Source organism: Serratia sp. root2, from assembly GCF_031931805.1.
Taxonomy (GTDB): Bacteria; Pseudomonadota; Gammaproteobacteria; order Enterobacterales; family Enterobacteriaceae; genus Serratia; species Serratia inhibens.
On record NZ_JAUJXB010000001.1, the window covers coordinates 853,534 to 910,477 of the forward strand.

54 protein-coding genes, 2 tRNA genes and 3 other RNA genes (2 of these 59 running past the window's edge) are annotated in these 56,944 nt (G+C 53.0%); 29 read left to right on the forward strand and 30 right to left on the reverse strand.

Translation table 11 applies throughout. The features are described from left to right. The 4 genes in view from QZQ97_RS04015 to QZQ97_RS04030 are tightly spaced (at most 24 nt apart) and all read right to left on the reverse strand, a layout consistent with a single transcriptional unit that may run on beyond the window. Positions 1–318 carry the 5' portion of an ABC transporter permease subunit gene (locus QZQ97_RS04015; RefSeq protein WP_311992352.1) on the reverse strand. 1,386 nt of this gene lie to the left of the window's left edge, so only the first 318 of its 1,704 coding nucleotides appear in the window; it begins with the start codon at positions 316–318; its stop codon lies off the left edge, out of view. A gap of 17 nt (positions 319–335) precedes the next feature. Further along, a complete protein-coding gene (locus QZQ97_RS04020) occupies positions 336–1,850 on the reverse strand; it encodes an ABC transporter substrate-binding protein (protein ID WP_311992353.1) in 1,515 nt (504 codons plus the stop codon). Positions 1,851–1,874: 24 nt separating this feature from the next. Further along, the gene (locus QZQ97_RS04025) at positions 1,875–2,657 is read right to left on the reverse strand and encodes an ABC transporter ATP-binding protein (protein ID WP_311992354.1); all 783 of its coding nucleotides are present in this window, start codon (positions 2,655–2,657) and stop codon (positions 1,875–1,877) included. A 4-nt stretch (positions 2,658–2,661) separates the two neighbouring features. Next, entirely contained in the window at positions 2,662–3,471 is an 810-nt protein-coding gene (locus QZQ97_RS04030; protein ID WP_311992355.1) for an ABC transporter ATP-binding protein, read from the reverse strand. 150 nt (positions 3,472–3,621) lie between these two features. Between QZQ97_RS04030 and QZQ97_RS04035 the strand changes: the two genes are divergently transcribed. Then, positions 3,622–3,777: a hypothetical protein gene (locus QZQ97_RS04035; protein WP_013813239.1), complete on the forward strand. Its 156-nt coding sequence runs from the start codon at positions 3,622–3,624 to the stop codon at positions 3,775–3,777. A gap of 10 nt (positions 3,778–3,787) precedes the next feature. On the opposite strand, the gene QZQ97_RS04040 is transcribed toward QZQ97_RS04035, so the two are convergent. Then, positions 3,788–4,270 carry a hypothetical protein gene (locus QZQ97_RS04040; protein WP_311992356.1) on the reverse strand — a complete coding sequence of 161 codons (483 nt, stop codon included), beginning with the start codon at positions 4,268–4,270 and terminating at the stop codon, positions 3,788–3,790. A gap of 168 nt (positions 4,271–4,438) precedes the next feature. On the opposite strand from QZQ97_RS04040, the gene QZQ97_RS04045 reads away from it, so the two are divergent. Both QZQ97_RS04045 and QZQ97_RS04050 read left to right on the forward strand, forming a co-directional pair. Then, complete coding sequence (locus QZQ97_RS04045) at positions 4,439–4,732, forward strand: hypothetical protein (RefSeq protein ID WP_311992357.1); 294 nt, start codon at positions 4,439–4,441, stop codon at positions 4,730–4,732. Between the two features lie 421 nt (positions 4,733–5,153). Continuing rightward, positions 5,154–7,271 (forward strand): TonB-dependent siderophore receptor, encoded by a 2,118-nt coding sequence (locus tag QZQ97_RS04050; protein WP_311992358.1) that lies wholly within the window; start codon positions 5,154–5,156, stop codon positions 7,269–7,271. Positions 7,272–7,317: 46 nt separating this feature from the next. Here the strand turns inward: QZQ97_RS04050 and QZQ97_RS04055 are convergent, their stop codons facing one another. Beyond that, the gene (locus QZQ97_RS04055) at positions 7,318–7,494 is read right to left on the reverse strand and encodes a GhoT/OrtT family toxin (protein ID WP_004945419.1); all 177 of its coding nucleotides are present in this window, start codon (positions 7,492–7,494) and stop codon (positions 7,318–7,320) included. A 278-nt stretch (positions 7,495–7,772) separates the two neighbouring features. On the opposite strand from QZQ97_RS04055, the gene QZQ97_RS04060 reads away from it, so the two are divergent. The 3 genes from QZQ97_RS04060 to QZQ97_RS04070 all read left to right on the forward strand — a co-directional run bounded on the left by QZQ97_RS04060 (position 7,773) and on the right by QZQ97_RS04070 (position 9,680). After that, positions 7,773–7,931 (forward strand): YqaE/Pmp3 family membrane protein, encoded by a 159-nt coding sequence (locus tag QZQ97_RS04060; protein ID WP_006322621.1) that lies wholly within the window; start codon positions 7,773–7,775, stop codon positions 7,929–7,931. A 350-nt stretch (positions 7,932–8,281) separates the two neighbouring features. Then, the gene (locus QZQ97_RS04065) at positions 8,282–8,836 is read left to right on the forward strand and encodes a GNAT family N-acetyltransferase (protein ID WP_311992359.1); all 555 of its coding nucleotides are present in this window, start codon (positions 8,282–8,284) and stop codon (positions 8,834–8,836) included. 154 nt (positions 8,837–8,990) lie between these two features. Continuing rightward, entirely contained in the window at positions 8,991–9,680 is a 690-nt protein-coding gene (locus tag QZQ97_RS04070) for an alpha/beta hydrolase (protein WP_311992360.1), read from the forward strand. 45 nt (positions 9,681–9,725) lie between these two features. On the opposite strand, the gene QZQ97_RS04075 is transcribed toward QZQ97_RS04070, so the two are convergent. After that, positions 9,726–10,307, reverse strand: coding sequence for a type 1 glutamine amidotransferase family protein (locus QZQ97_RS04075; RefSeq protein WP_311992361.1), 582 nt, complete (start codon positions 10,305–10,307; stop codon positions 9,726–9,728). A 619-nt stretch (positions 10,308–10,926) separates the two neighbouring features. On the opposite strand from QZQ97_RS04075, the gene QZQ97_RS04080 reads away from it, so the two are divergent. Continuing rightward, the gene (locus QZQ97_RS04080) at positions 10,927–11,358 is read left to right on the forward strand and encodes a GNAT family N-acetyltransferase (RefSeq protein ID WP_311992362.1); all 432 of its coding nucleotides are present in this window, start codon (positions 10,927–10,929) and stop codon (positions 11,356–11,358) included. A 28-nt stretch (positions 11,359–11,386) separates the two neighbouring features. Here the strand turns inward: QZQ97_RS04080 and QZQ97_RS04085 are convergent, their stop codons facing one another. Next, entirely contained in the window at positions 11,387–12,658 is a 1,272-nt protein-coding gene (locus QZQ97_RS04085) for a YeaH/YhbH family protein (protein ID WP_311992363.1), read from the reverse strand. 68 nt (positions 12,659–12,726) lie between these two features. Continuing rightward, a complete protein-coding gene (yeaG, locus tag QZQ97_RS04090) occupies positions 12,727–14,661 on the reverse strand; it encodes a protein kinase YeaG (protein WP_006322614.1) in 1,935 nt (644 codons plus the stop codon). Between the two features lie 428 nt (positions 14,662–15,089). On the opposite strand from yeaG, the gene QZQ97_RS04095 reads away from it, so the two are divergent. Next, a complete protein-coding gene (locus QZQ97_RS04095) occupies positions 15,090–15,854 on the forward strand; it encodes a MipA/OmpV family protein (protein WP_311992364.1) in 765 nt (254 codons plus the stop codon). A gap of 187 nt (positions 15,855–16,041) precedes the next feature. Here the strand turns inward: QZQ97_RS04095 and QZQ97_RS04100 are convergent, their stop codons facing one another. Together QZQ97_RS04100 and gapA are read right to left on the reverse strand one after the other, a co-directional pair. Further along, on the reverse strand, positions 16,042–16,917 hold the full coding sequence (locus tag QZQ97_RS04100) for a D-hexose-6-phosphate mutarotase (protein ID WP_311992365.1): 876 nt from the start codon (positions 16,915–16,917) through the stop codon (positions 16,042–16,044). A gap of 79 nt (positions 16,918–16,996) precedes the next feature. Then, a complete protein-coding gene (gene gapA, locus QZQ97_RS04105; RefSeq protein WP_311992366.1) occupies positions 16,997–17,992 on the reverse strand; it encodes a glyceraldehyde-3-phosphate dehydrogenase in 996 nt (331 codons plus the stop codon). A gap of 348 nt (positions 17,993–18,340) precedes the next feature. Here gapA and msrB point away from each other — a divergent pair, with 348 nt between their 5' ends. Both msrB and QZQ97_RS04115 read left to right on the forward strand, forming a co-directional pair. Then, the gene (gene msrB, locus QZQ97_RS04110; protein WP_311992367.1) at positions 18,341–18,754 is read left to right on the forward strand and encodes a peptide-methionine (R)-S-oxide reductase MsrB; all 414 of its coding nucleotides are present in this window, start codon (positions 18,341–18,343) and stop codon (positions 18,752–18,754) included. Between the two features lie 63 nt (positions 18,755–18,817). Beyond that, complete coding sequence (locus QZQ97_RS04115; protein WP_311992368.1) at positions 18,818–19,090, forward strand: YeaC family protein; 273 nt, start codon at positions 18,818–18,820, stop codon at positions 19,088–19,090. A 37-nt stretch (positions 19,091–19,127) separates the two neighbouring features. On the opposite strand, the gene QZQ97_RS04120 is transcribed toward QZQ97_RS04115, so the two are convergent. From QZQ97_RS04120 to sppA, 4 genes are all read right to left on the reverse strand, one after another. Further along, positions 19,128–20,408 (reverse strand): glycoside hydrolase family 18 protein, encoded by a 1,281-nt coding sequence (locus QZQ97_RS04120; RefSeq protein WP_311992369.1) that lies wholly within the window; start codon positions 20,406–20,408, stop codon positions 19,128–19,130. A 232-nt stretch (positions 20,409–20,640) separates the two neighbouring features. Beyond that, positions 20,641–21,273, reverse strand: coding sequence for a bifunctional nicotinamidase/pyrazinamidase (gene pncA / locus QZQ97_RS04125; RefSeq protein WP_311992370.1), 633 nt, complete (start codon positions 21,271–21,273; stop codon positions 20,641–20,643). 24 nt (positions 21,274–21,297) lie between these two features. After that, positions 21,298–22,314 carry an asparaginase gene (gene ansA, locus QZQ97_RS04130; RefSeq protein ID WP_212560079.1) on the reverse strand — a complete coding sequence of 339 codons (1,017 nt, stop codon included), beginning with the start codon at positions 22,312–22,314 and terminating at the stop codon, positions 21,298–21,300. 93 nt (positions 22,315–22,407) lie between these two features. Next, positions 22,408–24,264, reverse strand: a complete 1,857-nt coding sequence (gene sppA / locus QZQ97_RS04135) for a signal peptide peptidase SppA (RefSeq protein ID WP_311992371.1) — start codon at positions 24,262–24,264, stop codon at positions 22,408–22,410. A 160-nt stretch (positions 24,265–24,424) separates the two neighbouring features. Here sppA and QZQ97_RS04140 point away from each other — a divergent pair, with 160 nt between their 5' ends. From QZQ97_RS04140 to QZQ97_RS04160, 5 genes are all read left to right on the forward strand, one after another. After that, complete coding sequence (locus QZQ97_RS04140) at positions 24,425–24,976, forward strand: NAD(P)H nitroreductase (protein WP_311992372.1); 552 nt, start codon at positions 24,425–24,427, stop codon at positions 24,974–24,976. 156 nt (positions 24,977–25,132) lie between these two features. Continuing rightward, on the forward strand, positions 25,133–26,176 hold the full coding sequence (gene selD / locus QZQ97_RS04145; protein WP_311992373.1) for a selenide, water dikinase SelD: 1,044 nt from the start codon (positions 25,133–25,135) through the stop codon (positions 26,174–26,176). Beyond that, positions 26,176–27,294, forward strand: coding sequence for a tRNA 2-selenouridine(34) synthase MnmH (gene mnmH / locus QZQ97_RS04150; RefSeq protein ID WP_311992374.1), 1,119 nt, complete (start codon positions 26,176–26,178; stop codon positions 27,292–27,294). The genes selD and mnmH overlap by 1 nt, the downstream gene beginning before the upstream one ends. Continuing rightward, positions 27,294–29,219 carry a DNA topoisomerase III gene (locus QZQ97_RS04155; RefSeq protein WP_006322602.1) on the forward strand — a complete coding sequence of 642 codons (1,926 nt, stop codon included), beginning with the start codon at positions 27,294–27,296 and terminating at the stop codon, positions 29,217–29,219. The genes mnmH and QZQ97_RS04155 overlap by 1 nt, the downstream gene beginning before the upstream one ends. Then, complete coding sequence (locus QZQ97_RS04160; RefSeq protein WP_311992375.1) at positions 29,216–29,509, forward strand: DUF1496 domain-containing protein; 294 nt, start codon at positions 29,216–29,218, stop codon at positions 29,507–29,509. The genes QZQ97_RS04155 and QZQ97_RS04160 overlap by 4 nt, the downstream gene beginning before the upstream one ends. A gap of 17 nt (positions 29,510–29,526) precedes the next feature. Here QZQ97_RS04160 and QZQ97_RS04165 read toward each other — a convergent pair whose 3' ends face one another. From QZQ97_RS04165 to QZQ97_RS04210, 10 genes are all read right to left on the reverse strand, one after another. Beyond that, positions 29,527–29,928 carry a pyrimidine (deoxy)nucleoside triphosphate diphosphatase gene (locus QZQ97_RS04165; protein WP_311992376.1) on the reverse strand — a complete coding sequence of 134 codons (402 nt, stop codon included), beginning with the start codon at positions 29,926–29,928 and terminating at the stop codon, positions 29,527–29,529. Positions 29,929–29,973: 45 nt separating this feature from the next. Further along, the gene (xthA, locus tag QZQ97_RS04170) at positions 29,974–30,780 is read right to left on the reverse strand and encodes an exodeoxyribonuclease III (protein WP_006322599.1); all 807 of its coding nucleotides are present in this window, start codon (positions 30,778–30,780) and stop codon (positions 29,974–29,976) included. A 100-nt stretch (positions 30,781–30,880) separates the two neighbouring features. After that, positions 30,881–31,453, reverse strand: a complete 573-nt coding sequence (locus QZQ97_RS04175) for a TIGR00730 family Rossman fold protein (protein ID WP_311992377.1) — start codon at positions 31,451–31,453, stop codon at positions 30,881–30,883. A gap of 226 nt (positions 31,454–31,679) precedes the next feature. Further along, positions 31,680–31,806, reverse strand: a non-coding RNA gene (locus QZQ97_RS04180) — RtT sRNA. Positions 31,807–31,851: 45 nt separating this feature from the next. Beyond that, a non-coding RNA gene (locus QZQ97_RS04185) (RtT sRNA) lies at positions 31,852–31,978 on the reverse strand. Positions 31,979–32,023: 45 nt separating this feature from the next. Continuing rightward, a tRNA-Tyr gene (locus QZQ97_RS04190) sits at positions 32,024–32,108 on the reverse strand. A gap of 126 nt (positions 32,109–32,234) precedes the next feature. Beyond that, positions 32,235–32,361, reverse strand: a non-coding RNA gene (locus QZQ97_RS04195) — RtT sRNA. 41 nt (positions 32,362–32,402) lie between these two features. Continuing rightward, a tRNA-Tyr gene (locus QZQ97_RS04200) sits at positions 32,403–32,487 on the reverse strand. 292 nt (positions 32,488–32,779) lie between these two features. Then, positions 32,780–33,628 carry a formyltetrahydrofolate deformylase gene (purU, locus tag QZQ97_RS04205; RefSeq protein ID WP_311992378.1) on the reverse strand — a complete coding sequence of 283 codons (849 nt, stop codon included), beginning with the start codon at positions 33,626–33,628 and terminating at the stop codon, positions 32,780–32,782. 127 nt (positions 33,629–33,755) lie between these two features. Beyond that, a complete protein-coding gene (locus QZQ97_RS04210; RefSeq protein WP_311992379.1) occupies positions 33,756–34,220 on the reverse strand; it encodes a YchJ family protein in 465 nt (154 codons plus the stop codon). A 147-nt stretch (positions 34,221–34,367) separates the two neighbouring features. On the opposite strand from QZQ97_RS04210, the gene rssA reads away from it, so the two are divergent. The 5 genes from rssA (at position 34,368) to QZQ97_RS04235 (ending at position 39,915) form a co-directional block, all read left to right on the forward strand. After that, complete coding sequence (gene rssA, locus QZQ97_RS04215) at positions 34,368–35,270, forward strand: patatin-like phospholipase RssA (protein ID WP_311992380.1); 903 nt, start codon at positions 34,368–34,370, stop codon at positions 35,268–35,270. 105 nt (positions 35,271–35,375) lie between these two features. Further along, on the forward strand, positions 35,376–36,392 hold the full coding sequence (gene rssB, locus QZQ97_RS04220) for a two-component system response regulator RssB (protein ID WP_311992381.1): 1,017 nt from the start codon (positions 35,376–35,378) through the stop codon (positions 36,390–36,392). 198 nt (positions 36,393–36,590) lie between these two features. Beyond that, the gene (gene galU / locus QZQ97_RS04225) at positions 36,591–37,508 is read left to right on the forward strand and encodes a UTP--glucose-1-phosphate uridylyltransferase GalU (protein WP_311992382.1); all 918 of its coding nucleotides are present in this window, start codon (positions 36,591–36,593) and stop codon (positions 37,506–37,508) included. Positions 37,509–37,551: 43 nt separating this feature from the next. Next, positions 37,552–38,895 carry a UDP-glucose dehydrogenase family protein gene (locus tag QZQ97_RS04230; RefSeq protein WP_311992383.1) on the forward strand — a complete coding sequence of 448 codons (1,344 nt, stop codon included), beginning with the start codon at positions 37,552–37,554 and terminating at the stop codon, positions 38,893–38,895. Positions 38,896–38,904: 9 nt separating this feature from the next. Further along, positions 38,905–39,915: an NAD-dependent epimerase gene (locus QZQ97_RS04235; protein ID WP_311992384.1), complete on the forward strand. Its 1,011-nt coding sequence runs from the start codon at positions 38,905–38,907 to the stop codon at positions 39,913–39,915. Positions 39,916–40,134: 219 nt separating this feature from the next. Here QZQ97_RS04235 and hns read toward each other — a convergent pair whose 3' ends face one another. Continuing rightward, entirely contained in the window at positions 40,135–40,542 is a 408-nt protein-coding gene (gene hns, locus QZQ97_RS04240; protein WP_006321188.1) for a histone-like nucleoid-structuring protein H-NS, read from the reverse strand. 699 nt (positions 40,543–41,241) lie between these two features. Between hns and QZQ97_RS04245 the strand changes: the two genes are divergently transcribed. After that, a complete protein-coding gene (locus QZQ97_RS04245; RefSeq protein ID WP_311992385.1) occupies positions 41,242–41,826 on the forward strand; it encodes a thymidine kinase in 585 nt (194 codons plus the stop codon). Between the two features lie 126 nt (positions 41,827–41,952). Here the strand turns inward: QZQ97_RS04245 and adhE are convergent, their stop codons facing one another. Continuing rightward, on the reverse strand, positions 41,953–44,625 hold the full coding sequence (gene adhE / locus QZQ97_RS04250; protein WP_311992386.1) for a bifunctional acetaldehyde-CoA/alcohol dehydrogenase: 2,673 nt from the start codon (positions 44,623–44,625) through the stop codon (positions 41,953–41,955). Between the two features lie 521 nt (positions 44,626–45,146). Between adhE and QZQ97_RS04255 the strand changes: the two genes are divergently transcribed. The 7 genes from QZQ97_RS04255 to oppF all read left to right on the forward strand — a co-directional run bounded on the left by QZQ97_RS04255 (position 45,147) and on the right by oppF (position 53,860). Next, positions 45,147–45,791 (forward strand): YchE family NAAT transporter, encoded by a 645-nt coding sequence (locus QZQ97_RS04255; protein WP_043912971.1) that lies wholly within the window; start codon positions 45,147–45,149, stop codon positions 45,789–45,791. Positions 45,792–46,481: 690 nt separating this feature from the next. Then, positions 46,482–48,119 carry an ABC transporter substrate-binding protein gene (locus QZQ97_RS04260; protein WP_311992388.1) on the forward strand — a complete coding sequence of 546 codons (1,638 nt, stop codon included), beginning with the start codon at positions 46,482–46,484 and terminating at the stop codon, positions 48,117–48,119. Between the two features lie 150 nt (positions 48,120–48,269). Then, positions 48,270–49,907 (forward strand): oligopeptide ABC transporter substrate-binding protein OppA, encoded by a 1,638-nt coding sequence (oppA, locus tag QZQ97_RS04265; RefSeq protein WP_311992389.1) that lies wholly within the window; start codon positions 48,270–48,272, stop codon positions 49,905–49,907. A gap of 83 nt (positions 49,908–49,990) precedes the next feature. Further along, a complete protein-coding gene (oppB, locus tag QZQ97_RS04270; RefSeq protein WP_311992390.1) occupies positions 49,991–50,911 on the forward strand; it encodes an oligopeptide ABC transporter permease OppB in 921 nt (306 codons plus the stop codon). A 14-nt stretch (positions 50,912–50,925) separates the two neighbouring features. Beyond that, positions 50,926–51,834: an oligopeptide ABC transporter permease OppC gene (oppC, locus tag QZQ97_RS04275; protein WP_006321181.1), complete on the forward strand. Its 909-nt coding sequence runs from the start codon at positions 50,926–50,928 to the stop codon at positions 51,832–51,834. Positions 51,835–51,845: 11 nt separating this feature from the next. Beyond that, positions 51,846–52,862: an ABC transporter ATP-binding protein gene (locus QZQ97_RS04280; protein WP_311992391.1), complete on the forward strand. Its 1,017-nt coding sequence runs from the start codon at positions 51,846–51,848 to the stop codon at positions 52,860–52,862. Continuing rightward, complete coding sequence (gene oppF, locus QZQ97_RS04285; RefSeq protein ID WP_311992392.1) at positions 52,859–53,860, forward strand: murein tripeptide/oligopeptide ABC transporter ATP binding protein OppF; 1,002 nt, start codon at positions 52,859–52,861, stop codon at positions 53,858–53,860. Before QZQ97_RS04280 ends, oppF begins: the two co-directional genes overlap by 4 nt. A gap of 94 nt (positions 53,861–53,954) precedes the next feature. Here oppF and QZQ97_RS04290 read toward each other — a convergent pair whose 3' ends face one another. Beyond that, on the reverse strand, positions 53,955–54,278 hold the full coding sequence (locus tag QZQ97_RS04290) for an HI1450 family dsDNA-mimic protein (protein WP_004945300.1): 324 nt from the start codon (positions 54,276–54,278) through the stop codon (positions 53,955–53,957). A gap of 55 nt (positions 54,279–54,333) precedes the next feature. Continuing rightward, positions 54,334–55,794 (reverse strand): cardiolipin synthase, encoded by a 1,461-nt coding sequence (cls, locus tag QZQ97_RS04295; protein ID WP_006321178.1) that lies wholly within the window; start codon positions 55,792–55,794, stop codon positions 54,334–54,336. Positions 55,795–56,048: 254 nt separating this feature from the next. Here cls and QZQ97_RS04300 point away from each other — a divergent pair, with 254 nt between their 5' ends. Next, positions 56,049–56,225 (forward strand): YciY family protein, encoded by a 177-nt coding sequence (locus QZQ97_RS04300; RefSeq protein WP_311992393.1) that lies wholly within the window; start codon positions 56,049–56,051, stop codon positions 56,223–56,225. A 122-nt stretch (positions 56,226–56,347) separates the two neighbouring features. Here QZQ97_RS04300 and QZQ97_RS04305 read toward each other — a convergent pair whose 3' ends face one another. After that, a protein-coding gene (locus tag QZQ97_RS04305; RefSeq protein ID WP_311992394.1) for an MFS transporter crosses the window boundary here: on the reverse strand, positions 56,348–56,944 show its 3' end. 879 nt of this gene lie beyond the right edge of the window; the window shows 597 of its 1,476 coding nt (coding positions 880–1,476); its start codon lies beyond the right edge, outside the window; it ends in the stop codon at positions 56,348–56,350.

Sequence of the window (56,944 nt, forward strand, 5' to 3'; positions counted from 1 at the left end):
CGCACAGGCCATCAGGACCAAAGACACTCCGGCGGCTTGCAGCATGCCTTCCAGCACCGGTTGCCCCGAGATCCAGGAGTTGCCGGCATCCCCGCGCAGCAAGCCGGTAAACCACCGGCCAAGCAGCATCAACGGCCCGTCATCCAGACCGAATCGTTGGCGAATGGCGTTCAGGGCTTCCGGCGTCGCCTCTTGCTCGCTTGAGCGGGCCCGCAGCAGGCTGAGCGCGGGATCGCGGCCGGAAATCCAGGGCATCAGACCAATGAGCAAAATCATCGCCAACAGGGCAAGCAAGCGTGAGACGAGCGGCAACAACATCTTTATCGAGCGCTTTTTCACGATCGGGGCTGCCCGGCGAAAATGACGCTGCGCGGTGTCACCAATCGGCGTTCACGCGGGTCGCGTTCTGCGTGCTGCATGGCGACGGTTTCACCCTGGATAACCCTTTCATGCAACAAGGGGATGGCGGCATGCGTGGCAAGGATGCGGCTCTCCGCCTCGATAATTGCCTGACGCCGCTGCGCGCCGGCCGGTATGGCAGCGGCCTGGGTTAAGGCTTCGTCCACCTTGGGGTCACAGAGTTGAGCGATATTGAACGATCCCCGACAGGCAAAATCGCTGTACATGTAGGCCACCGGATCGCCGGAATCCAACACTGTGGCGCGCGACAAAATGAACGCGTCGAATTTGCCCGCCAACGCATCGGCTTCAATGTGGGCGTATTCACGTACTACCTGCTTCACTATAAAGCCGGTAGCGCTGAGCTGTTGCGCCAGATAAACCGCGACTTCGGGCAGCTCTGCCCGATCGCTGAAGGTCGCCAGGGTAATGGTTTGGCCTTTTACCGCCGCCGGCGGGATAACCGGTTGCGGTTGCCGTAATGAGGCGGCCCAGGGTAATGCAGGGCCAAGCAACCCGGTAGCAAGATCGGCGCGGCCTTCGTAGACGTTGTCCACCAACTGTTGGCGTTGAACCGCCGCTGCCGCTGCTGCACGCACCGCGGGATCGCGGAAAACGCCAAGGCGAGTATTCAGATACAGCGTATTGGTGCGGGGCATCGGGACTTCGTGGATCAGCCCCGCTTCAATGAGCGGCAACTGCGATACCGGCAGGGCCTCAACCAGATCGGCGCTGCCGGTGCGCAAGGCGGCGGCGCGGGCGTTGCTGTCCGGCACGAAACTGACGTCTATCCCCGGCGCGGCGGCTTTTCCACCCCAGTAGCCCTCAAAACGGTTTAGCCGTGCGCTGCTGGTGCCGTTGATTTCCGTCAGCACAAAGGCGCCGGTTCCGGCTTGCAACGGATTAACCACGCCGTTGGCGGCATAGGCCCGTTCGGCGAGGATCGCCAATTGCGGGCTGGACAGCCGTTGCGGAATCAGGGGGTCAGGATGAGCGGTAGTGATCACCACGGCGTTATCACCTTCGATGGCGACCGATAGTTCAACGCCATCAAGAATGCGCGGTTTTGGCGCGGCATTCATTGCCGCTGAAAGTGAGCGCACTACGCTTTGCGCCGTCATTGCGCTGCCGTCATGAAAACTGACGCCCTGACGCAGTACAAAGCGCCAGCGGCGCTCATCTATTTGCTGCCATTCCGTCGCCAGCGCCGGTTCGGCATCGCCATTGGCGTTCAGCACCACCAGGGTTTCGGCATTGCTCCAGCGCGAGAGTTTAAATGCGTCATCGCTCAATGGCGTTAACCCGGAGCGGGGCGGTTGTAGCATGGCCAACCGGATACGTTTTTCTTCGGTGGCACTTTCTTTCGGCTTCGCAGGTTCAAAGCAACCGCCAAGCAGCAAACTGCCGGCAAGCAGGCAGCCGGTTGGGCCAATAAATCGCGGGTTCAGCATGCAAAATTCCTCAGGATCTCAGGGCTAAAAAGAGGACAACGATGGGATTGCGGCGATCAAGGCGCGGGTAGCGACATGCCGGGGCGTTTGCAGCAGATCCTGGGTTGGGCGATCTTCCACTATGGCGCCGCGATCCATCACCAGCGTGCGTTGGCATAAGGCGGCCACCAACGAAATATCATGGGAGACCAGCAACATTCCCATACGTTGCTGACGGGCAATACGATCGAGCAGGTTGATGATCTGCCGGCGCAAGGGCAGGTCCAGACCGCTGACCGGCTCATCGGCCAGTAAAAAACGGGGTTGCAGCGCGATGGCGCGTGCCAACGCTACCCGCTGTGCCTGCCCGCCTGAAAGCTGGCCTGGCCTGGCGTACAGCAGGTGTTCATCCAGTTCAACCTGACGCAGAGCACGCTCGGCAGTGATACTCAAATCCTGCGGCAGGCCGAGTTGGCGCAGGGGGGCGATAATCAGTTCGGCGACCGTATGGCGCGGATTAAGCGAGGCGTGAGCGTCTTGCGGTACATACTGCACCAAACGTCGGTACCAGCGCAGCCGGCGAACGGACGCTGGGCGAATTGCTGTGCCCTGGCAGAGAATGTGGCCGAAATCCGGAGCTTCTAACGCTAACAGCAGTTTAAGCAAGGTGGATTTACCTGCACCGGAACAGCCAACCAGCCCGATGCGTTCTTCTGCATGCAGATTCAGGTCAGTAGGGCTGAGACCACCCGATGCAGGCGTATATTGCCGACAGACATTCTGCAGGCTGATAAAGGGCAGTGTGGCGTTGACCGGCGGGTGATTCACTGGATTATCCCGCCATACTCATGGCGGGAGAATGACCGAATGCCGGACGAAGTGCCGTGGCAACCAACCGCTGGGTATAGGGATGTACAGGTTGGCGCAACAGTTGTGCGACAGACCCGTGCTCAGCTATCTTGCCGTTCGCCAGCACGATGGCGCGTTGGCACAGGCTGGCGGCGACGGAAAGATCGTGGGTGATAAACAGCAGCGCGGTTGCCGCGGGGCGCTCGGTATAGCGCTTCAGGATATCGATTAACTGATGCTGGCTGACCATGTCCAGCGCAGTGGTGGGCTCATCCGCTATCAACAGGTTTTTCTCGCCGCTCAGCGCCAGCGCAGCACAGACCCGCTGGCATTGGCCGCCGGACAATTGCCCCGGGTAGCGCATCATGATTATGTCCGGCGACAAACCCAACGCGGCCAACAACTCGGTGGTGCAGCGTTGAGCCTGTTCTTTGCTCATGCCGCTCCGGCCACGCAGGGCCATGATCAGTTGCTTACCCACGGTGGTCAGGGGGTTGAGGCTGGTAAAAGGATCTTGAAAAATGGCTGCCAGCGAGGGGGACTTGCGTTGTTGCAAACGTTGACCGCTGATTTCTTGCCCCAGTAACCGTATCGATCCGCTGAGTTCGACGCCGTTCGGCAGCGTGCCCAAAATGGCCGCGGCGGTGAGTGACTTGCCTGAACCGGATGCGCCAAGCAGACACAGCCGTTCGCCGGCATGCAGGGTGAAGTTCAGATCGCTGATTTTGACTTCCCCGTTAATCGACAGTGTCAGATGTTCTACGGTGAGTAACGGTGGGTTTTGGGTTTCCATAAGCGTATCTGCAAGTATTTTTTGATATGTAATAACATAACATTCACTGGCGAGAAATGACCAGCAGATTTCTGAAATACTTTGAAATGGTCTAAAGCAGGAAAATCAAGGTATGATACTCAAGGTATTGTTGTCAGGTTGGTTCTATCGGTGAGAACGTTTATTTTTATTCTGTGCATGGCCGGCTATGTGCTGGTGCTGGGTTACCTTGGCGTTTATGTCACCGACAAGTTGTGCGAACAATCCAGTAACTACACCAAGCTGTGCCGTATGGTTGATATCTCCGAGCCGCATATTCCAAAATAAATGACTGCCGTCAACCCAGATAATCGGTAGTTATCAATGGCGTCAGTACCCCGGATAAGCCGGTCAACGTAGCCCATTGCCGCCAGCCCAAGCGTGCCAACCAATCCTGACGCAACGGCGGTGTCGCGAGTTGCCCCAGTGCAATCGTGCCGGTGAGCAAGACCGTCAGAATCACGAAGACCAACCCGCGGCTCCAGGAATTAAATTCGATATGCAACACGTTGGCGTAATACAGCCGCATCAGAATAAAATAGGCCAGCATCAGCCAGGCGAAACGCGTTCGTTTCTTCAGCAGTTGGTAGAGCATAAAGGCGATGAACAGGCTATGGAGCCATGAGGTCAGCGGCGATTCAATGGGGTGTCTGACGCAGACGTTATATACCGCCAGGTAGATATTAAAGATCAATAGCGTATAGACGGCATATATATACCAGCCATAGATGACTTTGAGCTTTTTGGTGTTTGGCGGAATAGGGCAATAGTCCGGTATCATGAGAGCCTCCTGAGCTGAACAGCGTTATAACATCAGATGGCTAAATGAAAATTAAACGCCAAACGGGCTTTATTTTACCCCAAAAGTGGAACTAATCGGTGCTTGCCGGGTCTGTTCAAACAATAACGGCCAGGGTGTTCAGCGAAAGAGTAATGGCAAGATAGTGATATGAAAAATTATAAAAACAGTCGTTCGACAGTATGTTTACTGGTCGCCACGTTGGGACTTTATTTTTTCCTGCCACCGACGCTGATAGCTTTGGTCTGCCAAGCGTTTAATTTGAATCCCTTCTTTCTTATCAGATCCTGGCATCTTAATCCCTTCTCTGCTGCCCGGGGCATTCCGCTCTATCAAACCGTTGTGCCTATATTAATTGTGTGGGCTTTGGCCAATGTCCTGATAGCGGCCATTTTTTTGGCAATAGTGAGTTTATATCGGCGGCTTGGCAGGGCAGAGCATTGATGACGCCATGCCGTACACAGGTAAAAGCACCTTGCCAAGGATAATGATAGTCGTTATCATTTGATGGCCGGTGAGGGAGAAAAAGGGTTGTCTCCTTGTGTGCCACCCAAGCCGGCACGACATTGCTCACATTGCTTCCAGTATTTGTTGCCAGCCTCGTGCTGGCATTTTTTATGCCTTTTATTTCATCTCGCTAACCCCAATCTGCCCATGGGTTTTCAACTGCGATGAAACACGTTGCCGGTTCATAAAAAGCGTCCTCATATTTGAAATTAACTATCGATAAAGATAATAATTATCATTAATATTCGTTTCTTTTTGCATTCAGTACACCGAGATCCTCTACGAACTCTGTTAGACAGCGTTGCTGACGGAGAGGCTTATTGGTGTGATTTAGGGCAATTACCAGGGATTACAAGAGATGCTGATACCTTTTTTTGTCAAACGGTCGTACAGGTTATGTGCGTTCGCCATGTTTCTGCCGCTGACGTCGCTCGCTGAAGATACTGTGGTGGTCACTGCCACACCTGCCGATACGGCGGAAACTGCGACTCGGGGCTATCAGGCCACGACCAGCCAGGGAGCGACCAAAACAGACAGACCGTTAATCTTGACGGCTCAGTCGGTCTCGGTCGTTACCCGTCAGCAGATGGCCGATCAGAATGCTCAGACGGTTAACGATGTGCTGAAATATACTCCGGGTGTTTTCACCAACTTTTCCGGCGGGGCCACCCGATATGACACCATCGCATTGCGCGGCTTTCATGGCGGTGACGTCAATAACACCTTCCTTGACGGTCTGCGGCTGTTGAGCGATGGCGGCACCTATAATGCATTGCAGGTCGATCCCTGGTTCCTGGAACGTATTGATGTCATCAAAGGGCCCTCTTCGGTGATGTACGGACAAAGTATCCCGGGTGGGCTGGTGGCATTGACGTCCAAGCGACCTCAGTTCGCCACGGAAGGGCACATGAACCTGACGGCGGGCAACAACGGCACGAAGGGAGGAGCTTTCGATGTGACCGGACCTCTGTCCGAGCAGTGGGCTTACCGGCTGACCGGCATGACGCGCAGCAGCGAAACCATGTACGACCATCAGCGTGAAGAACGCTATGCCGTCGCCCCCTCATTGCTGTGGCAGCCGGATGAAAATACCTCGCTATTGCTTAAAGCTTACCTGCAGAAGGATCCGTCCGGCGGTTACCACAGCGCTGTGCCGGCAGATGGCAGTCTCTATTCCCGCTCGGGCGACAAACTGGGGCGCGGATTTTTTGACGGTGAGAGCAGCCGGAATGTGTTCAAGCGCTGGGAGCAGATCTACAGTTATGCTTTCTCCCACAATTTTAACGACGTCTGGACTTTCCGTCAGAATGCCAGTTACACCCACTCTAATGTGGAGTTGCAACAGGTGTATCAAATTGGCTGGAATGACGATCACCGCTTGTTGAACCGTTATTACAGCGGCTCTGCCACGTCGCTGGACGCCTTTGCCGTCGATAACCAGTTGGAGGCCGACTTTGCCACCGGGGTGCTGGATCATAAGGTAATGCTGGGGCTGGATTACCAGCGCTTTCGCAATAATTTGTGGGAAGAGTCTGCCGCCGCATCGCAGCTTAATCCTTATACCGGTGTGTCCGGCGGGGCGGCGTTAACCGGCCTGACGCATACCGACTCCAGACGGCACTACGAGCAAAGCGGCGTTTATCTGCAGGATGAAATCAGCTTGCAGAACTGGTATCTGAACTTGTCCGGCCGCTTCGATCGCATCGAGTCTAAAAATACGACGCTCAACACCGGCACCAGCGACGCGCGCAGCGATGATAACTTCAGCGGCCGTGCCTCCTTGTTGTATCACTTTGATAACGGTCTTTCACCTTACGCCAGCTACAGCACCGCGGTAACGCCCGAGGCGCTGCCCGATCAAAACGGACATATGCTGAAACCGAGCACCAGTGAGCAGTATGAGGTGGGGCTGAAATATCAGCCGCCAGGCAGTGCATCGATTTACAGCGTGGCATTGTACGATTTGACGCAGAAAGACGTTGCCAACCGAGTAGTGCAGCAAAGTTATTATCTGCCGGCCGGCAAAGTGCATTCGCAGGGGATTGAACTGGAAGCCCGCAGCAAGATCACCGAACGTTTCGATCTGATTGCCGGCTATAGCTACAACAAAGTGAAGTTTAAAGACGCGATCGATGGCAACAACGGCAATACGCCGTATCTGGCGCCAGATCAAATGGCTTCTCTGTGGGGTAAATATGCTGCCGGGTTCGGCGTGGATCTTGGCATGGGGGTACGCTATATCGGCAAGCAGTGGGCAGACAACGAAAATACGCTACGCATTCCTTCGGTGACGCTGGTGGATGCTTCGGTGAGAATGAATCTCGATGGTGTCAATTCGTCACTGAAAGGTGCCTACGTTCAGCTGAACGTCAATAATCTGACCGACAGGAAATACGTTGCGGCCTGTTATGGCACCGGTTATTGCTATTGGGGCGCGGAACGTTCTGTGGTGGCTACCCTGGGGTACGATTTCTGAAGAAAGGGGCTGTATCGCCCCGTCGCTTTGCCGACGGGGTGGATCGTTAGAACAGGGAGAAAAGCAACACCACCGGTAGGCTTAGCGGCCAGGTCAAACCAATAGTTAACGCGCTGATAAAACGAATTTTGATGGTATCCCGGCTGACTAAATAGGTAAAAACCATAGAAACCAAAAGGCCAATTAAATAAAAATATTGTGTTGCAACCCACAGCGGTGACATGAAACCTTATCCCAGTCGTTTTTTTCAGCCGCGAATTCTAGGGGCTTAATTCCTCATAATCAATGCTTATTAGTTGTTTATTTAGTTTATTATTTATAACCACAATAAGAATGTTGTCATGGGTGTTTGGCTCGGGGGAAGACTGTCCTGGTGGGCGGTCATGGCGATGCCGGAGAACATAACGCCCCACATCTTGCGATTGCCCAATTAATCGGACATTTGAAAATGTTTAATAGATATAATATGTTGATAGGCCATGGAGCAAATGAGGAGCGAGTATGAGCTTTTGGAGAATCGTATTTACCATTATTCTACCGCCGCTGGGTGTGTTGCTTGATAAGGGCATCGGCGGGGCTTTTATCCTCAACATTATCCTGACCCTGTTGGGGTATTTCCCGGGCCTGATTCATGCTTTCTGGATCCAGACTAAACAGTAGGGGGCCAACGACGGGCCAAGCCGTTTCGCACTGGGAATGTCTTCATGTAGCCCAGACTATCAACCCTGGTATGCGTTCGCATGCTGGGGTTTTTTTATGCCTGTCAGCCGTCTAATAAATGTTCAGGCCGTAGACAAACAACCATGAAAAAAGCATCGCCAACAGGCTAACGATACAAAGGATTGAGATCATTTCCTTCACGTCAAAATTCCTTTTTGATATTAATAATATTACTTGTTGTTGTTTTTACATGGGATTTTAGATCGTAATAGGTAAAAATCCTAGTTTTAATGTGGTTTTGATGCTGATTTGCAACAGACTTTGGATCTGGTTTATGGGAGGTGTTTGCCTTGGCTATCCCCGTTTTAACCAGCCGCCGGCTGGTATTGCGCCCGTTGGAACCTGATGACGCCGCAGATATCCAGCATTCATTTCCATGCTGGGAAATTGTGCGTTATCTGACGAACCAAATCCCCTGGCCCTATCCAGCAGGGGCTGCACTTGATTTTATAAATCATGTTGCGCTGCCGGCGATGGAAAGCGGAACCGGTTGGTTTTGGTCTATTCGCCGCAAGGAGGATGAGCGGCACCTGATCGGTGTGATAAACCTGAGCCTGGGTGGCGACAGCCACCGTGGTTTTTGGTTAGCGCCGGAATGGCAGTATCAGGGAATGATGAGCGAAGCCAGCCACTGCGTCACGGAGTTCTGGTTTAATGTGCTGGGGCAGGAGGTGCTGAGAGTGACCAAAGCAAAAGATAACCAGGCATCGCGGCGTATTTCAGAGCGTAATGGCATGCGGCTCGTCGCCACCAAAGAAACGGACTATATCTGTGGCCGCATGCCATCAGAAATCTGGGAAATGACCCGGGGCGAATGGAATTCAAGAGAAAGGCGCTCGCAATGATGTTAACTATTCATAGCTATTGCCGAGATCTGCAGCGGTGAACTATATACATAGGTCTATGCGGCGTTTGATTTTGCACAGACGGGCACTTGATAAGCACAGGGTTAATGAGTGGGTCTGATGTAACGCCGCCATCTTACATAAGGAATCAGTCATGAATGCAAAACCCACAGTAGTTTTGGTACATGGATTTTGGGGCGGTGCTGCACACTGGAGGGGCGTCATTACCGAATTGTCACGCAGAGGATATCACTCGATTCACGCTGTAGAGATGCCCCTGACGTCGCTGGCCGATGATGCCGAACGTACGCGCAAAATGGTGGCTCAGCAAGAAGGGCCGGTTTTACTGGTAGGTCATTCATATGGCGGTGCGGTTATTACCGAAATGGGTAACCAACCCAACGTGGTCGGGCTGGTATATATCGCCGCCTTTGCGCCGGATGCGGGGGAAAGCCCTGGCGGCATTACTCAGGAACATCCCCCGGCTGCGATGGCGAACCTGATGCCCGATAGTGACGGGTATTTATGGATAAAACCGGACAAGTTCCACGAAAGCTTTGGCCAGGATCTTTCCCCTGATGACGCGTTGGTGATGGCTGTGACGCAAAAAGCTCCGCTGGCCACTACCTTCGGCAACGCTATCACTGAGCCGGCATGGAAGCACAAACCTTCCTGGTACCAAATATCCAGCGACGACCATATGATTTCCCCCGATAACCAACGGCGCATGTCGGCCCGCCTGAACGCTAAAAAAGTGATTACGCTGAATGCCAGCCATGCATCGCTTGCTTCGCACCCGCGGGAGGTGGCCGCTTTGATTGATGAGGCGGCTGGCGCTTCATAAGCCGTCACCGCTCAGGCCCCGCAATGGCTTTTTATAACTGATTTGCTACGAGCCTGAAACAGGCTTGCTGTGTTCGGCCGCGTGCATGGACAAATAGGCTTTAAGATTATCGTCATTAAAACCAAGTACCCCCAAGATCTCAGCCATAAAACTGACGGGCGCTGTGCCTGGCGCAGTAACTACGCGTTGGTCTGCAACGGCATAGGGTACATCCTGATAGTACGCGGCGCCTGCATAGTTCAGTTGCGACAGGTTTTCAGCCGAATTAGAGGTATGGCGGAGGTTATCGAGCACGCCTGACTGCGCCAAGACGCGGGTTCCGTCGCAAATTCCGGCGACGACGATGTTCTTTCTGTGAGCCTCGGCGACCAAGGCCGTGATATCTGGTGCTTGCCCACTTTGCCAGGCTGTGCCGCCGCAGACGATCAACAGGTCAATATCGTTAAGTTTGATGGCGTCGATCGATAACTGTGGGGTAACCAGCAGACCTCCGGAAGACATAACCGAAGCGCCTTTGGGTGAAGCAAAACGGGTATCGAAACCGTAATAGCCGCGACAAGTGGAATTGATCAGCGCGGTTTCCCAATCGGAAAAGTTATCGGTAAGAACAGTTATGGCACATGTCATTGGCGCGTTTTCCCTTATGATGCTGAAAGATAGCCCACGGAATTGTTCACCCGCAGGATCCCAAGTTTAGTGGGCGTTACTGTCAATTTCTGGCAGCAGTGATTTTTCTGACGTCAAAAAGATCCCGCGCGACGGCGGGATTAAGGGATGATAGCTAGCTTTTGGATCTTATTCTGGTTACGAGCGAGGTGGTGTGAACCTTCGGAAGGTGACAGTAACCCACGTAAACTTTATGGACAAGTGAAAGATTCAAGTCGCTGCCTGTATCAGAATATCCTCAAACAGGGTTCTACGCGGTAGTTGGGGAGAGGTGAACGCGTTACTGTGGGACCACTTCCTTGTGGATAGTCGTCCTAACGTCGTTTCCGCTTGGTGTTGAAAGTACTTGTTTTTCTTTGCCGCCAATAAAGGACAAAGGAAAATACGACAACTGCCATCAAAACGACGATGATTGCGATTGGAAGTAGTTCCATAGCACCCACCTAAGATTGCAATTTGGCAACCCATTAAATAGGAATATTCCTAACCTGCGCAATGAGCAGCGCGTAAAGAAAACGTAATTAGGAATTCCCTTAGCGGTGGACTGCGTTAAGGGAAATAAATAAGGGGGGCAGGAAAAATGATTTTTCGCCTTGCAACAATGCAGGATATTAATGTTTTGATCGGTTTTGATACCGTTGCATCGCATGATCTGCACCGTCATACCGAGATCCGTGAGTGGTGCGAGGCCGGTGTCTGCCATGTTGTAGAGCTTGCTGGTGAAATGGTGGCTTATGGCGTGCTGCACTATCACTTTTACGGTTATGGGTTTATCGAAATTCTTATGGTCGATGAGCGGTTTCGACGCAGAGGCGTGGGGCGAAAGTTACTCGAACAATTAAAATCGCTTTGTGAGCGCCCCAAGCTTTTTACCTCGACTAACGATTCGAATTTACCCATAAAGAAGCTGTTATTGGAAGTCGGCTTTACTGAGAGCGGTTGTATTGAAAACCTGGATGAAAACGATCCTGAGAAGGTGTTCTTTTTTCCTGTAAAAGGAACAGCCAGCTAACAAGATTAGCTGGCTGTTTTAATAAATATTATGCCGTTTGCTTATGGAAAAGCTCGCGGAATACCGGGTAAATATCGTCCGGCTCACGGATATGCTGCATGGCGAAGTTATCGAATTTCACCTGCAGGTCTTCATATTCACGCCACAGCGTTTGGTGGGCGCGGCGCGTGATTTCGATGTAGCTGTAATAACGCACCATCGGCAGTAGTTTCTTCGCCAACAGTTCGTGGCACAACGGTGAGTCATCGGCCCAGTTATCGCCATCCGAGGCCTGTGCGGCATAGATGTTCCATTGAGCCGGGTCGTAACGCTCTTCAACCACTTCATTCATCAGTTTCAGCGCGCTGGAAACGATGGTGCCGCCGGTTTCCTGCGAGTAGAAGAATTCCTGCTCATCCACTTCCTTCGCCTGGGTGTGGTGGCGTATATACACCACGTCGACGTTTTTATAGGTTCTGCTCAGGAATAGATAGAGCAGGATATAGAAACGTTTTGCCATGTCCTTGGTGGCCTGATCCATGGAACCGGAAACGTCCATCAGGCAGAACATTACCGCCTGGCTGGAAGGTTCCGGACGACGTTCATAGTTCTTGTAACGCAAATCAAAAGTATCGATAAAGGGGACGCTTTCGATTTTTTTGCGCAGTTCGGCAATTTCTTTGCGCAGCCGCTCTTCTTCCAGCAGCTGCACCGGCTCGGTGTTTTCCAACTCGGTGAGCTCGTCTTCCAGTTCATGCAAGGCTCGCCGTTTTCCGGCGGTCATGGCGGTACGTCGCGCCAGCGAGTTTTGCAGCGAACGCACCACGCTGATATTGGCCGGCACGCCGTTGGCGGTGTAACCGGCCCTATGCGTTTTGTACTCGGTAAGCTGCTTATACTGATTCTTTTTCAGGTTCGGCAGCGCCAAATCCTCAAACAGCAGATCAAGGTATTCGTCTTTGGATATCTGAAAAACGAATTCATCCTCGCCTTCGCCGTCCTGGCTGGCGTTCCCCTGACCGCCGCCACCGCCGCCGCCGCCGCCCTGAGGGCGCTCGACACGGTCATTCTGCACAAAGTGATCGTTACCTGGATGAACGCGGTGGCGTGTGCCACCGCGGCCTTGATGAAACATCGGTTCGTTGATATCGCCATTGGGGATCGAAACCGACTCCCCGCTGTCCACGTCGGTGACCGAACGCTTGTTGATGGCTTCGGCAATCGACTGTTTGATTTGCGACTTGTAGCGGCGCAAGAAGCGCTGGCGGTTAACCATGCTCTTGTTTTTGCCGTTAAGCCGTCGGTCAATAAAATACGCCATACTTCCCCCAAACGACGTTGCCAACTTTCTACCTACGCCATCTCCATGACGCTAATTCTCATTAGCCGTTATGAAGACTTTCTGACCCGCAGATACCATTCACACAGCAGGCGAACCTGTTTGCGGGTATAGCCTTTTTCCATCATGCGGTCGACGAAGTCGTCGTGTTTCTTCTGCTCGTCCGTTGAGGTTTTAGCGTTAAACGAAATCACCGGCAGCAACTCTTCGGTGTTCGAGAACATTTTTTTCTCGATCACGGTACGCAGCTTCTCATAGCTGGTCCAGTTAGGGTTACGACCACTATTATTAGCACGGGCGCGCAGCACGAAGTTGACTATTTCGTTGCGGAAATCTTTCGGGTTGCTGATGCCGGCCGGTTTCTCGATTTTCTCCAGTTCAGCGTTCAGGGATTCGCGATCGAACAGCTGGCCGGTATCCGGATCACGGTACTCTTGATCCTGGATCCAGAAGTCTGCATAGGTCACGTAGCGGTCAAAAATGTTTTGACCGTATTCCGAATAGGATTCCAGATAGGCAGTCTGGATCTCTTTACCGATAAATTCGGCGTATTTCGGGATCAGATAGCCTTTCAGGTGTTCCAGATATTTTTCCGACTGATCCTGAGGGAATTGCTCACGCTCGATCTGCTGTTCCAGTACGTAGAACAGGTGTACCGGGTTAGCGGCTACCTCGGCGTGATCGAAGTTGAATACCCGCGACAGGATTTTGAACGCGAAACGGGTGGACAGGCCATTCATGCCCTCATCGACCCCAGCGTAGTCGCGGTATTCCTGATACGACTTGGCTTTTGGATCGGTGTCCTTCAGGCTTTCACCGTCATAGACGCGCATCTTCGAGTAAATGCTCGAGTTTTCCGGTTCTTTCAGGCGAGAGAGCACGGTAAAGCGTGCCAGCGTCTCCAGCGTGCCTGGCGCGCAAGGCGCATGGGTTAACTCACTGTGATCCAGCAGTTTGTCGTAGATTTTCATCTCTTCCGACACCCGCAGGCAGTACGGCACCTTGACGATATAAACGCGGTCGAGGAAGGCCTCGTTGTTTTTGTTGTTACGGAAGGTCACCCATTCGGATTCGTTGGAGTGAGCCAGAATAATCCCGCTGAACGGCAGGGCGGAGATGCCTTCGGTACCGTTATAGTTACCTTCCTGGGTGGCGGTCAGCAGAGGATGCAGCACTTTAATCGGCGCTTTGAACATCTCTACGAACTCCATAATCCCCTGGTTGGCACGGCACAGGGCGCCGGAATAGCCGTAGGCATCCGGATCGTTCTGGGCGTGGTTCTCCAGTTTACGGATGTCCACTTTCCCTACCAGCGCGGAGATGTCCTGGTTGTTCTCATCCCCCGGTTCCGTCTTGGCGATGGCAATCTGTTCCAGAATCGAAGGACGCACTTTCACTACTTTGAATTTGGTGATGTCGCCGCCAAATTCATGCAGGCGCTTCGCGGCCCACGGCGACATGATAGTGCCGAGGTAACGGTTCGGGATGTTGTATTCTTTTTCCAGAATATTGGCATCTTCCTGCGGATTAAACAGGCACAACGGATGGTCGTTGACCGGGCTGCGTTCTCCGTTGGCGCTCAGCGTGTAAATAGGTACGCGTTGCATCAGCGCTTTCAGGCGTTCCGCCAGCGATGATTTCCCGCCGCCCACCGGGCCCAACAGGTAAAGGATTTGTTTCTTCTCTTCGAGCCCTTGCGCGGCGTGTCTCAGGTAAGAAACTATCTGTTCAATAGCTTCTTCCATGCCGTAGAACTCTTCGAATGCCGGATAGCGTGCGATCACCCGGTTGGAGAACAGGCGAGACATGCGTGACTCAAGCGCGGTGTCGACCATAACGGGTTCGCCGATAGCCATCAGCAGACGTTCGGCCGCATTAGCATATGCACTGCGATCTTGCCGGCAAATGGTAAGAAATTCCTGCAGTGTGAACTCTTCGTCCTTGGCAGCTTCATAGCGCTGGCGATAGTGGTCAAATATGTTCATGATGCCCGTCCTTTTCGTTATTAGCACAGGTTAAAGGGAGCTGGTGATAGTGTTTTGGCTCCCGAAAGAAGAAGTTATTACCTGAGTACAGCAACCCGTATGCCAACTTGGTGCGCTTATTATCGCGAGTTGCGCTGTATTGCCACTGGGCCCAGGATAAATTCACCTTCTGATTAAGCTTAGTTGGCATACCGGAAAATTTCCTGCGCCATAAAAAGCTTTTTTTAAGTCATATCAATGACTCAGTTGTGACAGGGATGGCCAAACGCCTTGTCTGGCGCGGGTTGCGGCAAAAAACGTCATTGTTCTGCCATGATTAATTCATATTTCCGATCTAAGTTATTCGATCTTGGTCGTTTTCTATTGTAAAGATTAGGCGTGTAACGTTGTTTTCACATAAACTAAGTCGGCTATTAACCCTGTTATTTATGGAAAAAGAACCAGTGAAGATATTTCAACTCAAAACGCTAGCAATTATCGCTTCCGCAATGGTTTGCGCACAAAGTGCTCAGGCAGGAACCTGGTCGCTCGGTGCTGCAGCGCTGGTTAGCCCTGACGCGTACCGTGGTTATGATACTCGTGTCTACCCGGTACCGGTCATTAACTATGAAGGCGACGACTTCTACTTTCGCACGCTGACTGCCGGGTATTACCTGTGGAAAGATCAGGAAAATCAACTGAGCGTCATGGGGTATTACTCGCCGTTTGGCTACCGTCCCGGCGACAGCGACGACGATCGCATGAAGCGCCTGGATAAACGTCGCGGTACGTTGATGGCTGGTCTGGCTTATACCCATAATGCCGAGTGGGGCTCGATCCGATCCACCTTTACCGGTGATACTCTGGACAACAGCAACGGTTTGGTGGGGGATGTCGCCTATCTCTACAAATTCGATTTAGACGCTTTGACTCTGGTTCCTGGTGTGGGCGTGATGTGGAGCAGCAAAAACCAGAACAAATACTACTATGGCGTCAGCGATCACGAATCTCGCCGCAGTGGTCTGGACAGCTACACGCCAGGCGACAGCTGGGCACCTTATGTTGAGCTGAGTGCCAACTATCAGATCAACAAGGACTGGAATGCTTTCTTCACCGGGCGTTACATCCAACTGTCTGATGAAGTCAAAGACAGCCCAATGGTTGATAAATCTTACACCGGGTTGTTGATGACGGGTGTGAGCTACAGCTTCTAAAATCAAATTGCACAAATATCGTGCAATGGCTGCATTATAAAGGGGCGCTTGCGCCCCTTTTGCACATCTGTAGTGCATTAAATGATGCTGATAGGGCGCTGACATCGTGCAGGTAGCGTGGAATATGTCGTTTGAGTGGCCGGCAGAGGAAACTCAGCAGGGCGAGCGGTTCGTCGCCCTGAAAGCATCAGGCTTTTTTACGGCTGCGGAAGGTTACCGCCAGCCGTGCAGGTTGTTCGCCTGCGGCCACCAGTGGTTTACTGATGCGGCCGGTTTCCACGCAAACCATGGTTTTATAACCGTCATTCGCCATATCCGCCATGCTGCAGGACAGTTCCACGCCCGGATTCCAGGCAATTACATCGCTCATATGATGGTGATGAACCTCAATGGTGCGTTGTAGCGCAGGATCTTTGATCAGGCTGAAAGCGTCCGGCTTGGTGTAGACCCGATCGGTTTGGCCAATAAACGCCACATCCCCAGTCTGGCGAGCTTCTGCCCCACCAGCCACTTTGTCGAGATAAGGTTCGCCGAGGCCTGCAACTTTAACTTGTTCAATATCACCGATCTGGAAGTAAGTATGCAGCGCAGCGGTAGCCTGGTAGTCGCCGTGGGACTCCAGCTCGATCTCGCATTCCTCACCCAGCTTGAAACGGGCAATCAGCGTAAAGGCATGTGGCCACAACTTACGGGTTTGCTCATTGTCTTTCAGCGTAAAGGTCAGAATGACGCCGCTGTCGTCTTCATCATGCGCGGTCAGGCTCCAGGGTTGATTGCGGGCGAAACCGTGCGAAGGTTGTGCTACCGGGCCAAACCAGGGCCAGCAAATAGGCACGCCGCCGCGAATGGCGCTCCCTTTTTTGAATGGCGTGTTATTGCTCAGCCAGATAACCGGTTTGTCGCCGGCAGGTTGCCAGGCCAGCAGGTGCGCGCCCTGTAGCGCGACAGCAGCACGAACTTTCGGGTGGGAAACGACCACCACCGACAGTTCTTCGAGCTGACGTTGACTGATGTAAGGTGAAATTTGTTCGGTAACGGGCAGGGTGAAAATTTTTTCGTTCATTATGTAGCCTTTTGTTTGCCGTAGAAACAAAAAAGGGCGACAAAAATGTCGCCCTCATTATCAGCTTTACATCATTCCATTATTTGGAGATGTGAGCGATCAGATCCAGAACTTTGTGGGAGTAACCGGTTTCGTTGTCGTACCAGGAAACCAGTTTCACGAAGTTGTCGTTCAGTGCGATACCTGCTTTGGCGTCGAACACGGAAGTCAGGATTTCGCCATTGAAGTCGGTAGAAACCACTTCGTCTTCAACATAACCCAGAACGCCTTTCATAGAACCTTCAGAAGCGTCTTTGATGGCTTTCTTGATTTCTTCGTAAGTCGCTGCTTTTTCCAGACGAACGGTCAGGTCAACTACAGACACGTTTGGAGTTGGAACGCGGAACGCCATACCGGTCAGTTTGCCTTTCAGCTCTGGCAGAACGATGCCAACTGCTTTAGCTGCGCCGGTAGAAGAAGGGATGATGTTCTGGGATGCGCCGCGGCCGCCGCGCCAGTCTTTGTGAGACGGGCCATCAACGGTTTTTTGAGTAGCGGTGGTCGCGTGAACGGTAGTCATCAGACCTTCGACGATGCCGAAGTTGTCGTTGATAACTTTAGCCAGCGGAGCCAGGCAGTTGGTGGTGCAAGATGCGTTGGAAACGATATCCTGGCCAGCATATTTTTCAAAGTTTGCGCCGCGTACGAACATTGGGGTCGCGTCTTTTGAAGGGCCGGTCAGAACAACTTTCTTAGCGCCTGCAGTGATGTGTTTACGTGCGGTTTCGTCGGTCAGGAAGATACCGGTCGCTTCTGCAACCACGTCAACACCCACTTCGTTCCACTTCAGGTTAGCCGGGTCTTTCTCTGCGGTAACACGGATGGTTTTGCCGTTAACAACCAGATGGCCGTCTTTGACTTCTACAGTGCCCTTGAAACGGCCGTGAGTAGAGTCATATTTCAGCATGTAAGCCATGTACTCTGCGTCCAACAGGTCGTTGATTGCAACGATCTCGATGTCGGAACGTTCTTGAGCAGCACGGAAAACAATGCGACCGATACGGCCAAAACCGTTGATACCTACTTTGATAGTCATATATTCCACCAGCTATTTGTTAGTGAATAAAAGGTTGGTTGTAAAATTACAAAAACCTTACCAAGCGTCAAGCGGAATCGTGTCAATTCTTGCTGCAAATCAAATCACGGAGCTTGATCTGCGTGCTTATTGCACATTCCGTTTGCGTTCGGCCTCATCCGTTATATGGGGTCAAACCGCTAAGTATAAAGTCACGCTGCTTCATATGTGTGATCGGTATCACATAATGCCGCGACGTGACCTTTATGCGCTACAGTTTAGGCCAAAAATCACTGCAATGTTGTTAATTTTTTGTTATTATTACTCATTGTTTTCGTTGACATTATCCACATTCAGAGAATCACGCAAATGGCTAAAGACACAACCCCTGACCATCCGGCCACGGAACTGAATGAAATCCAACGTTATGTGACCCAACAACGTGGTACCGAAGCGCCGTATTCCGGTAAATTGCTGCACAACAAGCGCGAAGGTGTATACCATTGCCTGTGTTGCAATCATCCGCTGTTCTATTCCGACAGCAAGTATGACTCCGGCTGTGGCTGGCCAAGCTTCTATGAGCCGGTATCCGACGATGCGATTCGTTATATTGATGATAATTCGCACAATATGCATCGGATAGAGATTCGCTGCGGCCAGTGTGACGCTCATCTGGGACACGTATTCCCTGATGGCCCGCAGCCTACCGGTGAGCGCTTTTGCGTAAACTCGGCTTCGCTGAGTTTTACCGACGGTGAGAACGGCGAAAAAACCGCCGGCTGAGGATTGTTCAGCCAGAAAAATCGATTCAGCTAATTATTCTTCCACGAGTGAGGAAATGCTCTGATGGACGTGAAAGACCTGATTGCCGCAATGACCCCCGAAATCTATCAGCGCCTGGTGCGGGCCGTAGAATTGGGCAAATGGCCAGACGGCGTTGCGCTGACGCCGGAACAGAAAGAAAACAGTCTGCAGGCGGTGATGCTGTGGCAGTCGTTGAACAATGCCGATCCGCAACATATGACGATTGGCACTGACGGTCAGATTGTGATGAAGAGCAAGCAGGAGCTGAAACAGCAGTTCGTTGCTGAACCGCTGGTTAAGTTGAAGCCGCAATAAATCGAACAGAAGGGCGATGCAAGCATCGCCCTCTGGTTTAGCGTTTCCCGCCGTTTATCCCCAGCGATTCTGCCAACTGGCGTGCCAGCCGATTGTTGTCGTCTGCACCATACTCCCAGAACATGGCTCCGCCCAGCCCTTTGCTTTTGATGTAGTCAGCCTTGATCGCGACCGAACGCGGATTCTCATACGAAATAGCAAACAACGGTTTGCCCTCGGCGGATTGCAGGGTCAGGTAAGGGACCTGAGCGTCACTGTCCCAATGGGCGCTGAAGCGACGCTGCGGATCGTTCAGTAGTTTGCTGACGATATCGTTGTACTTGAAATAGCTGTCCTTGGTCAGATCCAACCCCAGTGACTTGAACACGGCGGTTTCACGCGCGGTAAAATAGGGTTGGGTAACCGGGTTTTTGGCCGCATCCGCTTTATCCCAATCGATACCCGGCTCCGTAGCCCGTTTGGGCACCCGGCCGTAAAAGCCGATGCCCAGGTTCAACTGTGCGGGCTTCAGCCCGGCAGCCAGATAGTTATCCACGACAAAATTGGCGCTGTAACGATCGGCGGCGGCGACGGTCGGCCACTGTTTGGAGTCATACAGGTTGGAATTGAAATACTGGGTGCCGTATGCCATGTCGTAGGTCATCAGATTGATGTAATCGAGGTAGGGCGCAATGCCTTTCACATCTACCCATTCCTGCGGACTTTTGGCATTGGCACCGACAGCGATGGTCAGTAATTTCCCTTTATCCAGCGCCTTATGCAGTTCCCCCAGAAGGAGGGTGAAATTGGCTCGATCCGCAGGTTGGCTCTCGACCAGGCCCCAGGCGCCGTTGACCGGGTATTCCCAGTCGAGATCGATGCCGTCCAGTTGATAATGTTTAATCACCTGTTGTACCGAGCGGATAAAGATAGCCCGGCTTTCCGGGGTGGCAGCGACGCCGGAAAAACCGCGCGCTCCCCAACCGCCAACGGAAAGCAGCACCTTCAACTCCGGATTTTGCTTGCGCAATACCGGCAGCAATTTCAGATCGGCCTCAACCTTCGGCGATAAATAGATCTGATGCAGACGCGCCGGATCTTTCAGCGCCGAGTTGGTTTCCTCTTTCTCGTTGTTGTAAATCAGGCCGAAGGAGTAATTGAGGTGGGTGATTTGGGTGACATCCAGCTTGTTGATATCGCCGCCGGGGCCGGCAGTGACGTCGCCGCCACCGTTAAAATAACCGACGGACAGGTAAGAAGCCGCGTGAGCCATGCCGGCGCCGGCCATACCTAACTGCACCGCTACCAGCAAAGGCAGCAGTTTACGGGGTAATGCCATGTTATCTCCTTTGGTCGACAAGGCCGACCGAAACCGCCTCAGGCGGTAATATAAAGCCGGGCTCAAAAGGGCCCCGGATGCGTATAACCCATTGATGCCAAGGCATCAGCAGTCATAACAGCAAAAGCGACGCGCACGAACAAGATGTAATCACAGGAGAATGGTTGGAATGTGAGCGATGTCGAGATTTGCGCGGGGGGGAAGAAGCGGGCGCGCTGGGCGCCCGATGGAATTAACGTGCGATGAATTGTGACAGGGTAACGAGTCGTGCGCCAGCCTGTTCCATCGCCTGGAGCGCTTTCCGGCTATCGTCTGGTTGCAAATCGACACCACGGCAGCCGTCGGTAATGACTGCGGTCTTATACCCAAGCTCCAGGGCATCCAGAACGCTGAATTTCACGCAGTAATCGGTCGCCAGCCCCATGATGGCCAAATGAGTAACGGCCTGTGCTCTCAACCAGCCGTCCAGCGCGGTTTGCGCGCGGTGGCCGTTGTCAAAGAATGCGCTGTAGCTGTCGATATCCGGGTTTTGGCCCTTTTGGAACACGGCGTCAATCGCCTGTTTATGCAACTGCGGATGTAATTGCGCTCCTGGGCTTTCCTGCACACAGTGCACCGGCCACCACACCTGCGGCAACCCTTCCAGCTCACCCAGCGTGTTGACCTTATTCCCTGAATTCACTGCAAAGCTACGGTGATTGGCAGGGTGCCAGTCTTGGCATGCGACCACCGGTTCACCGCGTGCTACGCAGGCGGCTATCGCCTGATTGGCGGCGATAACGGTGGCATCGCCGTCCGTTACCGCCAACGCGCCGCCGGGGCAAAAATCATTTTGCAAATCGATCAACAACAGGGCTGTTTTCATCTCGGCTCCGTAATCTGGGCAGGGTTAGCCCGTAATACTCAGCTCGCCGCGCAGGTTTTGCTGCATCTGACTGCGGATTTGTTCCGGCGTCAGCGGTTGGCTCAGCAAATAATGCAGTTTAGTCAACGCCGCTTCAACGGTCATGTCAAAGCCGCTGATGACCCCGGCATGGGCCAATGCATTACCGGTAGCATAGCCTTCCATGTTCACCCGGCCAGAGATGCACTGCGTCAGATTCACCACCACGATGCCGCGTTCAGATGCGTCACGTAATTCATCGACAAGTTCCGCTTTTTGCGGTGCATTGCCCACGCCATAAGAGCGCAAAATCAGTGCTTTCACCGGTTGCAAGAGGAAGTTGCGCACCACCGCGCCGGAAATCCCCGGATAAATCGTCACCACGCCGATCGGTTGCGGCGTAATGTTGTGGACCTGCAATTCACCATTACAAACAGGGCTGTCGATGCCGTTCTGGCGGCGGATGTGAATCCCGGCTTCCAGCAGCGGCGGCAGGTTGGGCGAAGCAAAGGCGTCAAAACCGTCTGCATGCGCTTTGGTGGTGCGATTGCCCCGAAACAGCTTGTTGTTGAAGAACAGGCTGACTTCATTTACCGGATGATTGGCGGCCAGATAGAGCGAGTTCAGCAGGTTGGTTTGGCCGTCTGAGCGCAGTTCCGCCAGGGGAATTTGCGAGCCGGTCACGATCACCGGTTTGTCCAGATTTTCCAGCATGAACGACAACGCTGAGGCGGTGAAGGCCATGGTGTCGGTACCGTGCAGAATGACGAAGCCGTCATAACGATCGTAATTGCGTTTGATGTCGTCGGCGATGTGCTGCCAATCTTCCGGTGTCATGTCTGAAGAGTCGATCAGCGGCGCGTATTCATGAATGGTGAAATCCGGCATTTCCGGCCGGTGGAACTCAGGCATCAGTGCCAGTTGGCGCTGAAGATGGCCGGAAACCGGAATGTAGCCCTGTTCCGAGCGTTGCATACCGATGGTACCGCCGGTGTAGGCGACGTAAATGGATTTTTTTTGCATAGTAATTGTTTTAACAGAAATAAGATGGGCTGAATTATAGGGGGATAACGGCAGAAAAAAAGCCCGGCGTGTGCCGGGCGCAGGAATATTTTGTTAGCGGACTTCTCCGCAGGTCAAACAGATGGCATAGCGGTTTTGCGGATCGTTCAGATTGTTGAACAATCCAGGTTGTTCCTTCACCGCCATGGCGACCGATGCCAGCGGAGCCGGCAGCATCGACTGAATGGCCGCCGGCAACATGGCGTGAATAGATACGCCAAACTGACTGAGCACCATGTCGGTCAGGCTTGGGGTATCGACAAACCAGTTAAGCTGCCACTGTTTCAGTTTCGCCAACTCGGCGGCTTTCTTCACCGCATCGTCGAAATCGCCCAACTGATCGACCAGGCCATTGGCTTTGGCGTCACTGCCGAGCCACACGTGGCCTTGAGCGATCTGATCGACCTGTGGTGGCGTCATTTTGCGCGACTTGGCAACCAGATCGATAAAGTTTTTATACCCGTTCTCGATATTCAACTGCATCATTTGCGAGAACTCCGGCGGCAGCGCCTTGGTCACGGCGAGATCCGCCAGCGGCGAAGTTGCGACACCGTCGGTATGCACGCCGATGCTGTCCAGCGTTTGTTCGTAGGTATTGATCACCCCGAAGATGCCAATGGAGCCGGTGAGGGTGCTTGGGCTGGCGATAATATAGTCCGCCGGCGTAGAAACCCAATAGCCGCCAGAAGCCGCCATGCCGCCCATCGACACCACCACAGGTTTGCCTGCGGCACGGACAGCAGCCAGTTCAGAACGGATCACTTCGGAAGCGCTGACGCTACCTCCTGGGCTGTTCACGCGGAACACAACCGCTTTGATTGCCGGGTCGAGACGCGCCTGCCGCAGCTGTGCGGCTGTGGTATCCCCCCCAACGGTGCCCGGCGTTTGCGGGCCGTCCATAATGGCGCCATTGGCAAATACCACGGCGATTTTGCCGCCCTGATCCGGCGTCGGTTTTGGCTGGTAATCGTAAATGCTGGTGGCGTTGAAGTCATTAGACTGCTTGTCCCAACCGAAGGTTTTTATCAGTTGGTTCTCGATGACGGTACGTGACGCCAGCTCATCCACCAATTTGCTGTCCAGCGCAAACTTGGCGGTATCCCCGCCGGCGGCTTGCAAGCCAGTCAGCACGCCTGCCGCACCCGGGAACAGCTGTTGCGGCGTGATCTGACGGTTGGCCGCCACGGTCTCCAGATAATTCTGCCATAGCCCGCCGATCCAGCGGCTGTCAGCCTCGCGCGCCGCTGGTGACATATCGTCTCGGATCAGGGGTTCCACGGCCGATTTGTAGGTGCCGACGCGGAAAATGTTGGTGGTAACCTTGAGTTTTTCCAACAGCGATTTGTAGTAAAGGTTGTTGGTGGCAAAACCGTGCAGATCGACCGCGCCCTGTGGCGACAGATAAACCTTATTGGCGTAGCTGGCCAGATAATATTGCGTCTGGTTATAGCTGTCGCCAATGGCGAAGATCGGCTTGCCGCTGTCGCGGAATTCGCGCAGCGCCTTGCCGATGTACTGCAGCGAAGGTTGATCGGCGCCGGCAAAGTCATTCAGCTGCAATACCATGCCGGTAATGTTTTTGTCGTCTTTTGCCTTGCGGATGCTGTCAACCACATCGAACAGCGAGTTTTCCTGCAGACGATTGCTGGAAGCACCCAACAGCTCGCGGCCCCACTGGCGGACTTTGTTGTTCATCGACGGTTGGTCAACGACCACGCCGCTCAGATCAACCAGCAGCGCACCGCGCGTCGGGACGGCAGGGGTAGTGGAACTCTGGAACGAAAGATAAATACCGACCCCAACCAGGATCAGTAACACCAAGAACAGATTAAGGATCAGTTCCCTGATAAAGTTCAGCAGACGCCATGTCCACCTGAAAACGCCGGCAATGATTTGCCACAATGTGCGCATGTGCTCTCCAACAAGAGTCGAGAATGTTCCGCTATCCTAATGAGCGGCCGAAGAAATGTCAGCTTTAAATCGAGGGTCACAGAGGCTATTGCCGAGGCTGTAACTCGACGTTGAGCTATGTTAACGTGATCTTAATGAAAATTGTTATCAGGAGTTTACAATGGATGCACTGGATCTTTTACTGAATCGCCGTTCTGCATCGCGCCTCGCGGCTCCAGCGCCAACGGGGGATATTCGTCAGAATATCATCAATGCGGGCCTTCGTGCGCCCGATCACGGCGCGTTGCAGCCGTGGCGTTTTGTGATAATCGAGAATCAGGGTCTGGAGCGTTTCAGCCAATTGTTACAAACTGCTGCGAAACAGGATCAGATGGATGACGCTGCGATAGAAAAGGCGACAAAGGCGCCGTTCCGCGCTCCGCTGATCATCACGGTGGTGGCGTATTGCAACGAAGAAACCAAGGTGCCGCGCTGGGAGCAGGTAGTTTCTGCCGGGTGTGCGGTGCAGGCGATGCAAATGGCCGCCCTGGCGCAGGGCTTCAACGGGATCTGGCGCACGGGCGCCTGGACCGAGCACCCACTGGTTCGCGAGGCCTTCGGTTGTCGCGAGCAGGACGAAATCGTCGGTTTCCTCTATCTGGGCACCCCACAGTTGAAAGCCTCTACTAAAGTTGTCGCCCCCGACAGCACGCCGTTCGTCAGTTACTTCTGAATCCTGCCGCGGGGTTGGGCGAAAATGCGCCGAATCTCGCAATTCCGCCTTGTTTCTGAGCAGGCTGTACGGTTATCGGCAGCCCGCGCTTATCAATCCCGTCGGCAAGCGCTACCCTATGATATCTTGAATGCCGTTAACCGAAGGGAGTGGTATATGACATCGCCAACGATCCGTTTGACCCAGTACAGCCATGGTGCCGGCTGTGGTTGCAAAATCTCGCCGAAAGTTCTCGAAACCATTCTGCACAGCGAACGTGAAAAGTTTGTCGATCCGCGCTTGCTGGTGGGTAATGAAACCCGCGACGATGCGGCGGTGTATGACATCGGCAATGGCGTTGGCATCATCAGTACCACCGACTTTTTTATGCCGATCGTCGACAACCCGTTTGATTTCGGCCGTATCGCCGCCACCAACGCCATCAGTGACGTCTACGCCATGGGCGGCAAACCGATCATGGCGATAGCCATTCTCGGCTGGCCAATCGCCACACTGTCGCCGGAAGTGGCGCAGCAGGTGATTGACGGCGGGCGTTACGCTTGCCAACAGGCGGGTATCGCGTTGGCCGGCGGCCACTCGATTGACGCGCCTGAACCTATTTTTGGCCTGGCGGTAACCGGTATCGTTAATACCGAACGGGTCAAGAAAAACAGCGCCGCGCAAGCCGGCACCAAATTATTCCTCACCAAGCCGTTAGGTATTGGCGTACTGACCACTGCCGAGAAGAAAAGCAAACTGCGGCCTGAACATGAAGGCCTGGCGACTGAGGTGATGTGCCAACTGAACAAGCCGGGGGCTGACTTTGCCGAGGTCGTCGGCGTGACGGCGATGACTGACGTCACCGGCTTTGGGTTGTTGGGCCACCTGAGCGAGGTTTGTCAGGGTTCCGGTCTGCAGGCGACGCTGTGGTTTGACCGGGTACCGAAACTGCCGGATGTCGAACGTTATATCGCCGAAGGTTGCGTGCCGGGCGGCACCGGGCGTAATTTTGACAGCTACGGCCACCTGATTGGCGAAATGACCGATCTGCAGCGCCAATTGTTGTGCGATCCGCAGACGTCCGGTGGCCTGCTGCTGGCGGTGCTGCCAGAAGCGGAACAGCAGGTGCTGGCGATTGCCGAACGCCACGGTATTCCGCTCACCGCTATCGGTGAACTGCATACGGCAACGCCGGGCAAGCCACTGATTGAGGTTGCGTAGTGTCCCCGACTCCACCACGGGCCGACACCCATGACTATCGTCGTGTTTTTTTGCAGGATATTCCGCTGATTGATGTGCGAGCGCCGGTTGAGTTCCAACAGGGTGCCTTCGCCAATGCGCTGAATCTGCCGCTAATGAATGACAGCGAGCGGCAGGCGGTGGGCACCTGCTATAAACAGCAGGGGCAGCATGCGGCGTTAGCGCTGGGCCACAGTTTGGTAAACGGCAGGTTGCGTGAACAGCGCACGGCGGCCTGGCTGGCACAGTGCGCCCAATGGCCGGAAGGGTATATCTACTGTTTCCGTGGTGGTTTGCGTTCACAACTGGCACAGCAGTGGCTGCGTGAGGCTGGGGTGGCATACCCGCGTATCAGCGGCGGTTACAAGGCGTTGCGTCATTTCCTGCTCGGCACGCTGGAACAGAGCGCAAAATTGCCCATGGTGCTGGTCGGCGGCAATACCGGCAGCGGTAAAACCCTGTTGGTCAACGAGTTGGCAGAGGGGATCGATCTGGAAGGCGCAGCGCGCCATCGCGGTTCATCTTTTGGCCGAACGCTGGTGGCGCAGAGCTCACAGATTGATTTTGAGAATCGTCTGGCTGTGTTATTGCTGAAAAAACAGCATGGTGGCTGCCGCCGTTGGATCCTGGAGGATGAAGGGCGCATTATCGGCAGTAATAATCTGCCGCTGCCGATCTTCAACCGCATGCAGCAAGCGCCGGTGGCCGTTATTGACGATCCCTTTGAGGTGCGTTTGGCGCGGCTGCAGGATGAATATATCGTTCGCATGCGCATGGGGTTCGAACAGACTTACGGTGCGGAGCTGGGCTGGCAGAAATACGCTGAGTATCTGCATCACGGCCTGTTCGCCATTCGCCGCCGCCTGGGAATGGAACGCTTCCAACTGCTGACGCAGCGGCTGGAATGGGCGTTGCAATTCCAGCATGCCAGCGGTAATAGTGACGCGCATCAGGAGTGGCTGGTGCCGTTGTTGCAGCACTACTATGATCCGATGTATCACTATCAATTGGAAAAGAAATCCCGGCGGATTGCCTTCCGCGGGAATTATGCTGAAGTAAGAGAATTCCTGATGACGTACAGCCAGAATAACGGTGAATAATGCGACTGTTTATTGCCGAGAAACCGAGTTTGGCGCGCGCCATTGCCGACGTTCTTCCCAAACCGCATCGCCGCGGTGACGGGTTTATCGCCTGCGGCAACAACGATGTGGTCACCTGGTGTGTGGGCCATTTATTAGAGCAGGCACAGCCGGATGCCTACGATAGCCGCTATGCGCGCTGGTCGTTGGCGGATCTGCCCATTATCCCCGAAAAGTGGCAACTGCAGCCGCGTCCCTCGGTCAGCAAACAGCTGAATGCCATCAAAAAGCTGTTGCATGAGGCCGATGAGGTGGTACATGCCGGTGACCCGGACCGCGAAGGGCAATTGCTGGTGGACGAGGTGCTGGACTATCTGGCATTGACGCCGGAGAAACGTCACAGCGTGCGCCGTTGCCTGATTAACGATCTCAACCCGCAGGCGGTGGAGCGCGCCATCGATCGGTTGCGTGACAACCGCGACTTTATCCCGCTGTGCGTCTCTGCGCTGGCGCGTTCCCGCGCTGACTGGCTGTATGGCATCAACATGACCCGCGCCTATACCATTTTAGGGCGAAATGCCGGCTATGACGGCGTGTTGTCCGTTGGGCGGGTGCAAACGCCGGTGCTGGGATTAGTGGTGCGGCGTGATGAAGAGATTGAAAACTTTGTGCCGAAAGACTTCTTTGAAGTCAAAGCGCACATTGTGACGCCAAAGGAAGAGCGCTTTGTCGCGCTTTGGCAGCCAAGTGACTCCTGTGAACCTTATCAGGACGAAGAAGGGCGCTTGCTGCACCGGCCGCTGGCGGAGCATGTACTTAAACGCATTGAGGGCCAGCCGGCGCTGGTCACGTCCTATAATGATAAACGGGAATCAGATACCGCGCCGCTGCCGTTTTCGCTCTCGACGCTGCAGATTGAGGCATCCAAACGTTTCAACCTGAGTGCACAACAGGTATTGGACGTATGCCAGCGGTTGTACGAAACCCATAAGCTGATCACCTACCCGCGTTCTGACTGCCGTTACCTGCCGGAAGAACATTTCGCCGGGCGTCATGCGGTGCTTAATGCGATCAGCGTTCATCAGCCGGATCTTTACCCGCAACCGGTGATCGACAACGATCGCCGCAACCGTTGTTGGGACGACAAAAAAGTCGATGCCCACCACGCCATTATTCCCACCGCCCGTGCCAGCAAAGTGAGCCTCAGCCAGGACGAACTGAACGTCTACGGACTGGTGGCGCGCCAGTATCTGATGCAGTTTTGTCCGGATGCCATGTTCCGCAAATGCGTGATTGAGCTGGATATCGCCGGCGGTAAATTCGTTGCCAAGGCGCGTTTCCTGGCCGAGGCGGGCTGGAGAACGCTGCTGGGCAGCAAAGAACGCGATGAAGAAAACGAAGGTTCTCCGCTGCCGGTAGTGGCGAAAGATGATGAACTGCTGTGCGAACGTGGTGAGGTGGTGGAACGTCAGACGCAGCCTCCGCGGCCCTTTACCGATGCCAGCCTGCTTTCTGCCATGACCGGCATAGCGCGTTTCGTACAAGATAAAGCGCTAAAGAAAATCCTGCGAGCGACCGATGGTTTAGGTACTGAGGCGACGCGTGCGGGCATCATTGAGTTACTGTTCAAGCGGGCGTTTTTGTATAAAAAGGGGCGTTATATTCATTCCAGCGAAACCGGCCGGGCGTTGATCCATTCGCTGCCGGATATTGCGGCTCGCCCTGATATGACGGCCAATTGGGAAGCTACGCTGACGCAAATCAGCGAGAAATCCTGCCGCTATCAGGACTTTATGCAACCCTTGGTAGGCACTTTGCAGGAGCTGATTTATCAGGCCAAGCAAAGCCGGGCGAGTATGGCGTTTCGCGGGCTGCCGCCGTCACCTTCCGCCGGGGCAAAAAAACGCAAGAAAAGCGCCGGCAAGGCGCGGGAGAAAAGCGAATGAATCACAGATTACTGATGCTGGCCGCAGGCGGGTTGTTGTTTTCCACTGCAGCGGTGGCCCACCGTGGTGATGTGGATGTGGTGTTACCGGTGGCGCCGGAAATCTGGGGCACGGCAAAAAACGCAGCTGCTCAGCCGGCAGCACAACCCTGCAGTCGCTGCTGCATTTATCAGGATCAAAATTATTCTGAAGGGGCGGTGCTCAAGATCGAAGGGGAAATGCTGCAATGTACGCGCGATCCCAACGTAGTTGGCACGAATCCGTTGGTTTGGATCCGTTTGAAAAAGTGACGCTGTAACCCAGGCGGTCAGTTTTTAGGTGGCAAAGAGGCAATATAAGCGGCTAACAGCGGCACATCCGCCGGGGCCAGTGAATAGTCGCCTGCCTGTTCCGGTGTTAGCCAGGCAAAATCAGAATGGCAGCGATTTTGTAATTCACCGCTGAATACCTCAATACGCCAGGCATGCAGCCGGATAATGCGTTCGTCGTGCTGCCACTGGTTGCTGGCGACGTAATTCCCTACGCTCGCCATAATCCCCAACTCTTCATCCAATTCACGTGCCAGCGCCTGCGGCTGGCTTTCGCCTTCTTCAACCTTGCCGCCGGGAAACTCCCACAACCCGGCCTGATCGCTGTTTGCATCACGTTGGGCCAGTAAAATTTTGCCATTCTTTTCAATGATGGCGGCGACGACGTCGATGATTTTCATGCATACCACATTGTGAAACCCCGGCTGCTGCCGGGGTTGGAGGAGTTACAGCGAGAATTCAGCCCAGACCGGGGCGTGGTCTGAAGGTTTTTCCATTCCGCGAATCTGATAATCGATGCCGGTTGCGGTGCAGCGCGCTGCCAGCGGCGTGCTGGCCAGCAGCAGGTCGATGCGTAGACCCCGGTTCTCGTCGAAGCCGCGTGAGCGGTAATCGAACCACGAGAACTCATCGTTGCGTTCTGGATTGGCATGGCGGTAGGTATCCACCAGACCCCAGCTCAGCAAGCGGTCCATCCATTCACGCTCTTCCGGAAGGAAAGAACATTTGCCGGTACGCAACCAACGTTTACGGCTTTCTTCACCGATACCGATATCGTAATCACTTGGGCTGATATTTACGTCGCCCATCACCAGCACCGGTGACTCCACGGACAGTTGCTGCTCCAGATAGTTTTGCAGATCCTGATAGAAGCGTGATTTGGCCGGGAACTTGATCGGATGGTCACGGCTTTCTCCCTGCGGAAAATAGCCATTAATGACGGTCAATGTGCCTTGAGGCGTAGCCAGATCGGCCATGATGATGCGACGCTGTGCGTCGTCATCGTCGGTAGGGAACCCGCGGCGTACGGCAATCGGCTCGTCTTTAGTCAGCAGTGCGACGCCGTAGTGGCCTTTTTGGCCGTGATAGAACACGTGATAGCCATGCTGGCTGACTTCTTCCAGTGGGAACATGTCATCGTGAACTTTGGTTTCCTGCAGGCCAATCACGTCGGGTTGATGCTGTTCGATAATTGCGGACAGTTGATGCGGACGCGCGCGCAGTCCATTGATATTGAAAGAGACAAACTTCATGAGCGGTGCCGTTTTCGCGAGAAAAATGTGTTGAGATAGTAGCAGAGTTTGGCCGGAAATGTAACGCAGGCCGGCGGCACTTGCCGCCAGCGGGATGGGATTATTTTGCCCAGCGATCGTAATTTTTCGGTTGATAATCGTCGAATTGTTGCAGCAGGGTATATGGTGATTCGCTGAGGTGCAGGGTACCGAGGTAGTCATGGCGCATAAAGCCCTGATCGGCTACGTGCAGCAGGAAATTGTTTAACGGTCGATAGAATCCATTTACATCCAGCAGGCCAACCGGCTTACTGTGATAACCGATCTGGCCCCAGGTCCAGATCTCGAACAGTTCTTCCAGGGTACCAATACCGCCGGGCAGGGCGATAAAACCGTCCGCCAGGGCCGCCATGCGTGCCTTGCGGGTGTGCATGTCTGGCACGACTTCCAGCTCGGTCAGACTACGATGCGCGGTTTCTGCTTCTACCAGCCGTTGAGGGATAATACCCACGGCTTCCCCACCGGCTTCAAGCACTGCGTCCGCCACAATGCCCATTAGCCCTTTTTTACCGCCGCCATAGATCAGGCGTCTGCCCTGGGTAGCAAGCGCTCGGCCCAATTGCCGAGCATTATCGGCATAAGCAGGGTTAACGCCTTCGCTGGCGCCACAAAAAACGCAGATATTGTTACGCATGCACTTTTTTCCTTACTGCATTAAAGAAGTCAGTGGTATAGCGAATTGTTGGCTGGAGTTCAAGTTGAGCCTGAGGTAAATGGTTAAGGTAACTGATAAATGTGACGTGCAACTATTTTGATGAGAAGTAGAACGGACTGCTCTTGTCGAAGCTTCTCATCCTTCCCCGATAGGGAATGACGGATTGCAACCAGGTTTGATTCAAGCTCGGAGGGGTATACAAGGATGGTGGTGGGGGAAGGATTATTCGCCGCTGTGCGACTCACCCTGCGGGCCGCGCTGAAGCGCGTTGTCTCACGATGTGAGACTCGAACCTTGTCGAAGCTTCTCATCCTTCCCCGATAGGGAATGACGGATTGCAACCAGGTTTGATTCAAGCTCGGAGGGGTATACAAGGATGGTGGTGGGGGAAGGATTATTCGCCGCTGCGCGACTCACCCTGCGGGCCGCGCTGAAGCGCGTTGTCTCACGATGTGAGACTCGAACCTTGTCGAAGCTTCTCATCCTTCCCCGATAGGGAATGACAGGTTGCAACCAGGTTTGATTCAAGTTCATAGGGGTATGCAAGGATGGTGGTGGGGGAAGGATTCGAACCTTCGAAGTCTGTGACGGCAGATTTACAGTCTGCTCCCTTTGGCCGCTCGGGAACCCCACCATGATATTCATGGATTTACAAATTGTCGTTCCGGTTTTACCCAGAAGAAACCTGGCCGGTTTCTTTTTCTCCTCAGTGTTTAATTCGGCTTCAGCTTTCGCTGTGCTCTCATCAACAGAGAGAAGATGGTGGTGGGGGAAGGATTATTCGTCTCTTCGTTCCTCACCCTTCGGGCCGCGCTAAAGCACGTTGTCTCACTGTGTGAGACTCGAACCTTGTCGAAGCTTCTCATCCTCCCCCTCGGTGTTTTATGTAGCTTCAGCTTTCGCTGTGCTCTCATCAACAGAGAGAAGATGGTGGTGGGGGAAGGATTCGAACCTTCGAAGTCTGTGACGGCAGATTTACAGTCTGCTCCCTTTGGCCGCTCGGGAACCCCACCACTGGCCTTGCTTGCGAAACGTCTGTCTCGGTAAGCGGGGCGCATCATATCAAATGAAACGCGTGTGTAAAGTATTGAAATGCAGAAAATGAATCGTTTGTCGTTTTTTTGCCCGCGACGGTGCATTCCTGAACGAAAGGCGCCGCTTTATACCCCAGACCTTTCAAGTGGCAGCATTTTTGGCTGCGCTTGCTTACCCCAGGAGTGCGAATAGATTAGCGCCTGCAATACCTGGGGACTAGCGAGTTGGCCTCCCGGCTGCAACTTGAAATTTATGCGGTATATCAATCCATTACAGAATAACCGTTCGGTTACCGTAAACAAATACTCGCTGCGCCAACACATGATACAACGCGCGGCTGAGCGCATTTTTCTCAACGTCACGCCCGGCACGCATCATATCTTCAGCAGAGTAAGTGTGATCAACATGAATCACGTCCTGCATGATGATCGGGCCTTCATCCAGATTATCGTTAACGTAGTGCGCGGTAGCGCCGATGATTTTTACTCCGCGTTCATAAGCCTGATGATAAGGCCGCGCGCCAATAAAGGCCGGCAGGAACGAATGGTGGATATTGATCACCTGGTTCGGGTAGTGCTGAACGAATGCCGGAGTCAGCACGCGCATATATTTGGCCAGCACCACGTAATCCGGCTGATATTGGTCGATCTGGGCCACCATTTTTTGATCGTGCTGGTCGCGCGTGAGCCCTTCATGGCTGACCAGATGAAACGGAATATCGAAGCGTTCCACCAGTGTTTGCAGCGTATCGTGGTTGCCGATAACTGCCGCAATCTCTACATCCAGGCCGCCGTATGCGCTTTTCATCAGCAAATCGCCCAGGCAATGTGCTTCTTTGGTCACCAGCACCACAATGCGGCGACGGCCGGAGTTGTGCAGTTCGCGAACGGAGCCTGTCGGCAGCGCACTGTCGAGATCTGCCAACAGCGTGGTGTCATTGAAGATGCCTTCCAGTTCGGTACGCATAAAGAAACGTCCGGTACGGTGATCAACAAACTCATTGTTTTGAACAATATTGAGTTCATGTTTGTAGCAAATGTTGGTGATCTTGGCGATCAGGCCTTTGGCATCCGGACAAATGGTGCGCAAAACTTTTCTTTGTACATTTTGGTGTGGCATGGGAATGAGGATCCTGTCTGATACTGAACGTCCTGTCTGTGCAGGCGAGAGTTTTTATAGTCTTCATCTTCAAGCCGAAGCTTTGTCGGCCGTGGCTCGAACTCTATGGGGGCACAGTGATAATTGGCTAGCGCCCGCAGCACTTTTTATATTTTTTACCTGAACCACAGGGGCAAATTGCATTTCTGCCAGGCTGGGGTTTGGTTCCGTCAATATAGTACCAGCGTTGGTCAAACTGAAGGAAGCGCGAACGCTCATGCATCGCCTTGTGTTCGTCGCTGCCGGTGTCAACGAAGCGCGCAACGAATTCTACAAAACCTTCCCCGGCATCATGGCCTTCCCTTTCTTCCACCACGGTCAGGCCAAGCCATTCGGTGCCTTTGAAGCTGTCGACGATGGACTTGCGCCACTCACCGGCGTGGCAATCGGGATGCCAGGTGGCAATCAGATAATCAACGTTGTGTTTCACATAGGCGGTAAAGCGCGAGCGCATTAACGTGCCTGGCGTGGGAGCGGGTCTGACCCCGTTAATGTAGGGTTTGCAGCATGCGCTATACTCCAGACCGCCGCCGCAGGGGCATAATTCAGGCAAGGTAGCTCCTAAAATGGCCGGAACGCAAAAGAACGGGCCAATTATGATGAAAAGAATTTAGCGCATATGTTACCTAACATTATTCGGTCGTGACAATCTACGCTGACGGCTGGTTTGATACAATTCACCGGGCAAAGGGCAGACGTTATGCGACAAATTAAAGTGGGGTTGGCATTGGGGGCGGGGGCAGCCAAAGGCTGGGCGCATATCGGCGTTATCAATGCGCTAAAGAAAATGGGCGTTGAGGTCGATATAGTAGCCGGTTGCTCGGTTGGCGCGTTAGTCGGCGCCGCATTTGCCTGCCATCGTTTGCCGGCCATGGAAACGTGGGTGCGTTCGTTCAGCTATTGGGATGTCATTCGGCTGATGGATTTGTCCTGGCAGCGGGGCGGGTTGTTGCGGGGTGAACGGGTCTTCAATGTGGTGGGACAGTTGTTAAAGATCGATGATATTGCCGAGTGCTCGCTGAAATTTGGTGCCGTAGCGACTAATCTGAGTACTGGGCGGGAGCTGTGGTTGACGAAAGGGGATATTCATCAGGCGGTGCGTGCTTCATGCAGCATGCCCGGTTTGTTGGCGCCGGTGTGGTTCGACGGCTATTGGCTGGTGGATGGCGCCGTGGTAAACCCGGTCCCCATCTCGTTAACCCGCGCGATGGGCGCCGACATCGTCATCGCCGTTGATCTGCAACATGATGCGCATTTGATGCAGCAGGATTTGTTCTCGGTCCGTCATGATGAGCAAGAGCCGAACGAGCTTCCTGCCCGTAACTGGCGGGGGCGTTTGCGGGAGCGAATCGGTAAGATGACGTTGAGAAAGCCCAATTTCACGCCAACGGCGATGGAAATCATGGGGACTTCGATACAGGTGTTGGAGAATCGTCTGAAACGCAACCGTATGGCAGGGGATCCTCCCGATGTATTGATCCAACCTTATTGCCCACAGATTTCAACGCTGGACTTTCACCGCGCTCATGAGGCGATTGAAGCTGGTCAACTGGCGGTGGAAAAACAGATCGATATGTTGTTGCCATTGATAAAAAATAAATAACTGCCGGTTCCAGAGGGCGCAACGTGCGGTTGGGAAATTTTCCGGCAAGCGTAAATGACCTTTTTGAGCCACTATTACACTATGAAAAGGGAAGAGGCTCGGCTGATGGCATTACCATTCACTCACAAGCGCATTTTGGTCGTTGAGGACGAACTGGTGTTTCGTTCCGTGCTTGTCGGCTATTTGAAATCGTTGGGGGCGGAGACCAGTGAAGCGACCAATGGTTTGCAGGCGCTGAGTGCCGTAGACGATGTTCATCCCGATTTAATCTTGTGCGATCTTGCCATGCCGGAAATGGGGGGAATCGAATTTGTCGAACATCTGCGGCTGCAAGGCGTGCAAATCCCTGTGCTGGTGATTTCGGCTACGGATAAAATGGCGGATATTGCCAAAGTATTGCGATTGGGCGTCCAGGATGTGTTGCTAAAACCGGTGGCCGATCTCAACCGGCTGCGTGAGGCGGTATTGGGGTGTTTGTATCCCAATATGTTTACCTCCCCGGCTCTGGAAGAAGCCGACCTGTTCAAAGATTGGGATGCGCTGAGTAAAAATCCTTCTGAAGCGGTAAAATTGCTCAAACAACTTCAGCCGCCAGTGCAACAGACCGTAGCTCATTGTCGGATCAATTATCGCCAATTAACCACCAGCGAGAATCCGGGCCTGGTGTTGGATATAGCAGCGTTGTCGGATAAGGATCTCGCTTTCTATTGCCTGGATGTAACTCGTGCCGGCGATAATGGCGTATTGGCGGCACTGTTGCTGCGGGCTTTATTTAATGGATTATTGCAGGATCATTTAGCTAATCAGCGTCATCGGTTACCGCAAATGACGGCATTGTTAAAGCAAGTTAATCAATTATTGCGACAAGGCAAGCTGGAAGGGCAATTCCCGTTGTTGGTCGGTTATTATCACGCCGAATATAAAAACCTGATTCTGGTTTCCGCCGGCCTGCATGCCAATGTGAATACCGGTGACAATCAAATCCAACTGAGCAACGGTGTGCCTTTGGGCATGCTGGGCGCAACCTACATGAACCAAATCAGCCAGCATTGTTCCGCCTGGCAGTGCCAGGTCTGGGGCTCTGGGGGCAGGCTGAGGCTGATGCTCAGCGCCGAACAGTAAGCAGTTGTAAAATGTTATTTGAAATTCAAATATTGAACCTGCTTATTTTTATCTCAAAAAATCTGATTAGGTAATTGTCCTAAATTTTTTCTATTTGCGCTCAGACTAATGCCAGGCAGACATAAGCTGGTATACTCCGAAGGTTTTTTGTGTGGCAGATGAAGCTCATAAAACGAGCGCTATTAGAGAGAGGAAATAATGCCTGCTGTAAATCGTAAAGTCAGAAAAGCAGTGATCCCGGTTGCAGGCTTGGGAACACGAATGTTGCCGGCGACAAAAGCCATCCCAAAAGAAATGTTGCCGCTGGTTGACAAGCCATTGATCCAGTACGTGGTCAATGAATGCATTGCGGCAGGGATTAATGAAATTGTGCTGGTAACCCACTCCTCCAAAAATTCGATTGAAAACCATTTCGATACCAGTTTTGAGCTGGAAGCGATGTTGGAAAAACGTGTTAAACGTCAGTTGCTGGATGAAGTTCAGTCTATCTGCCCAAAGGGCGTCACCGTGATGCAAGTGCGTCAGGGCGTAGCGAAAGGCCTTGGGCACGCCATCATGTGCGCTTATCCGTTGGTGGGTGATGAGCCGGTTGCCGTAATTTTGCCGGACGTGATCCTTGATGAATACAGCGCCGATCTGAAAAGAGACAATTTGCACGAAATGCTGCAGCGGTTCGAACAAACCGGTATCAGCCAGATCATGGTCGAGCCTGTGCCGCAGAAAGATGTCGGCAATTATGGCGTAGCGGATTGCAAGGGCTATCAACTGCAGGCGGGTGAAAGCGCTCCGATGGTTAGCGTGGTGGAGAAACCCTCGCCAGAAGACGCGCCGTCAAATCTGGCCATTGTGGGCCGTTATGTACTTTCTGCCGATATCTGGCCGTTGCTGGCAAAAACGCCTCCGGGTGCCGGCGGAGAGATTCAGCTTACCGATAGCATTGAAATGCTGATGCAACAGGAAACGGTAGAAGCCTACCACCTCAAAGGGGTGAGCCATGACTGCGGCAACAAGCTGGGCTACATGCAGGCTTTCGTCGAGTATGGCCTGCGCCATGCCAGCCTTGGCAAAGAATTTTCTCAGTGGTTGCAACAGTTGCTGGCCGCTGATAAGAAGTAATTTATTTATCTTTCGTCTTAATTTGAAAAACTAGGATTTTCCCATGAAAGTAACAGTTTTTGGTATTGGCTATGTTGGCCTGGTGCAGGCTGCGGTACTGGCCGAAGTCGGTCATGACGTTATGTGTATTGATGTAGACGAGCGTAAAGTCGAAAACCTGAAAAAAGGGAATATCCCTATTTTTGAACCTGGTCTGACGCCGTTGGTGCAACAGAACTTTGAAGCTGGGCGTTTGCACTTCACCACTGATGCCAAAGCCGGCGTTGCACATGGCACCATTCAGTTTATTGCAGTGGGGACGCCACCGGACGAAGACGGCTCTGCCGATCTGAAATACGTGACTGCCGTAGCGCGCACCATCGCGGAACATATGACCGATCGCAAAGTGGTGATCGATAAATCTACGGTTCCGGTCGGTACCGCAGATAAAGTCCGCCAGGTGATGGAAGAAACCCTGAAGAAACGCGGTAGCACAGTGCCATTCGACGTGGTTTCCAATCCGGAGTTCCTGAAAGAAGGCGCGGCGGTTGCGGACTGCATGCGTCCGGAGCGTATTGTCATCGGTACCGATAACAAAGAGGTTATCGAGCCAATCCGTGAGCTTTACGAGCCGTTCAACCGCAATCACGATCGTATGATCATGATGGATATCCGCAGCGCCGAGCTGACCAAATATGCCGCCAACTGCATGCTGGCGACCAAGATCAGCTTTATGAACGAAATGTCTAACCTGGCTGAAATGCTGGGAGCTGATATTGAGAAAGTGCGTCAGGGGATCGGTTCTGACTCGCGTATCGGTTACCACTTCATTTACCCTGGCTGTGGTTACGGCGGTTCCTGTTTCCCGAAAGACGTTCAAGCGCTGATCCGCACCGCGGAGCATATTGGCTACCAGCCAAAACTGCTGCAGGCGGTAGAGCAGGTTAACTATCAGCAAAAATATAAGCTGACCAAATTTATCAAACATCACTTCGGTGAAGATCTGAAAGGCAAAACCTTCGCATTGTGGGGGCTGGCATTCAAGCCGAATACCGACGACATGCGTGAGGCATCCAGCCGTGTGTTGATGGAGCAGCTGTGGGAGGCGGGTGCTATCGTTCAGGCCTTCGATCCAGAGGCTATGAACGAAGTTCAGCGTATCTATGGTCAGCGTGATGACCTGAAGTTGGTAGGTACCAAAGAAGCTGCGCTGCAAGGTGCTGACGCTCTGGTTATCTGTACCGAATGGCAGAACTTCCGCGCGCCTGACTTCGACGTGATTAAAGGTACTCTGAAACAGCCGGTAATCTTTGACGGCCGTAACCTGTTTGATCCGGAACGTCTGGAAAGCCGTGGTTTCACGTATTATGCAATCGGCCGTGGCGCTTCCATTCAGCCGGTTATCTAAGGGGTTAACATGAAATTTCTGGTTACGGGCGCTGCAGGGTTTATTGGTTATCACGTTGCCGAGCGTTTATTGGCTGGCGGGCATCAGGTTGTGGGTATCGACAATCTGAATGATTATTACGATGTGGGCCTGAAAATGGCCCGCCTTGAATTGCTTTCAGATAAATCCGACTTTCAGTTTATTAAGCTGGACCTGGCCGATCGCGAAGGTATGGCGGAGCTGTTTGCAGAGCAGAAGTTTCAACGGGTGATTCATCTTGGTGCACAGGCGGGCGTGCGTTATTCGCTGGAAAATCCTCTGGCCTACGCGGATGCCAATCTCATTGGGCATTTAAACGTGCTGGAAGGGTGTCGCCACAATAAAGTTGAGCATCTGTTATATGCCTCTTCCAGTTCGGTATACGGTCTGAACCGCAAACTGCCATTTTCGACAGAAGACTCTGTTGATCATCCGGTGTCATTGTATGCGGCCACCAAAAAAGCCAATGAGCTGATGTCGCACAGCTATTCCCATTTATATGGTATTCCGACCACAGGTCTGCGCTTCTTTACCGTATATGGCCCATGGGGCCGTCCAGATATGGCATTGTTTAAATTTACCAAGGCCATATTGGCGGGCGAAAGTATCGATGTATATAACCACGGTGAGATGCACCGTGACTTTACCTACATTGACGACATTGCTGAGGCTATTGTGCGGTTGCAGGCGGTTATTCCTCAAGCGGATGCAGCATGGACGGTCGAGCAGGGTTCACCGGCGACCAGTTCTGCACCATACCATGTCTATAATATCGGCAATAGCAGCCCAGTGAAGCTGATGGAATATATTCACGCACTGGAGCAGGCGTTAGGGATTGAGGCGCACAAGAATATGCTGCCGATGCAACCTGGTGACGTTTTAGATACCAGTGCCGATACCGCCGATCTTTATCGTGTCATCGGCTTCAAACCGGAAACCAGCGTTGAAGAAGGCGTGAAACGCTTTGTTGAGTGGTATAAGTCATTTTATACGGTTCAGTAATTGAACAGATGAGCAATGTTATTAAGGGGCTATGGCCCCTTTTTTTATGACTTGGAAAAACGGCTGGGTGCCCCGTAGTTATCAGGGATAAGAAGAGTGAAGGGGTTATGCGTGTATCGGATATTTGCCTAAAAGCTAAGCTGCGGGGCAGGGACGCAGAAAATACGCATAACAAAAAGGCTCCTCAAGGGAGCCTTTTTAACATGCAGCGAAACGCTATTACAGCAGGAAATCGTCCAGGGATTTACCTTGCTCTTCGATAGCTTTCTTAATCACTGCTGGGGTACGGCCTTGGCCGGTCCAGGTTTTCAGTTCGCCGTTTTCGTCTTTATATTGGTATTTGGCTGGACGTGCTGCACGTTTGGCTTTACCGGCAGCTTTAGTTGCAGCCATAGTTTGCAGCAGTTCATTTGGGTCAATACCGTCGGCAATCAGCATTTCACGATATTGCTGCAATTTACGAGTGCGTTCTTCCACTTCTGCTTGAGCCTGGCTGTCTTCTTCGCGACGTTCGTTCACAACAACTTCCAGTTTTTCAAGCATCTCTTCCAGCGTTTCCAGACTGCATTCTCTTGCCTGTGCGCGTAGAGTACGGATGTTGTTCAAAATCTTTAATGCTTCGCTCATTGTCCTAGTCTCAAATTATATTGGTGGGGGGCGTCTGGATAATAATAGAGTGCTCTTTTCTTTTCTGCAATAGCCAAATTGAAAGGAGTACTCAAATTTATCTTTAAAAAAACGATTAATCGGAACGGTCCGACTAATATAGGTAGGGATGTTAAGTATTACAACCTCCATTTTTAAGTCAAATTTTCAACAGGTGCACTATGTTTGACGGGGCTGCAAGGCATTTATGGCTGAGTTATAATTGTGTTTTATATCAATATTACGATGAATTCTGTGGGTTCAATCACGCGTTTTAGTCTGCAAACATTGTAAACAATGGGGGTATGCAGGTAAAGATAACGTCAAGAACTGTGCCTTTGCCTGTTTTATGTCATTAAATTTCTCGGCGTCACCCCGGAGGGGCTAATAGATTTGAACCTGCAGCGGGGGGGCGATGGTGCAGCGGCTTCTCGCCACCTGCTTAACCATTAATGCTGAGGGCAAATCATTAGCGGCAATTAATAGTGATGGCGGGCAAAGATTATCCTGTAAATAGATGTAAAAGAGGTGCAGGGTCAGAACGAAATGTTTCATTTGAAAGCCTGCTATTACCTTTGCCGGGATATTGATCCGAGAGCATGAGCCGGCAGACGGCTTATGGTACACTTGGCGCTTGAATCAATGTCTGAATATTTCTTATACCATTGGAGTTGCGGGCCCATGGCTCAACTTTATTTTTATTATTCTGCTATGAATGCGGGAAAATCCACCGCACTGTTACAATCTTCATATAACTATCAAGAACGTGGTATGCGCACGCTGGTGTTTACTGCTGAAATCGATCACCGTTTTGGCGTCGGTAAGGTGAGTTCGCGCATCGGGTTGTCGTCCCAGGCGCAGCTCTATAATAATGATTCCATGCTCTATACCATGATTGCTCAGGAACATCAGCAGCAGCCGGTACACTGCGTATTATTGGATGAAAGCCAATTCTTGACGAAAGCGCAAGTTGAGCAATTGTGCGACGTAGTTGACCAACTGGATATTCCGGTGCTGTGCTATGGGCTGCGCACCGACTTCCTGGGTGAGCTGTTCATGGGCAGTCAATATTTGCTGGCCTGGGCGGATAAGCTGGTGGAGTTGAAAACTATCTGCCATTGCGGTCGCAAGGCGAATATGGTGCTAAGGCTGGATGAAAGCGGTCAGGCAATGCATGCGGGTGAACAGGTGGTGATAGGCGGTAACGAGAGCTATGTGTCCGTTTGTCGCAAACATTACAAGGAAGCCATACACACGCAGGAGTGAACCTCTGGGGCGGCGTAGCGTGCTTTGTGGGGCGTTTTGGCGCTATTGAGCTGATAGGTCGAGTGGATTATCCCGCAGCATAAAAAAAACCGCCTTTCGGCGGTTTTTTGTCGGCTCAATGAACCGTTATTTTTTGGACTTTTTTTCCGCTTTGGCCGCAACCGGTGCAACCACAACCTCTTCATCATCCGCTTCGCTGAACTTACGGCCGTAGAAGGTATCCAGCATGATTTGCTTCAGTTCGGCAATCAGCGGATAACGCGGGTTGGCGCCGGTACATTGGTCGTCGAAAGCGTCTTCGGACAGTTTGTCGACCTTCGCAAGGAAATCGGCTTCCTGCACGCCGGCTTCACGGATGGAAGCAGGGATGCCCAGCTCTGTTTTGATCTCATCCAGCCATACCAGCAGTTTCTCGATTTTTTGCGCGGTACGGTCGCCCGGGGCGCTCAGGCCGAGGTGGTCGGCGATCTCAGCGTAGCGACGACGTGCCTGTGGGCGGTCGTACTGGCTGAAAGCCGTCTGCTTGGTCGGATTGTCGTTCGCGTTATAGCGAATGACGTTGGAGATCAACATGGCGTTGGCCAAGCCGTGCGGGATGTGGAACTCAGAGCCCAGTTTGTGGGCCATGGAGTGGCAAACCCCCAGGAAGGCGTTGGCAAACGCGATACCGGCAATGGTTGCGGCGTTGTGCACACGCTCACGGGCTACCGGGTTCTTGGCGCCTTCTTTATAGCTGGCAGGCAGATATTCTTTCAGCAATTTCAGCGCTTGCAGCGCCTGGCCGTCAGAGTATTCGTTCGCCAGTACCGAAACATAAGCTTCCAGCGCGTGGGTAACCGCATCCAGGCCGCCGAAGGCACACAGCGATTTCGGCATGTTCATCACCAGATTGGCGTCAACGATCGCCATATCTGGCGTCAGCGCATAGTCAGCCAGTGGGTATTTCTGGCCGGTCGCATCGTCGGTCACTACCGCAAACGGCGTGACTTCAGAACCGGTGCCTGAGGTGGTGGTGACGGCAATCATTTTCGCTTTGACGCCCATTTTCGGGAACTTGTAGATACGTTTACGGATATCCATAAAGCGCAGCGCCAGGTCTTCGAAATGGGTTTCCGGGTGTTCGTACAAGACCCACATGATTTTCGCAGCATCCATCGGTGAACCGCCGCCCAACGCGATGATCACGTCTGGCTTGAAGGAGTTCATCTGCTCGGCGCCTTTGCGCACGATGGACAGCGTTGGGTCAGCTTCTACCTCAAAGAATACTTCTGTTTCAATGCCGTGCGATTTCAGAACCGTGGTGATCTGGTCTGCATAGCCGTTATTGAACAGGTAGCGGTCGGTCACAATGAAGGCGCGTTTTGCCCCGTCGGTCGCTACTTCTTCCAGCGCGATAGGCAGTGAGCCACGGCGGAAGTAGATTGATTTCGGAAGTTTATGCCACAACATGTTTTCTGCTCGCTTCGCTACAGTTTTCTTGTTGATCAGGTGTTTTGGACCGACGTTTTCAGAGATGGAGTTCCCCCCCCATGAACCGCAGCCCAGCGTCAATGACGGAGCGAGTTTAAAGTTGTACAGGTCACCGATACCCCCCTGAGATGCCGGGGTGTTGATCAGGATACGTGCGGTTTTCATCTTGTCGCCGAAGAAGGCAACACGTTCCGGCTGGTTATCCTGGTCGGTATACAGGCACGACGTATGGCCGATACCGCCCATGGCGACCAGTTTTTCGGCTTTGCTGACGGCGTCTTCAAAGTCTTTGGCACGATACATTGCCAGCGTCGGAGAGAGTTTCTCGTGAGCGAAAGGTTCGGATTCATCAACCAGCTTCACTTCACCGATCAGCACCTTGGTGCTTGCGGGCACTTTAATACCGGCCATTTCGGCAATTTTCGGTGCAGACTGTCCAACGATGGCCGCGTTCAGCCCGCCGTTTTTCAGAATGATGTCCTGGACCGCTTTCAGCTCTTTGCCTTGCAGCAGGTAGCCGCCATGGGAGGCGAAACGTTCACGCACTGCATCATAGATGGAGTCCACAACGATGACAGACTGCTCGGAGGCGCAAATGACACCGCTGTCGAAGGTTTTAGACATCAGGATCGAGGCAACAACGCGTTTGATATCCGCAGTTTCGTCAACCACTACCGGGGTGTTACCGGCACCGACGCCGATGGCTGGTTTGCCGGAGCTATAGGCGGCTTTCACCATGCCAGGGCCGCCGGTAGCGAGGATCAGGTTGATGTCCGGGTGGTGCATTAACTGGTTGGACAGTTCAACGGTAGGCTGGTCAATCCAGCCGACGATGTCTTTTGGCGCCCCGGCGGCAATCGCTGCCTGCAGCACGATATCCGCGGCTTTATTGGTGGCGTTTTTCGCACGTGGGTGCGGAGAGAAGATAATGCCGTTGCGGGTTTTCAGGCTGATTAACGCCTTGAAAATAGCCGTAGAAGTAGGGTTGGTGGTCGGCACGATACCGCAAATCAGACCGATAGGCTCGGCGATGGTGATGGTACCGAAAGTATCGTCTTCGGACAGGATACCGCAGGTTTTTTCATCTTTATAAGCGTTGTAGATATACTCTGAAGCGAAGTGGTTTTTGATCACTTTATCTTCAACGATACCCATGCCGGACTCGGCAACGGCCATTTTAGCCAGAGGAATACGGGCATCGGCAGCGGCGAGGGCAGCAGCGCGGAAGATTTTATCAACTTGCTCTTGAGTGAAGTTGGCATATTCGCGCTGGGCTTTTTTGACACGTGCAACTAGCTCGTTCAGTTCAGCGACATTCGTTACAGCCATAATGCTCTCCTGATAATGTTAAACTCTTTCAGTAAATAAGCCGTGCGAGCAACTAGTATAGACACCCAAGCGGAAAATGCTGCTTAAAAACAAGGGCTTTACATACAATAGCAACGCATGCTGCTGATTTGCTTAAAGAGCTTTCCCACGGTTTCTGGGGAGAAACGGCGGGCTGAACAGAGATACCTCTTTTTCCTTAACCTGTTCTACTCCCTGACTACGACTAAGAACTTAACTACTCTTGGTTAGCGATTTTGTGATTTAAATCATGAAAAGTGCAAGCTGACACCATTCAGCCTGAGTTGTTGAGAATTGTTCTTGATAACCGCAGGGCAGGCGTGTTTTTTAAACATAAAAAATCATAAACCGTACATTCATTTAACAATAGCAAATTATTTCAGATTATTTGTTCTTAAAGGATAAAAATGCTGCATTCGGCCAATGGATTACCCGTGGCAATTCCATTACATTAGCGCGCGTAGGCAGTATCACTTTTCAGAGCTATTTAAGCGGAGTCATTTGTGGGCCAATCTCTGTTGGATTTTTCCGGCTACATTAAATTTTTTGTCGGCCTGTTTGCGCTGGTGAACCCGGTGGGCATTTTGCCGGTGTTTATCAGTATGACCAGCTATCAGGCAGCGGCCGGGCGCAATAAAACGAACATGACCGCCAACCTGTCGGTCGCCATTATTCTGTGGACCTCGTTGTTTCTGGGGGAAGGGATTTTGCGCATGTTCGGCATCTCCATTGATTCGTTCCGCATTGCCGGCGGCATTCTGGTGGTGACCATCGCTATGTCGATGATCAGCGGCAAGTTGGGTGAAGATAAACAGAACAAACAAGAAAAATCAGAGAGCGCGATCCGTGAAAGCATTGGCGTAGTGCCGTTGGCGTTGCCACTGATGGCGGGGCCGGGCGCTATCAGTTCTACAATAGTCTGGAGTTCCCGCTACCATAACTGGCAAAACCTGCTGGGTTTTAGCCTGGCGATTGCATTGTTTGCCTTCTGCTGTTGGTTGCTGTTCCGTGCCGCTCCTTTGCTGGTGCGTCTACTGGGGCAAACCGGCATCAACGTTATCACCCGTATTATGGGGTTGCTGCTGATGGCATTGGGTATCGAGTTTATTGTGACCGGTATTAAAGCCATATTCCCGGGGCTGTTGTAATCAGGTCAGTGAGTCGCGAATAGGATAATTCGCGACTCAAATTAATTTTAAAAATTAAAATTAATTATTAGCTCGCATTAATATAGTGCGTAATATGAATGAATTTTCTTCACTTGCACCACTATGTGGCATAAATCTCACTTTACTGCTCAATAAAAGCTCTAAGCGTTATTTTTAACCCTTATCTTGCGCCTTTTTTGCCCTTTATAGCCTGCCTAACGTCAAATCTGCTGTTAATTTAGTCACATCATTCTGTAGGGCTTGTCTCGCTTTCATCCAGGTGTTATTAGTGATTAACCGCGTATAAGCAGGTGTTTGTTCTTTGAACTGCCACTTTGTTAACTGAATGTTTCTTTGTTGTGCTTGCCGGTCTGTCTCGCGGAGCCTGTACAATGATTTTTTTAATTTTTATCAATAAAATCATTGTGTTGATATGCTCCTTGGTTACCTGCTCGGGTATGCGGCAAATCGCACTTTGGTCAATAAAAGAGAATTGCTTAACATTTTCGTAAAAATTATTGGCTATGGAATTTAGCTTCTGCTAATTTCCGAGCAACTTTATACGCTTAATTAATTGCAAAGCGTCGTCAAAGTGGGAACGATTCTTGCTGGTGTCCGTTATTTAGAATTCTTATAAATACTTCACGAATATCGATAAGCAATGCTTGTTGGTGAAAAGGAGCCTCGACTATGCAGCAAACAATGAAGCGCACGCCGTTGACCACGTTCTTTGCCGGCATGCTGAGTCTCAGTGCCGTTTATTCCGTACAGGCGGCCGATGTCCCGGCCGGGGTGCAATTGGCCCAACAGCAAAACATTGTGATCAACAACGGCAGCGAAGTCGCTTCATTGGACCCGCACAAGGTCGAAGGAACACCTGAAAGCAATATCATCCTTAACCTGCTGGAAGGATTGGTCAGCACCGACGCCAATGGGCATGTGGTGCCGGCCGCCGCCGTAACCTGGGAAAACCGGGATTTCAAAACCTGGACTTTCCACCTGCGCGCGGATGCGGTGTGGAGCGACGGTTCCCCGGTTACCGCACAGGACTTTGTCTACAGCTGGCAGCGTCTGGTCGATCCCAAAATCGGCTCCCCCTACGCCAGCTATTTGCAATACGCCAAAATTGAAAACGTCGACGCTATCCTGACCGGCAAGAAAAGCCCGCAAACCCTTGGTGTCAAGGCTATTGATGACAAGACGCTGCAGGTTCAACTGAGTGAGCCGGTGCCGTACTTTGTCAGCATGTTGAGCCATACCTCGCTGAAACCGGTAAAACGAGCGGTAGTTGAAAAGTTTGGCGACAAATGGACATTGCCCGCCAACTATGTCGGCAATGGCGCTTACCGCCTGAAAGAGTGGGTGGTGAATGAGCGCATTGTGCTTGAGCGCAACCCGACCTACTGGAACAACAAGAAAACGATCATCGACCAGGCGACGTTCTTGCCGATCGCTTCAGAAGTCAGTGACGTCAACCGTTTCCGCAGCGGTGAGATTGATATCACCAACAGTGCTATTCCGCCGAACCTGTTCGTGAAGATGAAAAAAGAAATCCCGGAGCAGCTGCACGTTAACCCGTTCCTGTGCACGTTCTATTACGAGATCAATAATCAGCGCGCACCTTTTACCGACGTCCGGGTGCGCACTGCGGTGAAGCTAACGCTCGATCGCGACATCATCGCCAACAAAATCATGGGCCAGGGCCAGATCCCGGCGTACAACTTCACCCCAACCTTTACCGATGGCGCCAGGTTCACCGCGCCGGAATGGGCGGGCTGGAGCCAGGAACAGCGTAATGCCGAAGCGAAAAAGCTGTTGGCGCAAGCCGGTTTCACTGCGGAGAAACCCTTGAAATTCACGCTGTTGTACAACACTTCAGATCAAAACAAACAACAGGCGATCGCTGCGGCTTCGATGTGGAAGAAAAACCTCGGGGCGGATGTCACATTGCGCAATCAGGAGTGGAAAACCTCGCTGGAAAGCCGCCATCAAGGTCAGTACGACGTGGCGCGTGCAACCTGGTGCGGCGATTATAACGAGCCAAGCGCCTTCCTGAATCTGGTGGTATCCAATAGCAGCATTAACACCATTTTCTACAAGAGCCCGGCATTCGATGCCCTGATGGCGAGTACGCTGAAGGCGCCGGATGAGGCTGCACGCGCCGCTATTTACCAACAGGCAGAAGCGCAGTTGGATAAAGATTCGGCGTTGGTCCCGGTGTATTACCGCGTCAGCGCGCGCCTGATCAGGCCGTCGGTGGGGGGCTTTACCGGTAAAGATCCGCTGGATTATACCGACGTAAAAAATCTGTACATCATCAAGCAGTAAAAGGGGTATTACGCCACGCCAACAACGGTGAGTAATACAGGGAAGGCCGTCTGCCGCATTCGTTCACCTGCAGTCGGTATAACAAGGTCCGCTCACGGGCAACGCAGGCTCCACGATGAGTCTGTGATAATAAAAAACTGGAGTATATCAATGACCAACATCACGAAAAAAACCATCCTTGCCGCCGGCATCCTTGCTGCGCTAGGCATCACAGCAACCGGAAGCGCAATTGCTGCCGTCGTGCCTGCAGGCGTGCAACTGGCAGAGAAACAAGAGATCGTTAAAAACAACGGTTCGGAAGTACAGTCGCTGGATCCGCATAAAATCGAAGGCGTGCCGGAAAATAACGTAACGCGCGATCTGATGGAAGGTCTGGCCAACAACAGTCCGGATGGGTCCATTGTGCCGGGTGTGGCGGAAAGCTGGGATAACAAAGATTTTAAAGTCTGGACCTTCCACCTGCGTAAGGACGCGAAATGGTCGAACGGCAAACCGGTAACGGCGCAAGATTTCGTGTATAGCTGGCAACGCGTGGTGGATCCGAAAACCGCATCCCCTTATGCCAGCTATCTGCAATACGCCCACGTAGAAAACGTGGATGACATCATTGCCGGGAAGAAAGACAAATCTACCCTGGGAGTGAAAGCCATTGATGATCACACCTTCCAGGTGACCCTGACCGAGCCGGTACCTTACCTGGTTGAAATGACTCCGCACTACGCGATGAAACCGGTGTTTAAAGACGCCGTAGAGAAGTATGGCGAGAAGTGGACTCTACCAGCCAACTACGTCAGCAACGGCGCTTACAAACTGAAAGATTGGGTAGTCAACGAACGCATCGTACTGGAACGTAACCCGGAATATTGGGACAACGCGAAAACCATCATTAATAAAGTCACGTTCCTGCCAATTGCGTCGGAAGTGACCGACGTTAACCGCTACCGTACCGGTGAAATCGACATGACTTACAACAACATGCCGATCGAGCTGTTCCAGAAGCTGAAAAAAGAGATCCCGAAAGAAGTTCATGTTGATCCGTACCTGTGTACCTATTACTACGAAATCAACAACCAGAAAGCGCCGTTTACCGATGAGCGCGTACGTGAAGCGCTGAAACTGGGCCTGGACCGCGACATCATCACCAATAAAGTGAAAAACCAGGGTGACCTGCCTGCCTACAGCTTCACGCCGCCTTATACCGATGGCGCCAAGTTGACTCCGCCTGAATGGTTCGGTTGGACGCAGGAAAAACGCAACGAAGTGGCGAAGAAACTGCTGGCAGACGCGGGTTACGGCCCAGGCAAACCGCTGACTTTCTCGCTGCTGTACAACACCTCAGATCTGCACAAGAAGCTGGCGATTGCCGCCGCCTCCATCTGGAAGAAAAACCTGGGTGTGGATGTGAAGCTGGTGAACCAGGAGTGGAAAACCTTCCTGGATACCCGTCATCAGGGTACCTATGACGTATCTCGCGCCGGCTGGTGTGCGGACTACAACGAACCTAGCTCATTCCTGAACATGATGTTGTCTGACAGCAGCAGTAATACCCCGCACTATAAGAGCGCGGAGTTCGACAAGCTGATGGCCAACGTGTTGACGGCGAAAACCAAAGAAGAGCGCGCCGAGCTGTATCAGAAAGCCGAAGTTCAGCTGGATAAAGACTCCGCCATCGTTCCGGTTTATTACTATGTGAATGCCCGTCTGGTGAAACCTTATGTTGGTGGTTACACCGGCCAAGACCCGCTTGATAACGTGTACGACAAAAACCTGTACATCATCAAGCATTGATACGGTAAGTGCCGGCGGTGTGAACCGCCGGCCCATGTTGAGAATAATAAGCCGTTATCAGGCTGCAGCACAGGGTTAGGGCAATGCTAAAATTTATATTTCGTCGCTTGTTAGAAGCGATCCCGACACTATTTATCCTTATCACCATTTCCTTCTTTATGATGCGTTTGGCCCCCGGCAGCCCATTTACCGGCGAGCGCGCATTGCCGCCGGAAGTGATGGCCAATATCGAAGCCAAATACCATTTGAATGATCCTATCTGGAAACAGTACGGCCACTATCTGGCCCAGCTCGCGCAAGGCGATTTTGGCCCGTCCTTCAAATACAAGGATTATTCGGTCAACGATCTGGTGGCTGCCTCTTTCCCGGTTTCAGCCAAATTGGGCCTGGCCGCGTTTTTGCTGGCAGTGATATTGGGGGTTAGCGCCGGCGTCATTGCCGCACTGAATCAAAATACCAAATGGGATTATACGGTAATGGGCTTTGCCATGACCGGGGTGGTTATTCCCAGTTTCGTGGTGGCGCCGTTACTGGTGTTGATTTTCGCCATCACGCTGAAATGGCTGCCGGGTGGCGGTTGGAACGGCGGGGCACCGAAATTTATCATCCTGCCGATGGTGGCGTTATCGCTGGCCTATATTGCCAGTATCGCCCGTATTACGCGCGGATCGATGATTGAAGTGCTGCACTCGAACTTTATTCGTACCGCTCGCGCCAAGGGCTTGCCAATGCGCCGTATCATTCTGCGCCATGCATTGAAGCCTGCGTTATTGCCGGTGCTTTCCTATATGGGGCCTGCCTTTGTCGGTATCATCACCGGTTCTATGGTGATCGAAACCATTTATGGCCTGCCGGGTATCGGCCAACTTTTCGTTAACGGTGCACTGAACCGTGACTATTCTCTGGTATTGAGCCTGACCATTCTGGTGGGCGGCCTGACTATTTTATTTAACGCGATCGTGGACGTGCTGTACGCCGTTATCGATCCAAAAATTCGTTATTAAGCTGGAGCACGCAAATGATGTTGACGAAAAAGAACAGCGAAGCTCTGGAACACTTCAGCGAAAAGCTGGAAGTGGAAGGGCGAAGCCTGTGGCAGGATGCTCGCCGCCGCTTTGTGCATAACCGTGCGGCGGTCAGCAGCCTGTTTGTGCTGGCGCTGATTACCCTGTTTGTGATTGTAGCCCCGTGGCTGTCTCAGTTCGCCTATGACGATACCGACTGGGCGATGATGTCGGCCGCACCGAGTCTTGAATCGGCGCATTACTTCGGCACGGACTCCTCCGGTCGCGATTTGCTGGTGCGCGTGGCGATTGGCGGGCGCATCTCGCTGATGGTCGGCGTGGCTGCGGCGCTGGTGGCGGTGATTGTCGGTACCTTGTACGGCGCGATGTCAGGTTACCTGGGCGGTAAAACCGACTCGGTAATGATGCGCTTGCTGGAGATCCTCAACTCCTTCCCGTTCATGTTCTTCGTGATCTTGCTGGTGACCTTCTTCGGCCAAAATATCCTGTTGATCTTTGTGGCGATCGGCATGGTGTCGTGGCTGGATATGGCGCGTATTGTGCGCGGGCAAACCCTGAGCTTAAAGCGCAAAGAATTTATCGAAGCGGCATTGGTGTGCGGGGTTTCAACCCGAAATATCGTACTGCGCCATATCGTGCCTAACGTGCTCGGCGTGGTAGTGGTGTACGCCTCATTGCTGGTGCCGAGCATGATCCTGTTCGAATCCTTCCTCAGCTTCCTGGGGCTGGGCACGCAGGAGCCGTTAAGCAGTTGGGGCGCATTGCTCAGCGATGGCGCCAACTCGATGGAAGTTTCACCGTGGTTGCTGCTGTTCCCGGCGGGTTTCCTGGTTGTCACTCTGTTTTGTTTCAACTTTATCGGCGATGGTCTGCGTGACGCCCTCGACCCGAAAGATCGTTAAGGAGTGCCATCATGAGCACCATTGAAAACCCGCAGTTGCAAACCGGCGCCGTCGCCAAATCGCCGTTGCTGCTGGATGTGAAAGACCTGCGCGTGACCTTCGGCACCCCGGACGGTGACGTGACGGCAGTGAACGATCTGAACTTTGATCTGCGGGCCGGTGAAACCTTGGGCATCGTCGGTGAGTCCGGTTCAGGCAAATCCCAGACCGCTTTTGCGTTGATGGGGCTGTTGGCCAGCAATGGCCGTATTGGCGGCTCGGCCAAGTTTAATGGCCGCGAAATCCTCAATCTGCCGGAAAAACAGCTCAACAAGCTGCGGGCGGAAGAGATTTCGATGATCTTCCAGGATCCGATGACGTCGCTTAACCCTTATATGCGCGTTGGCGAGCAGCTGATGGAAGTGCTGATGTTGCATAAGAAAATGAGTAAAAGCGAAGCCTTCGAAGAGTCGGTGCGCATGCTTGATGCAGTAAAAATGCCGGAAGCGCGCAAACGCATGCGCATGTATCCGCATGAGTTCTCAGGCGGTATGCGCCAGCGCGTGATGATCGCCATGGCGTTGTTGTGCCGGCCCAAGTTGTTGATTGCCGACGAACCGACCACCGCACTGGATGTGACGGTTCAGGCGCAGATTATGACGCTGTTGAATGAGCTGAAGCGAGAGTTCAATACGGCCATCATCATGATCACTCACGATCTGGGCGTGGTGGCAGGTATCTGTAACAAGGTGCTGGTAATGTACGCCGGGCGCACGATGGAATACGGCAGCGCACGTGATGTGTTTTATCACCCGAGTCACCCTTACTCCATCGGTCTGCTGAATGCGGTTCCGCGGCTGGATGCCGAAGGTGAAGCCTTGATGACCATTCCCGGCAACCCGCCGAACCTGCTGCGTCTGCCGAAAGGCTGCCCGTTCCAGCCTCGTTGTCAGTTTGCGATGGAACAATGCGCGAGCGCTCCGCCGTTGGAGCAGTTTGGTGAAGGGCGCCTGCGCGCCTGCTTTAAACCGGTGGAGGCGTTGGTATGACAGCGGTAACCGACAAGAAAGTGTTGCTCGAAGTGGCCGATTTGAAAGTGCACTTCGACATTCATGATGACAAACAGTGGTTCTGGCAGCCGGCAAAAACCCTCAAGGCGGTCGACGGCGTGACGCTGCGGTTGTTCGAAGGGGAAACGCTGGGCGTGGTTGGCGAATCCGGTTGCGGAAAGTCGACCTTCGCCCGCGCCATTATCGGCCTGGTGAAAGCCACCAGCGGGCGCGTTGCCTGGTTAGGTAAGGATCTGCTCGGCATGAGCGATGCCGACTGGCGCAAAACGCGTAGCGATATCCAGATGATCTTCCAGGATCCGCTGGCCTCGCTGAACCCACGCATGACCATCGGTGAAATCATCGCCGAGCCGCTGCGCACCTATTATCCGAAAATGCCGCGTCAGGAAGTGAAGGACAAGGTGAAGGCGATGATGCTGAAGGTGGGCTTGTTGCCAAACCTGATCAACCGCTATCCGCATGAGTTTTCCGGCGGCCAGTGCCAGCGTATCGGTATTGCACGTGCGCTGATCCTGGAACCGAAATTGGTGATCTGTGACGAGCCGGTCTCCGCGCTGGACGTGTCGATTCAGGCGCAGGTGGTGAATCTGTTGCAGCAGCTGCAGTGTGAAATGGGGTTGTCGCTCATCTTCATCGCCCATGACCTGGCGGTCGTTAAGCACATCTCTGACCGCGTGCTGGTGATGTATCTGGGTCATGCGGTGGAGCTGGGGACCTACGATGAGGTGTACCACAACCCGCAGCACCCGTACACCAAAGCGCTGATGTCGGCGGTGCCGATCCCGGATCCGGACAAGGAGAGGGAAAAACAGATCCAACTGCTGGAAGGGGAGCTGCCTTCGCCGATCAATCCGCCGTCAGGCTGCGTGTTTCGCACCCGCTGCCCGATTGCCGGGCCAGAATGCGCCAAAACCCGGCCGCTGCTGGAGGGGAGTTTCCGCCATGCGGTGTCGTGCCTGAAAGTCGATCCTTTATAATTTACCCGCCGCATTTCAAGTCGCAGCGTTGTCCGCTGCGTCACCAACAAAAAACCCGCCAATTTTGGCGGGTTTTTTCATGCAGACAGGGCGTTTATTCTTTCCACAAAATGTGGCACAGCTTGTGGTCTTTCTCACGACAGAGTAACACGCGGGCAAACACGTCGTTGATCGGTTCGCCATCGCTGTCCGCAAGGCCAATGACCACTTCGGCAAAAAAGTCCGGGTTCAGGTCAAAATCCACATGCTCCGACCAGTCTTCCGCCGGATCATACAGCTCGGCGCCGCCGCGTTCCTCAAATTGCAGGTTGAACAGCAGAATATCCGCCGGATCCAGATTGTCGCCAGCCAATTCCAGAAAAATGTCATAAGCCTGTTCCAGCGTTTCGTCTTCGGTAAGGCGGTTATTCAAATCCATAAAAAAATCCTGATAAAAATGATTTGGCGTTATTAAACCATGCCCGACACGGCTTTTATAGCAGCGGGCTGAAAAAGTAGAACAGGCGTTCGACAATGCGGTGCCAGAATGGCCGTTTCTGCCACTCTTGGGCGTTCAGCAACTGCGAACGGGCGATATAGTCATCCTGCACGCAGGCCAGATCGCTACCGAAGCCGTCATCGTCGATGACCAGAGTGATTTCAAAGTTCAGCCACAGGCTGCGCATGTCCAGATTTACCGTGCCTACCAGGCTGAGTTGACCATCTACCAACACGCTTTTGGTATGCAGCAGGCCGCCTTCAAACTGATAGATGCGCACGCCGGCTTCGAGTAATTCAGAGAAGAAGGAACGGCTGGCCCAGCGCACCATCGTTGAGTCGTTGTCACGCGGCACGATGATGCTGACTTCAACGCCACGCAGCGCGGCGGTGCAAATTGCATGCAGCAGATCGTCGCTCGGCACGAAATAGGGCGTTGTCATGATCAACTGCTCACGTGCGGAGTACACGGCGGTCAGCAACGCCTGATGGATCATCTCATCCGGGAAGCCGGGGCCGGAGGCGATGACCTGAATGGTGTGGCCGCTTTCCTGTTCGAACGGCATGATATTGACATCCGGCGGCGGTGGCAGAATGCGTTTGCCGGTTTCAATTTCCCAGTCACAGGCATAAACGATACCCATGGTGCTGGCGACCGGGCCTTCCATACGCGCCATCAGGTCGATCCACTGGCCGACGCCGGCACCCTGTTTGAAATAACGCGGATCGACCATATTCATGCTGCCGGTATAGGCGATGTAATTGTCGATCAGGACGACTTTGCGATGCTGGCGTAAATCCATCCGGCGCAGGAATACGCGGAACAGGTTAACTTTGAGCGCTTCTACTACCTCAATGCCGGCATTGCGCATCATGCCCGGATAAGGGCTGCGGAAAAACTGCAAACTGCCGGCAGAGTCCAGCATCAGCCGGCAATGCACGCCGCGTCGCGCGGCAGCCATCAGCGATTCGGCGACCTGATCCACCAGCCCACCGGGTTGCCAGATATAGAACACCATCTCAATATTATGGCGTGCCAACTCGATATCACGGATTAACGCTTTCATCGTTGAGTCGGTAGTGGTGAGCAATTGCAGTTGGTTTCCCTTAACGCCATCGATGCCCTGGCGGCGATCGCACAGCTGGAACAATGGCCTGGCAACCTCGCTGTATTCTGTGGCAAAGATCCGTTGGCTCTCTTTTAATTCGCTGAGCCAGCGCGCGGTCGAGGGCCACATCGCCTTGGCGCGTTCGGCGCGACGTTTGCCTAGATGCAATTCGCCGAAAGATAAATAAGCCACGATACCGAATAAAGGCAGAATATAGATAACCAACAGCCAGGCCATGGCGGAAGGCACAGCGCGGCGTTTCATCAGAATACGTAGCGTAACCCCAGCGATAAGCAGCCAGTAACCGAATACCATGAGCCAACTGATTACGGTATAAAATGTTGTCATAAAGGCGAAAAATCCCGTTCGCAAACCACCAACAATGAGTGTACGCACAGAATGGTAAAGGGGGAACCTTTTCTCGGCGCTTATATTGCATAAATATGATTGTCTTAAGGCACTTGCTGAAAGCGAAAAAAAACATTTTTACCCGGTCTTCGCCTCGCTTGGCGGCGTGGTTGCGCGACGAACTGCGACTTGGATCGCTCGACGAAAGGGCTATAATGCCCGCCGTTGGTATTTGACGGACGAGTGACGAAACGATGAGACGCAGTAGAAACGAGGTGGGCCGCTGGCGGATGCTGCGGCAGAATCAGCGCCGCAGGCATCGCTGGCTGGAGCGCCAGTCATGCAGCAACCGGCACATTATCCGGGTACGACGTCGCCTGGATGATCAGCACCGGCGCGCATTGCTGTTTGTGGTGTCCTACGAGTGGTAAAACGAAAACAGTCCCGGCAGGGACTGTGAATTCGATGAAAAGTTGTCTTTAAGCCCGAGGGAGTATTATGGGATACGTCCTTATATTCCCCATCGACTAACGCTCCCTGATTCTGGGCTTTATCACTTCTTGCCTAAAGTCCATTTCGCCATGCCTGCCCCTAGCGTCATCAACAGCGCTGCAGCTATCAGTACCGCGATGAATGCCCGGTCGAAAGCCATGCGCGCCAGCTGTCTCAGTTGTTCAGCCTGATCGTCGGCCAGAGTGGCGGCCAGCCGCAGAGCTTCATCAATGCTGTCATAGGCGATGTCGCTCACCGGCAAACTGCCCGGCAACGTCAAACTGTGGCTATAGACGGCTGTCATCAGCCCGCCTAGCAGGGTGATGCCCAAAACCCCGCCCAGTTCATAGGAAACGTCTTCAATCGACGCCGCCATGCCGGATTTCTCTTCAGGCGCATTCAGCATGATGGCGGTCGATGCGGCGGTAATGGCGCCACCGACGCCAAAACCAGTGATACACAGGCAAATCAATTGCAATAAAACGCTGCTTTGATAAAACAGGGCGAGACCGGCGATCCCGAGACCGGTCAGAATAAAACTGCCGAGCATCATACGACGTTCGCCATAGCGGGGCAGGAATAAGCCAGTCAGCGGCCCGGCCAGCACGGAGGCCAACGGGATCGGCAGAATAAATAGCGCGGCCTGCAATGGGCTCAG

Excerpts from the sequence above, each read along its gene's own strand:
- QZQ97_RS04020 (WP_311992353.1), bottom strand. The coding sequence starts at position 1,850 with ATGCTGAACCCGCGATTTATTGGCCCAACCGGCTGCCTGCTTGCCGGC.
- QZQ97_RS04030 (WP_311992355.1), bottom strand. The coding sequence starts at position 3,471 with ATGGAAACCCAAAACCCACCGTTACTCACCGTAGAACATCTGACACTG.
- QZQ97_RS04040 (WP_311992356.1), bottom strand. The coding sequence starts at position 4,270 with ATGATACCGGACTATTGCCCTATTCCGCCAAACACCAAAAAGCTCAAA.
- QZQ97_RS04045 (WP_311992357.1), top strand. The coding sequence starts at position 4,439 with ATGAAAAATTATAAAAACAGTCGTTCGACAGTATGTTTACTGGTCGCC.
- QZQ97_RS04050 (WP_311992358.1), top strand. The coding sequence starts at position 5,154 with ATGCTGATACCTTTTTTTGTCAAACGGTCGTACAGGTTATGTGCGTTC.
- QZQ97_RS04055 (WP_004945419.1), bottom strand. The coding sequence starts at position 7,494 with ATGTCACCGCTGTGGGTTGCAACACAATATTTTTATTTAATTGGCCTT.
- QZQ97_RS04060 (WP_006322621.1), top strand. The coding sequence starts at position 7,773 with ATGAGCTTTTGGAGAATCGTATTTACCATTATTCTACCGCCGCTGGGT.
- QZQ97_RS04070 (WP_311992360.1), top strand. The coding sequence starts at position 8,991 with ATGAATGCAAAACCCACAGTAGTTTTGGTACATGGATTTTGGGGCGGT.
- QZQ97_RS04075 (WP_311992361.1), bottom strand. The coding sequence starts at position 10,307 with ATGACATGTGCCATAACTGTTCTTACCGATAACTTTTCCGATTGGGAA.
- QZQ97_RS04080 (WP_311992362.1), top strand. The coding sequence starts at position 10,927 with ATGATTTTTCGCCTTGCAACAATGCAGGATATTAATGTTTTGATCGGT.
- QZQ97_RS04085 (WP_311992363.1), bottom strand. The coding sequence starts at position 12,658 with ATGGCGTATTTTATTGACCGACGGCTTAACGGCAAAAACAAGAGCATG.
- yeaG (WP_006322614.1), bottom strand. The coding sequence starts at position 14,661 with ATGAACATATTTGACCACTATCGCCAGCGCTATGAAGCTGCCAAGGAC.
- QZQ97_RS04095 (WP_311992364.1), top strand. The coding sequence starts at position 15,090 with ATGGAAAAAGAACCAGTGAAGATATTTCAACTCAAAACGCTAGCAATT.
- QZQ97_RS04100 (WP_311992365.1), bottom strand. The coding sequence starts at position 16,917 with ATGAACGAAAAAATTTTCACCCTGCCCGTTACCGAACAAATTTCACCT.
- gapA (WP_311992366.1), bottom strand. The coding sequence starts at position 17,992 with ATGACTATCAAAGTAGGTATCAACGGTTTTGGCCGTATCGGTCGCATT.
- msrB (WP_311992367.1), top strand. The coding sequence starts at position 18,341 with ATGGCTAAAGACACAACCCCTGACCATCCGGCCACGGAACTGAATGAA.
- QZQ97_RS04115 (WP_311992368.1), top strand. The coding sequence starts at position 18,818 with ATGGACGTGAAAGACCTGATTGCCGCAATGACCCCCGAAATCTATCAG.
- QZQ97_RS04120 (WP_311992369.1), bottom strand. The coding sequence starts at position 20,408 with ATGGCATTACCCCGTAAACTGCTGCCTTTGCTGGTAGCGGTGCAGTTA.
- pncA (WP_311992370.1), bottom strand. The coding sequence starts at position 21,273 with ATGAAAACAGCCCTGTTGTTGATCGATTTGCAAAATGATTTTTGCCCC.
- ansA (WP_212560079.1), bottom strand. The coding sequence starts at position 22,314 with ATGCAAAAAAAATCCATTTACGTCGCCTACACCGGCGGTACCATCGGT.
- sppA (WP_311992371.1), bottom strand. The coding sequence starts at position 24,264 with ATGCGCACATTGTGGCAAATCATTGCCGGCGTTTTCAGGTGGACATGG.
- QZQ97_RS04140 (WP_311992372.1), top strand. The coding sequence starts at position 24,425 with ATGGATGCACTGGATCTTTTACTGAATCGCCGTTCTGCATCGCGCCTC.
- selD (WP_311992373.1), top strand. The coding sequence starts at position 25,133 with ATGACATCGCCAACGATCCGTTTGACCCAGTACAGCCATGGTGCCGGC.
- QZQ97_RS04155 (WP_006322602.1), top strand. The coding sequence starts at position 27,294 with ATGCGACTGTTTATTGCCGAGAAACCGAGTTTGGCGCGCGCCATTGCC.
- QZQ97_RS04160 (WP_311992375.1), top strand. The coding sequence starts at position 29,216 with ATGAATCACAGATTACTGATGCTGGCCGCAGGCGGGTTGTTGTTTTCC.
- QZQ97_RS04165 (WP_311992376.1), bottom strand. The coding sequence starts at position 29,928 with ATGAAAATCATCGACGTCGTCGCCGCCATCATTGAAAAGAATGGCAAA.
- xthA (WP_006322599.1), bottom strand. The coding sequence starts at position 30,780 with ATGAAGTTTGTCTCTTTCAATATCAATGGACTGCGCGCGCGTCCGCAT.
- QZQ97_RS04175 (WP_311992377.1), bottom strand. The coding sequence starts at position 31,453 with ATGCGTAACAATATCTGCGTTTTTTGTGGCGCCAGCGAAGGCGTTAAC.
- purU (WP_311992378.1), bottom strand. The coding sequence starts at position 33,628 with ATGCCACACCAAAATGTACAAAGAAAAGTTTTGCGCACCATTTGTCCG.
- rssA (WP_311992380.1), top strand. The coding sequence starts at position 34,368 with ATGCGACAAATTAAAGTGGGGTTGGCATTGGGGGCGGGGGCAGCCAAA.
- rssB (WP_311992381.1), top strand. The coding sequence starts at position 35,376 with ATGGCATTACCATTCACTCACAAGCGCATTTTGGTCGTTGAGGACGAA.
- galU (WP_311992382.1), top strand. The coding sequence starts at position 36,591 with ATGCCTGCTGTAAATCGTAAAGTCAGAAAAGCAGTGATCCCGGTTGCA.
- QZQ97_RS04230 (WP_311992383.1), top strand. The coding sequence starts at position 37,552 with ATGAAAGTAACAGTTTTTGGTATTGGCTATGTTGGCCTGGTGCAGGCT.
- QZQ97_RS04235 (WP_311992384.1), top strand. The coding sequence starts at position 38,905 with ATGAAATTTCTGGTTACGGGCGCTGCAGGGTTTATTGGTTATCACGTT.
- hns (WP_006321188.1), bottom strand. The coding sequence starts at position 40,542 with ATGAGCGAAGCATTAAAGATTTTGAACAACATCCGTACTCTACGCGCA.
- QZQ97_RS04245 (WP_311992385.1), top strand. The coding sequence starts at position 41,242 with ATGGCTCAACTTTATTTTTATTATTCTGCTATGAATGCGGGAAAATCC.
- adhE (WP_311992386.1), bottom strand. The coding sequence starts at position 44,625 with ATGGCTGTAACGAATGTCGCTGAACTGAACGAGCTAGTTGCACGTGTC.
- QZQ97_RS04260 (WP_311992388.1), top strand. The coding sequence starts at position 46,482 with ATGCAGCAAACAATGAAGCGCACGCCGTTGACCACGTTCTTTGCCGGC.
- oppA (WP_311992389.1), top strand. The coding sequence starts at position 48,270 with ATGACCAACATCACGAAAAAAACCATCCTTGCCGCCGGCATCCTTGCT.
- oppB (WP_311992390.1), top strand. The coding sequence starts at position 49,991 with ATGCTAAAATTTATATTTCGTCGCTTGTTAGAAGCGATCCCGACACTA.
- oppC (WP_006321181.1), top strand. The coding sequence starts at position 50,926 with ATGATGTTGACGAAAAAGAACAGCGAAGCTCTGGAACACTTCAGCGAA.
- QZQ97_RS04280 (WP_311992391.1), top strand. The coding sequence starts at position 51,846 with ATGAGCACCATTGAAAACCCGCAGTTGCAAACCGGCGCCGTCGCCAAA.
- oppF (WP_311992392.1), top strand. The coding sequence starts at position 52,859 with ATGACAGCGGTAACCGACAAGAAAGTGTTGCTCGAAGTGGCCGATTTG.
- QZQ97_RS04290 (WP_004945300.1), bottom strand. The coding sequence starts at position 54,278 with ATGGATTTGAATAACCGCCTTACCGAAGACGAAACGCTGGAACAGGCT.
- cls (WP_006321178.1), bottom strand. The coding sequence starts at position 55,794 with ATGACAACATTTTATACCGTAATCAGTTGGCTCATGGTATTCGGTTAC.
- QZQ97_RS04300 (WP_311992393.1), top strand. The coding sequence starts at position 56,049 with ATGAGACGCAGTAGAAACGAGGTGGGCCGCTGGCGGATGCTGCGGCAG.